This is a genomic window from Amycolatopsis orientalis DSM 43388 (genome assembly GCF_000411975.1).
In the GTDB taxonomy this organism is placed as follows: domain Bacteria; phylum Actinomycetota; class Actinomycetes; order Mycobacteriales; family Pseudonocardiaceae; genus Amycolatopsis; species Amycolatopsis orientalis_D.
Genome location: NZ_ASXG01000172.1, coordinates 56,000 through 110,991 on the forward strand (window position 1 = coordinate 56,000; position 54,992 = coordinate 110,991).

The 54,992-nt window shown below is 70.1% G+C and carries 57 protein-coding genes, 2 tRNA genes and 1 pseudogene (2 of these 60 running past the window's edge); 35 read left to right on the forward strand and 25 right to left on the reverse strand.

The genetic code is table 11. The features are described 5' to 3' along the window. The 6 genes from L942_RS36165 to L942_RS36185 all read right to left on the reverse strand — a co-directional run. Positions 1-714, reverse strand: partial view of a CHAT domain-containing protein gene (locus L942_RS36165; protein ID WP_037368931.1) — the start only. 1,875 nt of this gene lie to the left of the window's left edge; only the first 714 of its 2,589 coding nucleotides appear in the window; its start codon is at positions 712-714; its stop codon lies off the left edge, out of view. Between the two features lie 53 nt (positions 715-767). After that, positions 768-1,253, reverse strand: a complete 486-nt coding sequence (locus L942_RS45115) for a hypothetical protein (RefSeq protein ID WP_037368932.1) — start codon at positions 1,251-1,253, stop codon at positions 768-770. Beyond that, on the reverse strand, positions 1,250-1,855 hold the full coding sequence (locus tag L942_RS36175) for an RNA polymerase sigma factor (RefSeq protein ID WP_037368933.1): 606 nt from the start codon (positions 1,853-1,855) through the stop codon (positions 1,250-1,252). The genes L942_RS45115 and L942_RS36175 overlap by 4 nt, the downstream gene beginning before the upstream one ends. Before the next feature lie 1,299 nt (positions 1,856-3,154). Next, positions 3,155-3,295, reverse strand: a complete 141-nt coding sequence (locus L942_RS44660; RefSeq protein WP_158242475.1) for a hypothetical protein — start codon at positions 3,293-3,295, stop codon at positions 3,155-3,157. A gap of 100 nt (positions 3,296-3,395) precedes the next feature. Further along, a complete protein-coding gene (locus tag L942_RS36180; protein ID WP_037368934.1) occupies positions 3,396-4,145 on the reverse strand; it encodes an SGNH/GDSL hydrolase family protein in 750 nt (249 codons plus the stop codon). Positions 4,146-4,848: 703 nt separating this feature from the next. After that, positions 4,849-5,481, reverse strand: a complete 633-nt coding sequence (locus L942_RS36185) for an NAD(P)-dependent oxidoreductase (RefSeq protein WP_037368935.1) — start codon at positions 5,479-5,481, stop codon at positions 4,849-4,851. Between the two features lie 87 nt (positions 5,482-5,568). Here L942_RS36185 and L942_RS36190 point away from each other — a divergent pair, with 87 nt between their 5' ends. Beyond that, entirely contained in the window at positions 5,569-6,132 is a 564-nt protein-coding gene (locus L942_RS36190) for a TetR/AcrR family transcriptional regulator (protein WP_037368936.1), read from the forward strand. On the opposite strand, the gene L942_RS36195 is transcribed toward L942_RS36190, so the two are convergent. Next, entirely contained in the window at positions 6,129-6,614 is a 486-nt protein-coding gene (locus L942_RS36195; RefSeq protein WP_037368937.1) for a GbsR/MarR family transcriptional regulator, read from the reverse strand. The two genes, L942_RS36190 and L942_RS36195, sit on opposite strands and share 4 nt — an antisense overlap. A gap of 94 nt (positions 6,615-6,708) precedes the next feature. On the opposite strand from L942_RS36195, the gene L942_RS36200 reads away from it, so the two are divergent. Further along, positions 6,709-7,608, forward strand: a complete 900-nt coding sequence (locus L942_RS36200; RefSeq protein WP_037368939.1) for an ABC transporter ATP-binding protein — start codon at positions 6,709-6,711, stop codon at positions 7,606-7,608. Continuing rightward, positions 7,605-9,197 carry an ABC transporter permease gene (locus L942_RS36205; protein WP_037368940.1) on the forward strand — a complete coding sequence of 531 codons (1,593 nt, stop codon included), beginning with the start codon at positions 7,605-7,607 and terminating at the stop codon, positions 9,195-9,197. Before L942_RS36200 ends, L942_RS36205 begins: the two co-directional genes overlap by 4 nt. 2 nt (positions 9,198-9,199) lie before the next feature. On the opposite strand, the gene L942_RS36210 is transcribed toward L942_RS36205, so the two are convergent. Further along, the gene (locus tag L942_RS36210; protein WP_037368941.1) at positions 9,200-9,541 is read right to left on the reverse strand and encodes a hypothetical protein; all 342 of its coding nucleotides are present in this window, start codon (positions 9,539-9,541) and stop codon (positions 9,200-9,202) included. 119 nt (positions 9,542-9,660) lie between these two features. On the opposite strand from L942_RS36210, the gene L942_RS36215 reads away from it, so the two are divergent. Then, positions 9,661-10,902 (forward strand): MFS transporter, encoded by a 1,242-nt coding sequence (locus L942_RS36215; protein ID WP_037368942.1) that lies wholly within the window; start codon positions 9,661-9,663, stop codon positions 10,900-10,902. On the opposite strand, the gene L942_RS36220 is transcribed toward L942_RS36215, so the two are convergent. Further along, positions 10,873-12,036: an MFS transporter gene (locus tag L942_RS36220; RefSeq protein ID WP_037368943.1), complete on the reverse strand. Its 1,164-nt coding sequence runs from the start codon at positions 12,034-12,036 to the stop codon at positions 10,873-10,875. The two genes, L942_RS36215 and L942_RS36220, sit on opposite strands and share 30 nt — an antisense overlap. Before the next feature lie 92 nt (positions 12,037-12,128). On the opposite strand from L942_RS36220, the gene L942_RS36225 reads away from it, so the two are divergent. Next, the gene (locus L942_RS36225; RefSeq protein WP_037368944.1) at positions 12,129-12,710 is read left to right on the forward strand and encodes a helix-turn-helix domain-containing protein; all 582 of its coding nucleotides are present in this window, start codon (positions 12,129-12,131) and stop codon (positions 12,708-12,710) included. Here L942_RS36225 and L942_RS36230 read toward each other — a convergent pair. Continuing rightward, positions 12,707-13,252 (reverse strand): TetR/AcrR family transcriptional regulator, encoded by a 546-nt coding sequence (locus L942_RS36230; protein WP_037368946.1) that lies wholly within the window; start codon positions 13,250-13,252, stop codon positions 12,707-12,709. The genes L942_RS36225 and L942_RS36230 overlap by 4 nt on opposite strands. Before the next feature lie 182 nt (positions 13,253-13,434). On the opposite strand from L942_RS36230, the gene L942_RS36235 reads away from it, so the two are divergent. Continuing rightward, the gene (locus tag L942_RS36235) at positions 13,435-14,199 is read left to right on the forward strand and encodes a nuclear transport factor 2 family protein (RefSeq protein ID WP_037368947.1); all 765 of its coding nucleotides are present in this window, start codon (positions 13,435-13,437) and stop codon (positions 14,197-14,199) included. On the opposite strand, the gene L942_RS36240 is transcribed toward L942_RS36235, so the two are convergent. Further along, the gene (locus L942_RS36240; RefSeq protein ID WP_037368948.1) at positions 14,196-14,801 is read right to left on the reverse strand and encodes a TetR/AcrR family transcriptional regulator; all 606 of its coding nucleotides are present in this window, start codon (positions 14,799-14,801) and stop codon (positions 14,196-14,198) included. The two genes, L942_RS36235 and L942_RS36240, sit on opposite strands and share 4 nt — an antisense overlap. A 123-nt stretch (positions 14,802-14,924) precedes the next feature. On the opposite strand from L942_RS36240, the gene L942_RS36245 reads away from it, so the two are divergent. Then, positions 14,925-16,265: a flavin monoamine oxidase family protein gene (locus L942_RS36245; RefSeq protein WP_037368949.1), complete on the forward strand. Its 1,341-nt coding sequence runs from the start codon at positions 14,925-14,927 to the stop codon at positions 16,263-16,265. 7 nt (positions 16,266-16,272) lie between these two features. Here L942_RS36245 and L942_RS36250 read toward each other — a convergent pair whose 3' ends face one another. The 3 genes from L942_RS36250 to L942_RS36260 form a co-directional block, all read right to left on the reverse strand. Beyond that, positions 16,273-17,058, reverse strand: a complete 786-nt coding sequence (locus L942_RS36250) for a metal-dependent hydrolase (protein ID WP_037369089.1) — start codon at positions 17,056-17,058, stop codon at positions 16,273-16,275. Between the two features lie 153 nt (positions 17,059-17,211). Then, positions 17,212-17,565 (reverse strand): STAS domain-containing protein, encoded by a 354-nt coding sequence (locus L942_RS36255; RefSeq protein ID WP_037368950.1) that lies wholly within the window; start codon positions 17,563-17,565, stop codon positions 17,212-17,214. A gap of 219 nt (positions 17,566-17,784) precedes the next feature. Continuing rightward, positions 17,785-18,090 carry a WhiB family transcriptional regulator gene (locus L942_RS36260; protein WP_037368951.1) on the reverse strand — a complete coding sequence of 102 codons (306 nt, stop codon included), beginning with the start codon at positions 18,088-18,090 and terminating at the stop codon, positions 17,785-17,787. Positions 18,091-18,239: 149 nt separating this feature from the next. On the opposite strand from L942_RS36260, the gene L942_RS36265 reads away from it, so the two are divergent. From L942_RS36265 to L942_RS36275, 3 genes are all read left to right on the forward strand, one after another. Further along, the gene (locus L942_RS36265; RefSeq protein ID WP_037368952.1) at positions 18,240-18,656 is read left to right on the forward strand and encodes an anti-sigma factor; all 417 of its coding nucleotides are present in this window, start codon (positions 18,240-18,242) and stop codon (positions 18,654-18,656) included. Continuing rightward, entirely contained in the window at positions 18,653-19,429 is a 777-nt protein-coding gene (locus L942_RS36270) for a SigB/SigF/SigG family RNA polymerase sigma factor (protein WP_037368953.1), read from the forward strand. Before L942_RS36265 ends, L942_RS36270 begins: the two co-directional genes overlap by 4 nt. Before the next feature lie 64 nt (positions 19,430-19,493). Then, complete coding sequence (locus L942_RS36275) at positions 19,494-19,913, forward strand: ATP-binding protein (protein WP_037368954.1); 420 nt, start codon at positions 19,494-19,496, stop codon at positions 19,911-19,913. Here the strand turns inward: L942_RS36275 and L942_RS36280 are convergent. Continuing rightward, positions 19,859-20,389, reverse strand: a complete 531-nt coding sequence (locus L942_RS36280; protein WP_158684591.1) for a hypothetical protein — start codon at positions 20,387-20,389, stop codon at positions 19,859-19,861. The genes L942_RS36275 and L942_RS36280 overlap by 55 nt on opposite strands. A 124-nt stretch (positions 20,390-20,513) precedes the next feature. On the opposite strand from L942_RS36280, the gene L942_RS36285 reads away from it, so the two are divergent. Further along, the gene (locus L942_RS36285; protein ID WP_037368956.1) at positions 20,514-21,515 is read left to right on the forward strand and encodes a helix-turn-helix transcriptional regulator; all 1,002 of its coding nucleotides are present in this window, start codon (positions 20,514-20,516) and stop codon (positions 21,513-21,515) included. Positions 21,516-21,544: 29 nt separating this feature from the next. On the opposite strand, the gene L942_RS36290 is transcribed toward L942_RS36285, so the two are convergent. From L942_RS36290 to L942_RS36300, 3 genes are all read right to left on the reverse strand, one after another. Continuing rightward, positions 21,545-25,258: a S8 family peptidase gene (locus tag L942_RS36290; protein ID WP_037368958.1), complete on the reverse strand. Its 3,714-nt coding sequence runs from the start codon at positions 25,256-25,258 to the stop codon at positions 21,545-21,547. 86 nt (positions 25,259-25,344) lie between these two features. Beyond that, positions 25,345-25,998 (reverse strand): alpha/beta fold hydrolase, encoded by a 654-nt coding sequence (locus tag L942_RS36295; RefSeq protein WP_037368959.1) that lies wholly within the window; start codon positions 25,996-25,998, stop codon positions 25,345-25,347. 13 nt (positions 25,999-26,011) lie between these two features. Next, on the reverse strand, positions 26,012-26,671 hold the full coding sequence (locus L942_RS36300) for an HNH endonuclease family protein (RefSeq protein ID WP_037368961.1): 660 nt from the start codon (positions 26,669-26,671) through the stop codon (positions 26,012-26,014). A 241-nt stretch (positions 26,672-26,912) separates the two neighbouring features. Between L942_RS36300 and L942_RS36305 the strand changes: the two genes are divergently transcribed. The 5 genes from L942_RS36305 to L942_RS36325 all read left to right on the forward strand — a co-directional run bounded on the left by L942_RS36305 (position 26,913) and on the right by L942_RS36325 (position 30,688). Next, positions 26,913-27,950, forward strand: a complete 1,038-nt coding sequence (locus L942_RS36305; protein ID WP_037368962.1) for a tetratricopeptide repeat protein — start codon at positions 26,913-26,915, stop codon at positions 27,948-27,950. Between the two features lie 80 nt (positions 27,951-28,030). After that, positions 28,031-28,924 carry a hypothetical protein gene (locus L942_RS36310; RefSeq protein ID WP_235079603.1) on the forward strand — a complete coding sequence of 298 codons (894 nt, stop codon included), beginning with the start codon at positions 28,031-28,033 and terminating at the stop codon, positions 28,922-28,924. Positions 28,925-28,934: 10 nt separating this feature from the next. Continuing rightward, the gene (locus tag L942_RS36315; RefSeq protein WP_037368964.1) at positions 28,935-29,288 is read left to right on the forward strand and encodes a glyoxalase; all 354 of its coding nucleotides are present in this window, start codon (positions 28,935-28,937) and stop codon (positions 29,286-29,288) included. A 19-nt stretch (positions 29,289-29,307) separates the two neighbouring features. After that, on the forward strand, positions 29,308-29,850 hold the full coding sequence (locus L942_RS36320; protein ID WP_051166495.1) for a helix-turn-helix domain-containing protein: 543 nt from the start codon (positions 29,308-29,310) through the stop codon (positions 29,848-29,850). Between the two features lie 58 nt (positions 29,851-29,908). Further along, positions 29,909-30,688 carry a class II aldolase/adducin family protein gene (locus L942_RS36325; RefSeq protein ID WP_037369094.1) on the forward strand — a complete coding sequence of 260 codons (780 nt, stop codon included), beginning with the start codon at positions 29,909-29,911 and terminating at the stop codon, positions 30,686-30,688. A 6-nt stretch (positions 30,689-30,694) separates the two neighbouring features. Here L942_RS36325 and ppk2 read toward each other — a convergent pair whose 3' ends face one another. Further along, a complete protein-coding gene (gene ppk2, locus L942_RS36330; RefSeq protein WP_037368965.1) occupies positions 30,695-31,585 on the reverse strand; it encodes a polyphosphate kinase 2 in 891 nt (296 codons plus the stop codon). 45 nt (positions 31,586-31,630) lie between these two features. Next, entirely contained in the window at positions 31,631-34,405 is a 2,775-nt protein-coding gene (locus tag L942_RS36335; protein WP_158684592.1) for a transcriptional regulator, read from the reverse strand. A gap of 403 nt (positions 34,406-34,808) precedes the next feature. Here L942_RS36335 and L942_RS36340 point away from each other — a divergent pair, with 403 nt between their 5' ends. The 18 genes from L942_RS36340 to L942_RS44675 all read left to right on the forward strand — a co-directional run bounded on the left by L942_RS36340 (position 34,809) and on the right by L942_RS44675 (position 53,096). After that, the gene (locus L942_RS36340) at positions 34,809-35,726 is read left to right on the forward strand and encodes an ABC transporter ATP-binding protein (protein ID WP_037368967.1); all 918 of its coding nucleotides are present in this window, start codon (positions 34,809-34,811) and stop codon (positions 35,724-35,726) included. After that, the gene (locus tag L942_RS36345; protein WP_037368969.1) at positions 35,726-36,580 is read left to right on the forward strand and encodes an ABC transporter permease; all 855 of its coding nucleotides are present in this window, start codon (positions 35,726-35,728) and stop codon (positions 36,578-36,580) included. The genes L942_RS36340 and L942_RS36345 overlap by 1 nt, the downstream gene beginning before the upstream one ends. 12 nt (positions 36,581-36,592) lie before the next feature. Then, positions 36,593-37,714 carry a sensor histidine kinase gene (locus L942_RS42360; RefSeq protein WP_051166497.1) on the forward strand — a complete coding sequence of 374 codons (1,122 nt, stop codon included), beginning with the start codon at positions 36,593-36,595 and terminating at the stop codon, positions 37,712-37,714. Further along, positions 37,711-38,319, forward strand: a complete 609-nt coding sequence (locus tag L942_RS36355; protein WP_037368971.1) for a response regulator transcription factor — start codon at positions 37,711-37,713, stop codon at positions 38,317-38,319. The genes L942_RS42360 and L942_RS36355 overlap by 4 nt, the downstream gene beginning before the upstream one ends. Further along, positions 38,310-39,449, forward strand: coding sequence for an amidohydrolase (locus tag L942_RS36360; RefSeq protein WP_037368973.1), 1,140 nt, complete (start codon positions 38,310-38,312; stop codon positions 39,447-39,449). The genes L942_RS36355 and L942_RS36360 overlap by 10 nt, the downstream gene beginning before the upstream one ends. 498 nt (positions 39,450-39,947) lie before the next feature. Next, positions 39,948-40,091, forward strand: coding sequence for a thiocillin family RiPP (locus L942_RS44015; RefSeq protein ID WP_106965167.1), 144 nt, complete (start codon positions 39,948-39,950; stop codon positions 40,089-40,091). A gap of 50 nt (positions 40,092-40,141) precedes the next feature. Next, positions 40,142-40,300, forward strand: a complete 159-nt coding sequence (locus L942_RS44665) for a RiPP peptide (RefSeq protein ID WP_143271399.1) — start codon at positions 40,142-40,144, stop codon at positions 40,298-40,300. 13 nt (positions 40,301-40,313) lie between these two features. Further along, the gene (locus L942_RS44020; protein WP_009085976.1) at positions 40,314-40,463 is read left to right on the forward strand and encodes a thiocillin family RiPP; all 150 of its coding nucleotides are present in this window, start codon (positions 40,314-40,316) and stop codon (positions 40,461-40,463) included. Positions 40,464-40,485: 22 nt separating this feature from the next. Then, a complete protein-coding gene (locus L942_RS44670; protein ID WP_158242476.1) occupies positions 40,486-40,635 on the forward strand; it encodes a hypothetical protein in 150 nt (49 codons plus the stop codon). Positions 40,636-40,684: 49 nt separating this feature from the next. Then, a complete protein-coding gene (locus L942_RS45120) occupies positions 40,685-40,828 on the forward strand; it encodes a hypothetical protein (RefSeq protein WP_167441931.1) in 144 nt (47 codons plus the stop codon). Positions 40,829-40,949: 121 nt separating this feature from the next. Then, complete coding sequence (locus tag L942_RS42365; protein ID WP_051166498.1) at positions 40,950-42,191, forward strand: cytochrome P450; 1,242 nt, start codon at positions 40,950-40,952, stop codon at positions 42,189-42,191. Beyond that, complete coding sequence (locus L942_RS36365) at positions 42,188-44,311, forward strand: ATP-binding cassette domain-containing protein (protein WP_051166499.1); 2,124 nt, start codon at positions 42,188-42,190, stop codon at positions 44,309-44,311. Before L942_RS42365 ends, L942_RS36365 begins: the two co-directional genes overlap by 4 nt. Continuing rightward, positions 44,308-46,023 (forward strand): ATP-binding cassette domain-containing protein, encoded by a 1,716-nt coding sequence (locus tag L942_RS36370; RefSeq protein ID WP_037368976.1) that lies wholly within the window; start codon positions 44,308-44,310, stop codon positions 46,021-46,023. Before L942_RS36365 ends, L942_RS36370 begins: the two co-directional genes overlap by 4 nt. Before the next feature lie 11 nt (positions 46,024-46,034). Beyond that, positions 46,035-48,359, forward strand: a complete 2,325-nt coding sequence (locus L942_RS36375) for a TOMM precursor leader peptide-binding protein (protein ID WP_235079604.1) — start codon at positions 46,035-46,037, stop codon at positions 48,357-48,359. Further along, complete coding sequence (locus L942_RS36380; protein ID WP_037368978.1) at positions 48,356-49,840, forward strand: SagB/ThcOx family dehydrogenase; 1,485 nt, start codon at positions 48,356-48,358, stop codon at positions 49,838-49,840. The genes L942_RS36375 and L942_RS36380 overlap by 4 nt, the downstream gene beginning before the upstream one ends. Positions 49,841-49,845: 5 nt before the next feature. Further along, positions 49,846-52,068 (forward strand): hypothetical protein, encoded by a 2,223-nt coding sequence (locus tag L942_RS36385; protein ID WP_037368980.1) that lies wholly within the window; start codon positions 49,846-49,848, stop codon positions 52,066-52,068. Continuing rightward, positions 52,061-52,867: a thiopeptide-type bacteriocin biosynthesis protein gene (locus tag L942_RS36390; RefSeq protein ID WP_081655374.1), complete on the forward strand. Its 807-nt coding sequence runs from the start codon at positions 52,061-52,063 to the stop codon at positions 52,865-52,867. The genes L942_RS36385 and L942_RS36390 overlap by 8 nt, the downstream gene beginning before the upstream one ends. A gap of 61 nt (positions 52,868-52,928) precedes the next feature. Continuing rightward, positions 52,929-53,096 (forward strand): hypothetical protein, encoded by a 168-nt coding sequence (locus tag L942_RS44675; protein ID WP_158684593.1) that lies wholly within the window; start codon positions 52,929-52,931, stop codon positions 53,094-53,096. A 387-nt stretch (positions 53,097-53,483) separates the two neighbouring features. Here L942_RS44675 and L942_RS43430 read toward each other — a convergent pair whose 3' ends face one another. Next, on the reverse strand, positions 53,484-53,696 hold the full coding sequence (locus L942_RS43430; protein ID WP_081655375.1) for an SDR family oxidoreductase: 213 nt from the start codon (positions 53,694-53,696) through the stop codon (positions 53,484-53,486). 83 nt (positions 53,697-53,779) lie between these two features. Next, positions 53,780-53,965, reverse strand: a pseudogene (locus tag L942_RS46385) (transcriptional regulator); the annotation flags it as partial. Positions 53,966-54,037: 72 nt separating this feature from the next. On the opposite strand from L942_RS46385, the gene L942_RS45740 reads away from it, so the two are divergent. Beyond that, positions 54,038-54,586, forward strand: a complete 549-nt coding sequence (locus L942_RS45740; protein WP_440201362.1) for an MmyB family transcriptional regulator — start codon at positions 54,038-54,040, stop codon at positions 54,584-54,586. 102 nt (positions 54,587-54,688) lie between these two features. On the opposite strand, the gene L942_RS36405 is transcribed toward L942_RS45740, so the two are convergent. From L942_RS36405 to L942_RS36415, 3 genes are all read right to left on the reverse strand, one after another. Beyond that, positions 54,689-54,762 (reverse strand) — tRNA-Arg (locus L942_RS36405). 42 nt (positions 54,763-54,804) lie between these two features. Further along, positions 54,805-54,894: transfer RNA gene (locus tag L942_RS36410), tRNA-Ser, on the reverse strand. A gap of 66 nt (positions 54,895-54,960) precedes the next feature. Beyond that, positions 54,961-54,992: the 3' portion of a phosphatidylglycerol lysyltransferase domain-containing protein gene (locus tag L942_RS36415; protein ID WP_037368984.1), read on the reverse strand. 1,678 nt of this gene lie beyond the right edge of the window; 32 of the gene's 1,710 nt are visible here — the last part of the coding sequence; the start codon falls outside the window, past its right edge; its stop codon occupies positions 54,961-54,963.

The following is a 54,992-nucleotide window of genomic DNA, read 5'->3' on the forward strand; positions in this document are numbered from 1 at the left end:
GAGACCAGCGGTGAGCAGCGCACGGGCCTGGTCGAGCCGGATCAGCGGGATCGAACCGGGCGATTCGGTGACGAGGATCCGCGCGGCTTGTTCGTAGCTGGACAGTGCTTGCGGGACGTCGCCGATCAGCTGGGCGTGGTCGCCGAGGTTCTGCCGGATCTTGCCTTCGAGCAGCGTGTGCCCGTTTTCGCGGGCGAACCCGAGTGCGCGCTCCAGGTCGGCTTTCGCGGCGTTCGGATGGTTCAGCGCCATCTGCACGAGCGCGCGGTTCAAGAGCATGACGACCAGCGTCCGCCGGCCGTCGTCGAACTCGGCCTCGATTCCGGGGATGACGGCGTCGTAGACCGACAGCGATTCGCTGAACCGCCCGCCGCGCATCAGCACCACCGCGCGCTGGCCGGTGACCAGCAAGCCCAGTTCGCGGGCGACCTTGCTTTCCGGAAGCTGGTCGCGAAGCTGCCGCGCGGTCTCCAGGTGCACGAGACCGGCGTCGGTCGAGGAGACCTCGGCTTCGGCCGCGCCGAGGCTCACCAGGACGCGGACCTGCAGTTGCCGGTGTTCGGGCAGCGGATCGGCGACACGCGCCAGCCGCGTGAGCGCGCTGCGGAACAACCGCACCGCGATGCCGGGCCGCTGGTCGGACGCGGCGGCTCGGCCGCGCGCGTACAGATCGGACGCCGCCGCGATCGTTCGATCATGGACGGGCGCGGACACGGACTCTATGGGAGCACACCTCCGCCACTCTCCATAACGCCCGTCCGGGTTTCTCAGAGCACGACGGTCGGCGTGACGACGGTCCGGCGGTGCGGACCGGCGCCGAGGTGCACGAGGATCTGCGTGGTGCCGCAGGGGACGCGTTCGAGCACGAACCGGCCTCCCTCGTCGGTCGCCGTCGCGAACGTGCCGTGATCGGCGACCCGGACCTCCACGTCGTACTCGCCCGCGGGCGCGAGCCAGCCGTCGATCCGGTGCGTCTTCCCGATTTTGGTCAGGTTGATCATCACGGTCAGGTCGCTGACGGTGAACGTGATCGTGCCGGTCGCCGTGCTGCGCACGCCGGCCAGTTCGTCGAGCCGTTCCCACCGCGCGACCTCGACGTCGAGGTTCTCGAGCTCGAGCGCGAACTGGACCCGCTGCACCAGGTCGTCCGGCGGCGGGTCGACCTCGTCGAGGAAGCGGCCGAGGTCGGCCAGGATGGCCTCGTCGTCCGGAATCGCGTGGCCGTGTCCCGGCCTGCCGATGTCGTCGCTCACCGGGCACCCCCTTCTCCTGCGAGCAGATCCCGCATCGAGTCGAGGCAGCGGCCCCTGGTGGGCCCGACGCTGCCGCGCGGCATCTGCATAGCCTCGGCCACCGCCCGGTACTCGGCGCGGCCGGCGAGAACGGTCAGCCGCAGCAGCTCCTGGCAGCGTGCGGGCAGCCGGAGGAAGGCGCGCCAGACCCGGCGATCCCGGTCGGCGCGGACGGCTTCCTCCTCGGGTGCCGGGTGATCGCTTTCCAGCGTCGCGGCGACCTCGTCCGACAACGGCACCGGCTGAGCCCGCCGGCCGTACGGACGGGTCGCCTCCCGGCGAGTCGTGGTGATCAGCCACGCGGCGAGCGCGCGCGGATCGCGCAGCTTCTCCAGCTGGCTGAACAGAGCGAGCCACACGGTCTGCACCACGTCCTCGGCCACCTGCCGGTCGAGCCCGTTGGCGCGCGCGACGTGCCACACGAGCGGCGTCAGCTCCTCGACCAGCTTCGCCATCGCGCGCCGATCGCCGCCCCGCGCCGCTTCCATGCACGCAGCGTGCAAGTCGGCGCCGGTCAGGCCTTCCCAGGGCGGGTCTACCTCGGTGGTGTGCACGTCGGTCACCGTAGCTGCCTCACTCCGGAGGTGGGCCGACCTGGGCGAGCAAGCCTCCGGTCGTGTCGGCACGGCCAGGCCCGTCGCGGGTCGCCTCTCCGGTCGGGTACCGGATCGATCGTGAATGGTGCGCGCTCTTTCGGTGGGGTAGGTGCTGCGGACAGGGTCCAGGGGCACGGTCGGTGCCCGGTGGGTGGGCTCTTCTAGGTTGAGGAGCAAACAACTGGCTCTGGGATACATCAATCTCTGACTTTTTTCGGGTGAGTTTTTTTCGCAGAGCCGGCCGGGGCGGCTCTCGTTGTCCGGTTGTCCAGGGGCAGTTGCGTTTGTGCAGGTCAAGCGGGGTGCCGGGACGCGACCGGCTGGGCTCCCCCTCCAGCACGGTGGCGTCCCGACAGCTCCGTCGGACCCGGCGAGTCCCCCAACGACCCGTCGCGTCCCGCCGACCCGGCCGGATCCCTCCCCAGACCCGCCTGGCCGCACCGGCCCGGCCGGACGGATCCCTCCCCGAACCCGCCTCGCCGCTGACCTTTCGGATCAGCCCGGGCAGCCTGCCGTCCTCGCGAACCCCTCCCCGAAGTCCGCTCAGCCGGATAGGCACACCCGGCCGATCCGCCGAAGCAGCCCGCGAAACGCGCTGGCCGGACGAACCCCTCCCCGAACCCGTCCAACCACGCCAGCCCGCGAGCCACGCGCCTCGGCCTGGGTCTCCCCGCCGTTCCGGTTCGCCCGCTAGCCGGACAGGCCGCTCCCCCGACCCTGTCCAACCAAGCCGAATCCGCCTAGGCCTGGCCATCCCCCGACGGCCGCGGTCGGCCCGCCGGTCGGACAAGCCCCTCCCCGAGCCCGTGCAACCAAGCCAACCCAGGCCTGGCCAAATCCCGCAGCTACGGTCGGCCCGCCAGTCGGACAGCCCCTAAACCCGTCCAGCCCACCAACTAAACCCGCCTGGGTCTCGCCGTTCCGGTTCGCTCGGCGGCCAGGCGGGTCCCCTCCTAACCCGTCCGGCCGGGCCGGGTCGTCAGGACCCTGGCCGAGCGGAACCGGACCGGCGGCGGGGCCAGTCCTTGTGCTCGCGGCGCAGCGGGCGGCGGCCTGCTCGCCCCCTTGTGCCGAGCAGGTCGTCGTCTCGCGTGCGTGGTGCGGGTGCGCACCGGTCGGCGTCAGCTGTGCCCTCGCCGACCGGTGCTCCCCGCCCCCAGGGGAGCCCGCTCCCCTTCGGGCTCCGCCGGAGGGTGTTCCTCCCCGAATCCCCTCCGGCTGACGACGTCCGGCAGCCCCCTCGGCTCCCGGGCGCCGCCCGTCTGGTTACTTGGCGGTGCCGGTGTCGTCCAGCGGCTCGTGGTTGCCGTCCGGCTGCACTCCCCGGTTCGCCCCCGGCGCGGGGCTCGTCTTGACGGGCGGAACGGTGGTTCCCGGCTGCCGCTCGTCCTTCTGATCCGCAGGCATGTGGACCTCCCTCTTCCTTGGTTCGCCCTATAGGACGCAACCAGGGTGCGCCTAGATACACGGAGCGCCAAAGTTTTTGGGATTTCCGCAAACCCGCCGGTCAGGACGGCGGCGTCACCTCCCCCGGATGCCGACCGTCAGTGACGATCGGTAACCCCTCCGAGAGCGCCGCGGCCCAGGTGCGGTAGCCGTCCGGGCCGGGATGGAAACGGTCCGCAGCGAACATTCCCGGATGGAGCAATCCCGGCACTAACGGGATGTGCGTGACCCCGGGCAGCCGGGTCAGGCTGCGCGCCGCCTGGTCGAGCGCGACGGACCGCGCGCCGAGCACGTCCCGGAGCGGCCGGGGCAGGGACGGGAAACTCGCCAGCGGCGGCACACCCGCGAGGACGACCGGGACGTCGCCGACCCGCCGCCGCACCTCGACGATGATCGACAGCAGGTCCCGCCGGTAGCGCGCGGCCGAGTGCAGTTCCAGGGTGTCGTTCACGCCGAGGACGACGACCACGAGGTCCGCCGCCCGGACGCGCGGAACCAGCTCGTCGAGAACGACCCGCGCCGACGCGCCGGTGCTGCCCAGGGCGTGCCACCGCACCTCGCGATCCGGGTACGCGCGGGTCAGCGCCACCGCGAGTTGCCCGGTGAGCGCTTCGGCGTGGGTGAGCGCGCCGACGCCGTCCACCGTCGATTCGCCGATCACGGTGAGCCGCAACGGCCGCCCGGCGCCGAGAGAGCCCTCGACCGGCCCCGTGGCGCCGGGAAGCCGCGGAGTCGCCCGACGCACCCGTACCGCCTGCGCGACCAGCACGGGTGCCATCAGGAAAAGGAGGAACAGCCGAAAAACTGCCATGCCTCCGACAGTAACGAGCGGCTACGACAGAACTCGGCCAGCGAAGGGAGTTGTCCACAGGGGGGATGAGTTGTGGACAAGCCTGGGGACAACTTGGGGAGAGCAGTCCCGAGCTGCGCACCTGTCTGCGACTGCAGACCGCACGGCCAGCCGCCGAGAACCCGCCGGAGCAGTGGCCGCGCGCGCCCGCAGCGACGAACGCGGCGCGGCGGCGAAGCCGGGCCATTGGGACCGGCCGGGCACCACCTGCGAGACCACCGCCGGAGCAGCAACGCCTTGGCCCGCACGCCCGCAGCGACGAACGCGACGGCGTCGCAAGGCCAGGCCATCAGGAACGGCCGCGCACCGGCCGCGAGACCACCGCCGGAGCACCAGCACCTTGGCCCGCACGCCCGCAGCAGCGAAACGCGACCGCGTCGCGAAGCCAGGCCATCAGGAACGGCCGCGCACCGGCCGCGAGACCACCGCCGGAGCACCAGCACCTTGGCCCGCACGCCCGCAGCAGCGAAACGCGACCGCGTCGCGAAGCCAGGCCATCAGGAACGGCCGACCACCGGCCGCGAGACCACCGCCGGAGCACCAGCACCTTGGCCCGCACGCCCGCAGCAACGAAACGCGACCGCGTCCCAAGGCCAGGCCATCAGGAACGGCCGCGCACCGGCCGCGAGAACCCCCGCCGGATCGACTCGTGCGTCGACCAGCCTCAGCCCTGCGAGATCGACACCGTCTTCCCCACCAGGGAATCGTCCTCGGCCGCGTCCAGCAGGTACCGCGCCACGTTCGCTCGCGGGATCTGGGAGCTTCCCCGCACGTCCCGCCCTACCTCGCTGCGCACGCTGGCCCGCGCGGGTTTGTCGGTCAGCCGCGTCGGCCGCACGATCGTCCACCGCACGTCCGGAGCCTCGTGCAGGATCGACTCCATCCGCCGGAGGTCGGCGTATCCGTTGCGGAGCACCGCACCCAGCAACGGCTTCAGCACCAGCCGCGAGAACAGGCTGTCTCCCTTCGCGGGCAGGCCGGACGCGCTCACCACCACGAACCGCGTCCGCGAGCCGTGCAGTGCGGACACCACCGAACGGGCGCCGTCGGAGTTGACCGTCGTCGGCTTGAGATCCGTAGGGCCGAGGGCCAGGACGACCGCGTCCCGGCCGGTGACCGCGTCGGCCAGGCCGGGGTCGGTCAGAGAGTGCACTGCGACGTCCAGCCGGGGGTGCTCGGGCACGGTCAACCGCGCGGGGTCACGGACCACCGCGGTCACGTTCCATCCGCGGGCCAGCGCTTCCCGCACCGCCAGGCCGCCGGTCCGGCCGCTCGCGCCCAGGACGGTGATCTTCATGAGACGCCTCCAAGGAGGGGTGAGTGAACACTTACCAGCTAGGGTAAGTGAACACTCACCCGCTGAGAAGACCCTCAGGGAGCACGCATGGGAAGCCGCGAGGAGATCGTCGCCGCAGCTGCGACGGTCATGCGGGAGCAGGGCTACGCACACGCCACGACCAAGGCGATCGCGCAGGCCGCGGGCTACTCAGAAGCCTTGCTGTACAAGCACTTCCGCGACAAGACCGCGCTCTTCCTCGCGGTACTGAAAGAGGAGTTGCCCGATCTCGCCGCCACGGCGGCGAGGCTCGCCGAGCATCCGGAAAAGGCAGCGCTCGGCGACAATCTCGCCGAGCTGACCACCACGGCGCTCGCCTTCTACTGCGCGAGCTTCCCGATCTCCGTCTCGATCTTCTCCTCGCGGGACCTGCTCCGCACCCACCGGAACACCCTCGAAAACGGTCCCGACCTGCCGATCGAGCACGTCGCCGGCTACCTCGCCGCCGAGGTCGAACTGGGCAGGCTCCGCGCCGATCTCGATGTCGACGCCGCCGCCCGGCTGTTGCTCGGCGCCTGCTTCCAGGAGGCCTTCCTCGCGTCCTTCGAGGAACGCCCGCCACGAGCAGACCTCGCCCGCCGGCTCGCCGCGACGCTGGAAAAGCTCGGTTAGTCCCGGTTCTTCCGCAGCTCGTGCCACCGGTCGTACAGGTTGTTGACCTCGACCAGCATGAACGCCAGGAAGTCCCGCATCTCGGCCAGCCGCTTGCCGGCGGGAGTGTCCGGACCGAGCGCCTCGATGCCCTCGGTGGCCGCGTCGCGCCACATGATCAGAAACCGGTCGCGCTTGAGGAACGTGGCGTACCAAAGGTCGTCGTAGAGCTGGTAGTGGTCGCGCCGCTCGCCGGGTTCGCGCACCTTCCGCACCAGGCCGACCTGGTCCAGGTACCGCACCGCGCCGGAGATCGCGGCCGGGCTCACCGACAGCTGCTCCGCCAGCTCGGCGGCCGTCAGCCGCCCCGAGTCGGTCGTCATCAGCGCCGCGAACACCCGCGCTGACATGCGCTGCATGCCGATCTGAGCCATCACGAGGCCGAGGCTCTCGACGTATCGGCGGACGGCGTCCTCGTCTCTCTTCGTCTCCGGCGTCGTCATCCGTCCATCCTCTCCCACGCCCGTCCAGACGATCACTCGGTCCAGACGTTTTCTTAACTTCACAACTTCATGAAAAGAGTGTAGCTTCCGAATCATGGGAAACGCCATCGCGATCTCCGGCCTGCACAAGGCATTCGGCCGGGTAAAGGCCCTCGACGGCCTCGATCTTCAGGTTCCCGCGGGGGAAGTACACGGATTCCTCGGTCCGAACGGCGCCGGGAAATCCACCACGATCCGGGTCCTGCTCGGACTGCTGCGCGCCGACGCCGGCGAGGTCCGGCTGCTCGGCGGCGACCCGTGGCGCGACGCGGCGAGCCTGCACCACCGGCTCGCCTACGTGCCCGGCGACGTCAACCTCTGGCCCAACCTGTCCGGCGGCGAGGTCATCGACCTCCTCGGCCGGCTGCGCGGCGGCCTCGACCAGAAGCGCCGCGCGGAACTCGTCGAGCGCTTCGACCTCGACCCGCGCAAGAAGGGCCGCACGTACTCGAAGGGCAACCGGCAGAAGGTGGCCATCGTCGCGGCGCTCGCGTCCACTGTGGACTTGCTGCTGCTCGACGAGCCGACCTCGGGCCTCGACCCGTTGATGGAGGCCACTTTCCAGGAGGTCATCCAGGAAGAACGCGCGCAGGGCCGCACAGTGCTGCTGTCCAGCCACATCCTCGCCGAGGTGGAAGCCTTGTGCGACAAGGTGAGCATCATCCGCAACGGCCGCACGGTCGAGTCCGGCACGCTCGCGCAACTGCGCCATCTCACCCGCACCTCGATCACCGCGGAGCTGGCCGGCCCGCCGAACGGCCTCGCCAAACTCGCCGACGTGCACGACCTCACAATGGACGGCAACCGCGTCCGCTTCGACGTGGAAACGCGTTCGCTCGAGGACGCGCTGCGCCAGCTGACCCAGATCGGCGTGCGCAGCCTGGAAAGCCGGCCGCCGACGCTCGAGGAACTTTTCCTGCGCCACTACGCGGACGAACTCGAGGCCGGGAAATGACCGCGGTCACCGGCACCGGCCCGCTGATCCGGCTTGCCCTGCGCCGCGACCGGATCGTCCTGCCGATCTGGATCGTCCTGCTCAGCCTTGTCCCAGTGGCCACGATCAGCAGCTACGACCAGTTCTACCCGACCGCCGCGAGCCGGGCCGGGCTCGTCGCGTCGGCCGCCGCGAACCCGTCGTTCGCGCTGCTCTACGGCCCGGCGTTCGACCTCGGCACCGCGGGCGGGTTCATCGCCTGGCGGATGGGCGGATTCCTGGCCCTGCTGACCGGATTGATGGCGGTCTTCACGCTCACCCGGCACACCCGCGCGGAGGAGGACACCGGTCGCGCCGAACTGCTCGCGTCCACCGTGGTCGGTCGATACGCGCCGCTCACCGCCGCGCTCGCGGTGACCGGCGGGGCGAGCGTGCTGATCGGGGTGCTGCAAGCGCTCACGCTGGCGTCCAAGGTGCCCGCCGCGGGCTCGGTCGCGCTCGGGGCCAGCACGGCGCTCGCCGGGTTGGTTTTCACCGGCGTCGCCGCGGTCGCCGCGCAGCTCGGCGAGTACTCACGCACCGCGAACGGCATCGGCACCGCGGTGCTCGGCGTCGCGTTTCTGTTGCGTGGCGCGGGTGATTCGACGACCGACGCGCACTGGCTGTCGTGGCTGTCCCCGCTGGGCTGGGCGCAGCAGATCCGGCCGTTCGCCGAAGAACGTTGGTGGGTACTGCTTTTGCCCGTCGCGACGACGCTCGTGCTGTTTGCCGTGGCCTACGCGCTGCTGCCGCGTCGGGACGTCGGCGTCGGCCTGCTTCCGCCGCGGCTCGGCCCGAGCGAGGCGGCACCGTCGCTGCGGTCGCCGTTCTCGCTGGCCTGGCGGCTGCAGCGAGGTCCGTTGTTCGGCTGGCTGATCGGCCTCGCGGTCGGCGGCGCGTTGTTCGGGACGATCGCGCAGGGCATTTCCGGACTGGTCGGCGGCACCGAGCAGAGCAGGCAGATCTTCGAACGCCTCGGCGGTTCGCACGCACTGGTCGACGCTTTCCTCGCGACGATGGTGAGCCTGTTCGCGATGCTCGCCTCGCTTTACGGCGTGCAGGCGACATTGCGGATGCGCACCGAGGAGACCTCGCTGCGCCTGGAACCGCTGCTGGCGACGCGGGTCGGACGGCTGCGCTGGGCGGCGAGCCACTTGGTGTTCGCGTTCCTTGGCAGCGCGGTGCTCGTGCTCGTCGGAGGCGTGCTGCTCGGACTGTCGAACGGGCTGCGCGGCGGCGACGTCGGCCGTTCGGTCGGGAACATGGTCGCGGCCGTCGCGGTACAGGTGCCCGCGGCGTGGGTGATCGTCGCGGTGGCCGCGCTGATCTTCGGCCTGCTGCCGAAACTGGCGACCGCCGCGTGGGGCGTGGCGGCGCTGGCGTTGCTGATCAGCATGTTCGGGCCGGTCGTCAACGCGCCCCAGGTGCTGCTGGATGTCTCGCCGTTCCAGCATCCGCCGAAGGTGCCCGGCGAGGTGTTCACCGCGGTGCCGCTCGTGGTGTTGCTGGCCGTTTCGGCGGTCGTGCTGGCGGCCGGGCTGGCCGGCTGGCGACGGCGCGACGTCGGCTGACGTCAGCGTTCGTCGCGGAAGAACCCGCTGGTCGGGCCCAGGGTCGTCGGCGGGGGTGCCGGCGGGCTCGACGGAGTCGGGGTGACCGACACCGTGGCCGTGGTCGTGCGCGGCCGCGGGGCCGGGGGTGCCGGAGGGCGTTCGGTCACGGTGACCGGCGGCAGAGGGAGGCCGGTCACCGTGACCGTCACCTGCTGTACGGGCGGCGGGGTGGGCGGCGACGACTCTCCGGCCGGACGCGGCGTGCGACCGGCCACCAGCAGCGCGGCGACGAGCAGCCCGCCGGCCAGCCCGGCCAGACCGGTCACGACGACATAACCCCAGGTGGGAGCGGTGTCCGTCATCCGGCACCTCCTCGCCGCACGGTCCGTCGGCTACGAGGGTTTCGTCGCGTTGATCATAGGCTCCGTTACGCACTGTGCAACTTGCTATATACCGACTCAACTTATATAACACTAACCCTATGAGGGGGATTCTTCGCTCGCCGGATTTCCGGCGGCTCTGGCTCGCCGACGGCCTCAGCCAGGTCGGCAACCGCATCGACTTCCTGGTGATCCCGCTGCTGGCCACCACGACGCTCGCCGCGTCGGTGGCCGAGGTTTCGCTGCTGCGGACGCTGAGCACGCTCCCGTACCTGCTGCTCGGGTTGCAGGCGGGCGCGTGGTGCGACCGGATGCGCAACCGCCCGGTGCTGATCACCGCGGACCTCGCCCGCGCGGCGCTCATCGGCTCGGTGCCGCTCGCCGCGTTGTTCGGGTCGCTGACGCTGGGCCACCTGTACGTCGTGGTGCTGCTGGCCGGCGGGTTCACCGTCTTCTTCAACGTCGCCCATCAGACCTACCTGCCGAATCTCGTCGAACGCGGCGAACTGCCCGCCGCGAACGCCCGATTGCAGACGAACCTGTCCGTCGCCGCGATCGCCGGACCAGGTCTCGGCGGGCTGATCGTGCAGGTCATCGGCAGTGCGGGCGCGATGGCGGTCGACGCGCTGACCTACCTGTGGTCCGCCGCCTGGCTGCACCGCATCCGCACGCCGGAGGCGCGGCCCGAGCCCGCCGAGCGGAACCTCCGCCGCGAAATCGCCGAAGGCCTGCGGATGGTGCTGCGCCATCCGATTCTGCGGGCGATCACCGTCCACAGCGCCGTGTCGAGCCTGTTCCAGTCGATGTTCATGGCGGTGTCGGTGGTGTTCATGGTGCGAGACCTGCGGCTCACGCCGTTCATGATCGGGCTGATCGGCACGCTCTCGCTGACCGGAGCATTGCTGGGCAGCGCGGTCGCCCGACGGCTCGGTGCCCGTTTCGGCGCGGCGCGGGCGCTGTTCATCGGCGGTGCCGTGTACAGCGTTTCCTTCCTGCCCAACGCTTTCGCGACGCCGGGGTGGGGCCTTGCCTGGTACATCGCCGGCGGGATCGCGTCGAGCTTCGGGATCATCGTGCTCGGCGTGTTCACGGTCAGCTTCCGGCAGGCGATCACCCCGCACGAGCTGCTGGGCCGGGTCTCGTCGGTGTCGCAGACCGTGGTTTTCGGTGTCGCCCCGCTCGGCAGTCTGCTCGGCGGCTTCATCGCGGAACTCACGACAACTCGGGTCACGCTCTACGTGTGCGGCGTCGGAATCCTTGCCGCGTCGGTGATTCTCGTTGCTTCGCCGCTTCGCAGGATGCGTGATCTGCCGCTAGCCGAGGGAACGGTCAAGAACGATTAGCGGGACGGCCAGCGCGGCCAGGACGGCTCCGATGAGGCTGACCCACGTGAGGGCTTGGCCAAGCACGGCTGCCGCGAGGACCGGAGTCGCGCTGATGCCCAGCTGAAACGCCGAGACCGTGGTCGCCCCAGCGAGAGTCGGGGCGTCGGCGGCGATGGCGAAGACCCGGCCGTAGATCGCGGGATTCAGCACGAAAGCAGCGATCCCGAGCAGGAACACCGCGGGAATTACGGCCCACCAGCGGTGGATCGCGAGGATCAGGACGACCGAAAGAAGCACGATCGCGACGGCTCCGGCGAGCAGTGCGGCGTGCGGTCGCTGATCGGAGACGCGTCCTCCGATGGACAAGCCGAGGAACGCACCGATCCCGAAAAGCGCGAGGATCGCCGGAATCCAGATCGCGGGAACCCCAGTGACCTCGGCGAGCAGGGCCGAGAGGTAGTTGAACGTGATCATGTACGCCGCGGTCGTCAGGATCGTGATCCCGTAGATGCCCCAGAGCCGCGGCTTGCGGATGGTGGCGAGTTCCCGCGCCACGCTCGGTCTCCCCGTGGAGTCGGTCTTGGTCGCCGGGATCCCGAGCGAACAGGCGACGACCCCAGCGAGCGTCAGCGCGACCACGGCCCAGAATCCGCCGCGCCACTGCGTGAAGTGGCTGAGCAAGGTGCCTGCCGGTCCGCCGGCGACCATCGCCACGCTCAGGCCGCTGACCACGACTCCGGACGCGCGGGCGGTGCGCTCCGGAGCGACCAGGCTGATCGCGGTCACCGACGCGACGGCGAAGTATCCGGCGTAGGAGACCCCCGAGAGCACCCGGCTCACGAGCAAGACCGGGTAGTCGCCCAGCAGTCCGGCGGCGACGCTGGCCGCGAACACTCCTTGCGTGGCCAGCAGGGCGGTGCGGCGGGGCCAGCGCAGGCTGAGCACCGCGAACGGCGGCCCGCCGAGGACGACCGCGAGCGCGAACGCGGTGATGAGAAACCCGGCCGAGGACAGCGAAACCTGGAGATCGCCGGCCACCGCGGGCAAGACTCCGGCCAGAAGAAACTCCGCGCTGCCCATCGCGAACAGGCTGAACGCGAGCAGATAGACGCCGACGGGCAGGCGTGCGGACGTTTGGACGGTCTTGCTCATCACCAACCACCTCCGCGCCCAGCATCGGAATCCACCCGCGAAAGCGGCAAGAAACGTTGCCGTTTCCGGGACGGATCGGTTGACTGCGCGGCATGAGCGACCACCCCACCGTCGACAGCGTGCTCGAACAGATCGCACCCCGGCTGCGGCAGGCGCGGCACAACCAGGGCGTCAGTCTCGCCGACCTCGCCCGGGCCACTGGGATCTCGACCAGCACCTTGTCCCGCCTGGAATCCGGGCAGCGCAAGCCAAGTCTTGAACTGTTGTTGCCGATCACCGCGGCACTGGGCATCCCGTTCGACGAGATCGTCGCCGCGCCGCGGATCGTCGACCCGCGCGTGCCCCAGCAACCCGCGAAGCGCGACGGGCGCGTGCTGATCTCGCTGTCACGGCATCAGGGAGAACCCCGCGCGTACAAGCAGATCATCCCCGCGCACGACGAAGAGCCCTACCTCCGCGCACACGACGGGTACGAGTGGCTCTATGTGCTTCGCGGACGGCTACGCGTGCGCCTGAGCGAGCACGACTTCATCATGGGGCCCGGCGAAGCAGCCGAGTTCGACTGCCACATCCCGCACTGGTTCGGTGCGGCGGGCAAGGGTGCCGTCGAAATCCTCAGCCTCTTCAGCAAGTCCGGCGAACGCATCCACCTGCGCACCGGCCGCCGCGACTAGACCTTCCGCAAGCCGTCGAGCAACACACGCACCAGATGCCGGCTGTCTGGCGTAAACCGCTCCACCGCGAGCGCGCCGACGATGAGCGCGCGCAGGTCTTCGCCGTCGATGTCGGTGCGTACCGCACCCGCGGCCTGTGCGCGTTCCAGAAGCGCGGTGAGGTTCACTCGAAACCGCTCCGCTGCTTCGGCCTTGTACGCGGAACCGCTTGTCTCACCGAGTGCTTCGCAGATCGCTCGGTTACGCGACGCCTGCTCGATGACGCGCGTGAAGAAGTCATAGAACGCTTCGCCTGGCGCGTCGGAGTCGATCAGCTCCTGTGCCTCGACGCCGTACTGCTCCAGCCGTTCCACGACGACTGCCTGGAACAGTGCTTCCTTGCTGGGGAAATGCCGGTAGACCGTGCCCGCGCCGACGCCAGCCAGCCGCGCGATGTCGTCCAGGGGCACGGAAAGCCCGTCGACGGCGAACGCTGCTTCGGCGGCAGCCAGCACCCGGGCGCGGTTCCGGCGCGCGTCCGCGCGGAGCGCAGGCTTCTCCACCGGTTCTCTCCTTTGATCTCAAAGTGGTGCGGTCGTCCGATTCTTCCTTGGAACGATCGTCGCCGCTTCTGACCGTGTCTCAGATCTCCAGGCCTCCGTTGACAACCGGAGTGCCAACTCCGTATCGTCGTAAGCGGGTTGCCCGTTCCGATTATCCCCCGTCTTCCCGAAAGAGGTTTCCGATGCCCCGCACCGTGTCCGAAGTAGCTGAGATCGTCGCCAACGCACTGAGTGCCATCGACGCCGCACCGCTCGCGGAGGTGCTCGCCGAGGACGCCGTCTACGAGATCCCGTTCACCGGCCACCGCTCAGCCGGCCGGGACGCCGTGCTGGCCACGCTCGGCGCGGGCAGCGCGGCCGCGGCCCGGATCGGCCTGGAGAAAGTCGAGGTCACCACCACGGAAACCGCGGACGGGTTCGCCGTCGAACTGGTCGCCGAGGGCCGCAATCCGCACACTGGGCACAGCTACCGGCTCCCGTCCTCCGCCGGGTTGCTGACCGTGCGGGACGGCGAGGTCACCCGGTACCGCGACTATCCGAACCACGGCGCGGCGAGCACGTTGATGGGCACGAAGGAGGTCTTCCAGCGTTTCCTCGACGCGGCGGTCGACAACCGCTGGGACGACCTGGCCGACCTGTACTCCCACGACGTCGTGATCGAAATCCCGTTCGCCCCGGACGGCGTGCCGAAGGTGACGCGCGACCGGGAAGACTTGCGCAAACGCTTTCACCAGGCCGGGGAGCGTCGCCGGATCACCAAGGCGGACCGGGTGGCGGTGCACGAGACCAGTGATCCGGAGGTCCTCGTGGCGGAGTACGACCTGCACGGCGAGTACGACGGCAAGCCGTACGTGTCGACGTACGCGATGGTGGTGACGGTGCGGGACGGGCGGATCGTGCACTCCCGGGACTACTCCGGACCGCCGGTGTTCGCGGAATCGGCCTAGGCGGCGGTGCCCTTCGCCAGCCTGATCGTCATGTCCGCCAACGCCTCGCGCCCTTCTCGAGCACGCGCGTCGTCGGGATCGCAGACGTACTGCAGGATCAAGCCGTCCACTCCGGCGACGATCATGCGCGCGAGGTGGTCGAAGGAAACGGCGGCGGTCTCGCCCGCGCGCTCGGCGGCTTGGCGGCACCAGCGAGCGACGACGCCGGCGTAGCGCGCGTACTGGTGCCGGGCGAGTTCCTCGTGGCCCGGGGTGCGCAGCGCGTACATGGTGAGCTCGTACTGCAACAACTGCAGCTCGCGCCCGCCCTGGACCAGCTTGGCCCAGAAGGTGTCGAGCCCTTGCCGGATCGCGTTCTCCAGGCCTTGATCGGTGGCGGCCGAGGCCTGGAGAACGCCGGCGATCTCGTCGACGACGTCCTCGATCACGGCGCGGAGCAGCTTCTCCTTCGAGGGGAAGACGTACTGCATGGTGGCCAGCGGGACGTCCGCCTGCGCGGCCACGACCCGCAGGGAAGTCTTGGCGACCCCGTGCGCGGCCAGAGCGGCGCGGGCGGCCGCGATGAACTGCTGCCGGCGCACCGACGCCTCGACGTACGGCATGGCCACCCCTTTCGGTCAGTCGACCGAAATCTTGCCACGAACCCTTGCCAGCTGCGGCGGCACTCCTTACGCTGCTCCGAATCGGTCAGTTGACCGAATCTTCGGGACGCACAGGAGCAAGCCATGAAGGTCGTGGTCGTGGGCGCGGGGCTGGCGGGGCTCTCCGCCGCACGGGAACTCGGCGAGGCCGGAGCCGAGACGGTCGTCCTCGAGGCGCGGGACCGGGTCGGCGGGCGGACCGAGGGCGGCGAGATCGAGGGACACCCGATCGAACTCGGCGGCACCTGGATCGGCGAGGGCCACTCCCGGATGCACGAACTCGTCGCCGAACTCGGCCTGAAGACTTTCCGCACCTGGAACGACGAAGGCAAACTCCTCATCCAGCTCGGCGGCAGGCGCGCTCTCGTCAACGGGACGAAGGGTGCGGTCCCGCGGCTCAACCCGGTCGCGCTCGCCGACCTCGCCCAAGGCTTGGCTCGCTTCGGCCGGCTCGCCCGCGGCGTCGACCCCGCACGGCCGTGGACGCACCCGAAGGCGCGGCTGTTCGACAGCCAGACCTTCGAGACCTGGGTCCGGCGCAACCTGCGCACCCCGAGCGGCCGGGCCTACTTCCGGGTCGCGACCGAAGCCGTCTTCGCCGCCGACGCCAGCGATCTGTCCCTGCTCCACGCGCTGTTCTACACAGTCAGCAACGCGGACCTGGAAACCCTCCTCGCGGTCGACCGCGGCGCACAGCAGGATCGCGTCGTCGGCGGTTCCGTCCTCGTGGCGCAACGACTCGCCGAGAACCTCGACGTCAGGCTGTCGACGCCGGTCGCGTCGGTGGCCCACGAAGCCGCCGGAGTCACGGTCACCACTCGCGCCGGTCAGACCTTCTCCGCCGACCGAGTCGTCATCGCTCTCCCGCCGACGCTCGCCGGACGGCTGCGGTACGACCCGCTGCTGCCCGCCTGGCGCGACCAGCTCACCCAGAAGCTTCCCGCGGGCACCGTCGCCAAGACCTTCGCCGCGTACCCGACACCGTTCTGGCGCGAGCAGGGCCTCAACGGGCAGGTCGCTTCCGACACCGGTCCGGTCAAGGTCACCTTCGACGTCTCCCCGCCGGGCGGCGAAATCGGCGTCCTGCTGGGCTTCGTCGAAGGCGGCGAGGCCCGGCGCTGGCAGCGGCTTCCGGCCGACCAGCGCCGCCAAGGCGTGCTCGATTCCTTCGTCCGCTACCTGGGGCCGCGGGCCGCCGAGTCGACCGCCTATGTGGAGAAAGACTGGAGCGCCGAGGAATTCACCCGAGGTTGTTACGGCGCCCACTTCGCCCCCGGCGTCTGGACCAGTTACGGCGACGCGTTGCGGCCCCCGGTCGGCCGGATCCACTGGGCGGGTGCGGAGTACGCGGTGGAGTGGAACGGCTACATGGAGGGCGCGGTTCGGTCCGGCCGCACCGTCGCGGAGGAGATCCTGCGGCTTTGAGCGGGCCTCAGTGCGTCGCGGTCTGCGAAGCCGAGGGCGTGAACAGGTGCTCCGCCGTGGCCACCGTCCAGTCCCACACTCCCGGCACCAGGAGCACGCCCACCAGCACGAACACCGGGAAGACCAGGCGCGTCTCCACCTTCTTCCCGGTGTGCAGCCGCAGCGGTTTCGGCGGGCGGAGTTCGTACCAGGTCTCCCCCGCGATCGGCAGCGGGAACAGGAACGGGCAGCCGGACTCGGTCAGTGAATCGCCGAGGCAGTGCACGAAACACCCGGCCGCGACCGCCACCCCGAGCCAGCCGGAAATGTGCGCCAGCTGAGCGACCCGGTCGTCCGGCGCGGTGAAGTACCACCAGGCCACCGCGCCGCCATACGGCAGCAGCAGCCAATCGCCGAGCGCGCCGGCCGCGAGCAGCAATCCGAACAGCAGCACCCCCAGCACGGCCCAAGCCCCGCCGGCGGCGCAGCCGGCCGAGGTGGCCGCGCCGAGGGCGACCGCGAACAACAGGGTGTGCGAGAGGTGCCGGTGCGTGCCGGTCACCTTCTCGTCGCGCGGGCCCTTCGTCAGGGCGTATACAGCTGCCGACACCCGGCGCAGCAGCCAGGACAGCGCGCCGGTCAGCCAGCCGAACAGGCGGGTCGCGCTGGCGCTCGGATGGTCCAGGTCCGGCAGCAGCGCGAACCCGGCCGTGGTCGCTGCGAAGACCACTGCCTGGTGCACGGTGCCGACGCCGACCGCGGGCGCGAGGGCGAGCCCCGCGCACCAGCCGGTCAGGGCGTGGGTGCGCCCCATCATGGTGGTTGTCCCCCAGGTCGCGAGCCGGTTGCCGATCCGGCCGGAAGCGGAGCAGCCCGCCCGTAACCGCTGTCACGAAGCCATGGGGCCGGTACCGCGGCCGGATCGGCAACGATCGGCAGAGTCAGTCCGCGCGACCGTATCGGGAGATCAGGCCGGAGGTTCCTCCGACACGCTCAGGTGTTCGGCCACGCCGGTGAGCTCGATCACGCGGCTGACCGCCGGGCTCGGCACGACCTCGAGTTCGACGTTCTGCTCCCCGGCCTGCCGCTGGGCGTGCAGGACGACGTTCAGCGCCGATGAATCGAAGAAGGTCACCCCGGTGAGGTCGGCCACCACGCGACGGGAATTCTTGTCCGCGATCAACCCGGCAAGAGCTTCCTGCAGCTGCGGGCTGGTGAGCAGATCGAGCTCACCCGTGACCACCACCCTCGGCTCGGCGGCCGCGGTGTCCAGCGTGAGGCCGAATCCGGGCGGAGTGGCGTTCTGGTCGGCTGCGGGCATGCAGTTTCTCCTCGTCAGGCGCTGCTCCTGCGCCGGTACGCGCCTGTAGTCTCAAGCGGCAACCGTGTCACGGTCCCAAAGCATCTGGAGACCCAACCCTAACCCAGCGGGTGACTGCCGCCGCGTCGGCACACGGCTACACCTTGGCGCGCGGGGCCCGGCGGACGCACAGCACCCCGCGCACCGCAGGTGGGCGCGCGGGTCGTGGGGTCGAACAGATCAGGCGGACACCTTCTTGCGCTTCGCCCGCCGTTCGCGCATGAACAGCTCGCGGCGCTCGATCTCGCCGAGCCCGCCCCAGATCCCGTACGGCTCTTCGACGGTCATCGCGTGCTTGCGGCACTGGGCCAGCACCGGGCAGGTGTGACAAATCGCCTTGGCGCGGGACTCGCGGCGCTCGCGCGCGGAGCCGCGCTCGTTGTCGGTATGGAAGAACAGGCTGCTGTCCGCGCCTCGGCACGAGCCCCGAAGCTGCCACTCCCACTCCTCGGCCACCACGTTCGGCAGTCGGCTCACGTCAGCCATGTCGTCCCCACCTTTCCCGGGATCAGCACTCGACCGCTACATGCCCGCCGGTCGCGGCGGTCAAACCCGGGTTTGGTTTGCTCACCCCCCGGGCATGTGGCAGATCGGGCACGAAAGACTGGCGTGGCACGCCGGAGAGAGGACAGCACGTGGAGGAGAACGCCCCGCTCGAGCGCGAGGACGCACAGCTCATCGAGGTGCGAACGGCGGCTATCCCGCACGTGGTGCCCACCCTGCGCACCATCGTGGCCGACATCGCGATGCGCCAGGACTTCGACCTGGACGCGGTCGAGGACCTGCGGATGGCCGTGGACGAGGCCTGTTCGATGCTGCTGCCCTCGGCCGCCGACGGCAAGCTGACCTGCGTGTTCTCCTGGCTGGAGGGCCGCATCGAGGTCACTGTGTCGGTGGTCTCCGACCGCGCCGACCACGGCGACGAGACCGGTCTGTCCTGGCAGCTGCTGACCGCGCTCGCGACATCCGCGCGGCGCACCGTGACCCCGGCCGACGGCCGGTACCTCTCCCGGGTGCAGCTTGTCCGGGAGAGTGAGGCGGCCAGCTCGTGACGAACCCCGCCGGCGGCGACAAGCCCACCGACGTGGCAGCACTGTTCCACGAGCTGACGCAGCTGCCCGAGCGTTCGCCTCGCCGCGAGGAGATCCGGGACACCCTGGTGCGCGAGCATCTCGAACTGGCGCGCAACCTCGCCCGGAAATTCCGCAACCGCGACGAGGCGATGGACGACCTGGTGCAGATCGCGACGGTCGGCCTGATCCACGCGGTGGACCGCTACGACCCGGCGCAGGGCACCGACTTCCTGGCCTTCGCGGTGCCGACGATCTCCGGCGAGCTGCGGCACCACTTCCGGGACAACAGCTGGTCGGTCCGGGTGCCGCGGCGGCTCAAGGAACTCAACGCGACGATCTCGGCCGCCCGCGAGGAACTGACCGTGCGGCTTTCCCGCGCGCCGAAGCCCAGCGAGATCGCCCGCCATCTCGACGTGCCGATCGAGGACGTCTACGAGGGCCTGCGGGCGGGCCAGGGCCGTTACGGGGCCTCGCTGGACAACCTGCTGGAGAATTCCGCGCACACGCGCTTCGGCGCGCCGGACGCGAACCTCGGCCAGGCCGAACTGCGCGAGGCGCTGCGGCCGATGCTGGACAGTTTGCCCGAGCGCGAGCGCAAGATCGTGGCGCTGCGCTTCGGGTCCGGGATGAGCCAGTCGGACATCGCGCGGCGCGTCGGGGTTTCCCAGATGCAGGTGTCGCGGCTGCTCGCGGCGACGCTGAAGAAGCTCCGTACCGGACTGGCCGAGACTGACCTCACCGAGGGCACCTGATTCGCTTTCGGCCGAGTTGGGTAAACACCACATGCGACCACAGCGGCCGGGAGGTGCAAAAGTCATGACGACGTCGAGGATGCCGACCAGGAGCACCGGGGCGGCCGCCGCCACCGTGCGCCTGGAGCTTCCGGACGACGTCACCGCGCCGGCCATCGCGCGGGCCCAGGTCCGCGCCGCGCTCGCCCAGCTCGACGTCCCCGCCCAGGTGCGCGACGACGTGCTGCTGGCCACCTCGGAGCTGGTCACCAACGCCTTCGAGCACGGCGACCGCCCGGACCGGCTCGAACTCCGGCTCGAGCACGGCGAACTGATGGTGCGGGTCTTCGACACCTCGGCTTCCGTTCCGCAGCTGAAAGAGCCGGTCGCCCCGTCCGCGGCACGCAGCCGGGGGCTTCAGCTGGTGCGCGCGCTGTCCCGGCGCTGGGGCTACGCCCCGGCCGAAGGCGGGAAGTGCGTCTGGGCGGCGTTCGGCCTCGGCTGACGGCGGCGAAGCACCCCGACGCCGACCGCGCCGAGCACCCCTAGCCCCACGCCGAGCCAGCCCATGATCATGCGGGGCCGTTCCGCCGCCGCACACCCTTCCGCGCCGTGGGCGTCCGCGCTCAGCTTGGCGTCCGGGGAGCTGAACGCCGTGCCGCAGCCGACCCGGACGCTGGTGACCAAGTCCGATGAACTGCTCAAGGCACCTGAATCGGCCACATCGAGCAGGGCCTTGGGCAGGATCAGCATCTGGTCGCTTCGCGTGCCGTAGAGCGTCTCGACGCGGTACGGATTCTCGTGGTCGTCGAGGTAATAAAGAGCGGTCACCGGAAGCAGCAGGAAGACGAACCCGGCGACGAAGAAGGCCGCGGACGCCAGGCCGATCCACAACGCGGTACGCCGGGGCTTTCGCGATCTTCCGGGGACGGCCTGGCCTTCCGGGTCCGGGGACGTCGCGGGACGGGGATCATCGGTCATCGTCGAGCCTCCTCATCGCGGGTGCGCGGCCCGGTTGTAGTCCGGTTCGCCGGGACTGGTCCCCGACTCACGCTGTCCGGTTTTGTCTCGTTCGTTCCCGTTGCCGGTGCCTTACGCTCGCCGGATGCTGGACGCAATCGGGGTGCCGGGGGACGAGGAGCGGGTCTACCGGCTCCTCGTGGGGAGGTTCGACGCCGGACCGCGGCAGGTGGCCGAGCAACTGGGGCTGAGCGCGGCACAGGTCTCCGCGATCCTGCGTTCGCTGCACGCCAAGGGGCTGGTCAGCCTGGTCGCCGGGGACGAGCCGCGGTACGCGCCGTCGCCGCCGGACGTCGCGTTCGGGCCGTTGCTGATGCGCGGGCAGGAAGCCCTGGAGTGGGCGCGCGCGGCGGTGAGCCGGATGGCCGACGAGTACCGCGGCGGTGCGCGGCGGCGGGACGCGACGCAGCTGGTGGAGGTGATCACCGGCAGCGCGGCGATCCGGCAGCAGCTGACGAACATCCAGGTCGGCGCCCGGCACGAGTTGCTGTGGTTCTGCCGGGCCGGGCACATCGCGATGGCGTCCGGCGAGAACGCCGACGAGTACGACGCGCTCGCTCGCGGCGTGCGCTACCGGGTCGTCTACGAGCGGGCGATGCTGGAAGAGCCCGGCATGATCGAGAACGTCGCGCACGGGATCCGGCACGGCGAGGAGGCGCGGTCGTCCACCGTGGTTCCCGTGCGGCTGGCGATCGCCGACGGAACCATCGCGTTGTGCCCGCTGGTGCAGAATCTCGACGGCTCCGGCGAACCGACCGCCGCGTTGATCCGCGAGAGCAGTCTGCTGGCGGCGTTGATCGCGTTGTTCGAGAGCTATTGGGAGCGCGCGTGGCCGCTGCGCGCGGACGGGACTCCGCAGGACGCCCCCGGTGGCGCCGGGCCGGACCGGGACGAGCTGCATTTGCTGTCGTTGCTGGTCGCCGGGGTCACCGACAAGGCGATCGCGACGCGGCTCGCGGTGAGCCAGCGGACCGTGCAGCGGCGGATCCACGACCTGATGTCGCGGATGAACGTGCAGACCCGGATGCAGCTGGCGTGGGAGGTCAGCAGACAGGGCTGGCTCGACGAGCCCGCGGCAGCCGGATAGCCGCGCGGGGTTATCCGGCTGCCTCTTTCTCAGGAGAGCCCGTAGGCGCGAAGCACGGTCTGCTGCACCGCATCGCCGTCCGCGTCGGAGCCGTGGACGCGCAGCGCGACGAATCCGTTGGTCCGGTCCAGCCGCGGATGGTCGACCACGGCACGGAAACGGCCGTCGCCGAGGCTGCCCATCTGCTTGACGTTCGTCCACGTGCGACCGTCGTCATAGGACACTTCGACGGTCAGCCGCGGATCCTTCGGCGCGGCCATGCCGTCCTGGTTGCGGACGGTGAACTCGACCGGCAGCGAACGTCCGGCGCGGGCTTTCTGCGCCAGGTCGGCCGACACGCCGTAATCCACCTGCAGCAACGGAAGAAGGTCCGTCTTGCCTTCGGCGGGCCGCTTCGACCCGAAGGTCCACGACGTTTCGGCGTGCGTGCCGTACGCCCAGTCCGAAGTGGACTTGGTCAGCGACAGGTCGAGCCGGTACTTCGCCGGGTCCGCCGAAGCGGGGAACTTGCCCCACGCGGCCGGGCCTTCCTTGACGAGTTCGCCGTCCCGGTACAGCTTCGCGCTCACCTGGTCCGGTTCCTCGTCCCACCCCGCTTCGGAAAACGCGTAATGCGACGGTTCCGAATCGGCGAACTCCGGGATGCGGAAGGCGAAAGTGTCGCCGGTGCGCGACGTTTCGAGTCCGGCTCGGCGCGGGATCGCCGGACGGACCACCGGCGCGTACCAGTTTTCCGTCGCTCGCTGTCCCGGGCGGAAGGTATGCGGCTGTTCGAGCATGCCGACCGCCAGCGGCTGGAAAGTGTCCCAGCTGAGCTTGTGGTTCACCCGGTGCTGCCAGATCGTCTCGTCGGTCGAAACGATCTCCTCGCGAGCCGTTCCGGTATGCGCGTACCGCTGATACTGGTTGATCGCGGTCTTTTCCCACGGCCGCCACCCGAATCGCTGCTCGGAAAGCCACTCGTCCTTGCCGGTCGCGTGGTAATTCGCGGTGACCGTCGCGCTGTTGCGCTCGCTGACCTGATAGACGATCTTCTGCGGAATCTGATCGCGGGTCACCTGCATGATGTCGTACAGGTACGGACTCACCGGCGTGCCCTGCAGGAACATGCTCGTGAAGCCGAGCTTGGCCCGTTCGGCCAGCTTCATGCCCTGTTCGTCCGTGATCAGCACGGCGGGAATCGGCAGCCGATCGCCACGCGGCTGCCAGTGGCCGTACGTGTGCTCCTCGGGCAGGCTGACGACCATGACCATCGCGGCACCCGCGGCAGCGGCCTGTTTCGCCGCGGCATCCGGGTTGGTGCCGTCCTTCCCAGGGGTCACCAGCGCGATTTTCCCGCGCGCCTTGGCGTATTGCTCCGGTTGGTCGGCGGCGACCGGAACGACGCCGAGCCACTTGAACCCGGAAATCGCCGGGGACGCCGCGTAGTAGAACAGTTCGGTCTTGCTCCCGAGCCACGGCAACGTGGTCGCGGTCAGCATCGGCGCGGTGAGCTGCCACCGAGTGCCGAATTCGAATGTCCCGTTCTTCACCTTCTGCGTCGGCGTCACGTAGATGTGCCGGACGCCGGGGAATTCCATCACGTAGTTCGTGATCTTGCGCGTGCCGAATTCGCGGTGCGCGTAGCTGCTGATGATGTTCTCCAGCGTCGACGGCCGCGGCGTCTTGATCTCCACCGGCACCACGTTCCGCGCGTCCATCACCAGGTCCAGATCTCCGGTGAGCGAGAACTCCGGCTTGAGCACGATCGCGAGTTCCTCGTCCGGAGCCCATCCGGTGTGGAGCATCGCGCGGGCGTAGTAGGTGCCCTCCGGCAGTTCGGTGACGAACGGACGGTCGCTGACGACGTCGCTGACGACGTCGTATCGCATGTCGTCGCCGAAGATCTGGATATCCATCGGATGCGCCTTGCCGTCGCGTCCGATGCCGGTGACGGTCACCTTGTGCTTCAGCGGTTCCTTCACCAGGCCGACCGTCGTGTGCACCGCCCCGACGAGAACGCTGCCGGTGTAGTTGCCCGGCACCAGCGCGGCCGAGTCGACAGCGATCGCCACCGTCGCCGTCCCGTTGGCCGGAACCTCCACAGTGGACTTTTCGAGCTTCACCGCGTCGCCCGGCGTGGCACCGTCACCGCGGCGCAGGTCGAGCTTCGGAGTGAGCGTGACCGGCGCGGACGTCGTGTTGGTGTACGTGATTTCCTTGCGCACCGGACCGCTGTCGTTGGTGACCGGGCCGAGGTTCAGCGTGCCGGTCGCGAAGACGCCCGGACGCACCGCGGCGGCCGCGCCGTCCACTCGCCCGCCGCCCTGCTGGAACGCATTCAGCCCGGCGGACGGTTTCGCCGTGCTGGCCAGCCCGTCCTTGAGCTGCTGCGCGGTCCATTGTGGATACCGCTGCGCCAGGATCGCCGCCGCACCAGCGACATGCGGCGTCGCCATCGACGTGCCGGACGCCGCGGTGTAGTACTGGTCCACCACCTCCCCGAGCGAGGTGCCCGCCGCGCGCGCCGCGACAATTCCCACGCCCGGCGCGGTGATATCCGGCTTCACGGCCTGGTCGCCGAGCCGCGGTCCCATGCTGGAGAACGGGGCCAACTCGTCCCGGCGGTCCACCGCGCCGACCGTCAGCGCGGAGTCCGCGGTGCCGGGCGTGCCGATGGTCGACGCGCCGTCCTGGCCGTCGTTGCCCGCGGCGACCACGAAAAGCGCGCCAGTGCGGGCGGTGAGTTCGTTGAGACCGACGCTGAGGTCGTCGGTGCCGTCGGTCGCGCCGCCGCCGAGGCTCATGTTGATTACCTTGGCACCGGAGGCCGCGGCCCACTCCATCCCTTGCAGGACTTCGGAAGACGAGGCCGTTCCGTCGTCGCCGAGCACCTTGCCGACATATAGCTTCGCGCCCGGAGCCGCGCCCTTGCGTGTGCCGCCCGCGGCCGCGCCGCTGCCCGCGATGGTCGCCGCGACGTGCGTGCCATGGCCGAACCGGTCGATGACGTCCGGACTGGTCGAGAAGTTGGCGGACTTGGCGACCTTGCCGGCGAGGTCCGGGTGGTTGGGATCGTAACCGGTGTCGAGCACGGCCACCGCGACGCCGGAGCCGTCGAAACCGGCCGCCCACGCCTCCGGCGCCCCGATCTGCGGGACGCTCCGGTCGAGCGACGCGTGCACCTTGCGGTCCAGGGTAATCCGTACCACCGCACCGGAAGCCGCGTGCGGACCGGTGAAGGACTGCCAGAACTCACTGGCGCGCTTCTTGTCTTCGCGCAATGCGCGGCCGTGCACGCTGGGCAGTTCAGCGCCCTGCGTGGTGGCGGCGAGTGCCGGCGCGGAAGCGATCGAGACGCCCTTGGCGTAGTGCGCGATCATCGGCACCGTCGGGCTCGACTCGTCGGCATACCCCTGCGCGATCAGGCCGGTGATGTCGAACAGGGCTTTGTCGAGGCGTTTTCCCGTGACGAGCGGCATCGCGTCGGCCGGGATGACCAGCAGGTTTCCGTCCACTTCGGACTGGCTGAAGCGGATGTTCTCCCGCCCCTTGCCCGGCTGGACCGTCGCGATCTGCCTGCCGCCCTGGACGCTTTCGACTCGCACGACGTCACCGGTGAGCAACGTGACGGCGTGCCGCTCACCGGGACCAGCCGCCGGTGAACCGCTCGCGGGCTCGGCCGCCGCGGGCATCGCGTGGCCGAGTGCCGCGACCAGTGCGCCCGTGCAGCCGAGAGTGATGGCTCGTGATCTCCACGTCATCGCACCAGATTCGGGGCGAGCCGGGGGTCGCGTCACTAGCTTGCGCTGTCGCGGTTACGACATGTCGCAACTGGGACAACGCCTGGTCAGCCAGCCACTGCCGCGTAGTAAGCCATCAGGCGGTCCGCCAGTTCGTCCGGACGGCTCAGCAGCGCGAGATGGGAGCCGGGCATCTCGTCCGCGTCCAGTCCCAGCCGCTCGCGCGCTACCCGGCGCAGCAGGTCCGCGGAGAAGAACCGGTCGTCGCGGAAGAGCAAGAACTTCGTCGGCACGTCCGGCAGCCGATCGCCCGGCCACGGCGCGCTGTACTCTGCGCTGTTCTGGTCCCGGCCGCGGCGCTCGTTCTCCTCCGCCAGCTCGGCCGGAACGTCTGCCATGAACTGCTCGGCGGTGCTCAACCCCTCGGCCGATGCGAAACCGACGTTGCCCCACCACTCCCCTGGCGCCTCGCCCGGCGCGGGCACCATCCCGGCAACGAACACGAGCAGCCGCGCGCCGACCCGCTCCGCCACGAGCGGCGCGGTGAACCCGCCGTAGGAATGCCCGGCCACGACGACCTCCTCGGCATCGCCGATCGCGGCGACGACCGTGTCGGTGAAGTCAGCCAGCGTGGCCAGCGGATTCTCGATGGGCAGGTCCGGGGTCACGACCTCGTGGCCGGACGCCTTGAGCCGCGCGGCGACCAGGTGCCAGTCCCAGCCGCTGCCGCCGCCCCCGTGGATCAGTGCGAAGGTCGCCATGCGGCCCAGCTTGTCACGCTGGGCAGCGTTTCAGCATGTCCTGCAGCGCGTTCTTCTCCATCTCGGTGATCGTCAGCCCGTAGTAGTGCTTCACCGTGACCCAGTCGGTCGCGTACGTGCACCAGAACGACACCAGCGGCGGCTTCCACTCGTCCGGAGCCTTGTCGCTCTTCTGCCGGTTCACGCTGGCCGTCACGGCGAACAGCTGCGGGCGCGTGAGGTCGTTCGCGAACTGCTCGCGCTTCTCCTGCGTCCAATCGCGCGCGCCGCTCACCCAGGCCTGGCCGAGCGGGACCATGTGGTCGATGTCGAGCTGGGTCGGCTTGGTCCAGGTCTGGCCGTCGTACACGCTGAGCCAGGTGCCCGAGGTCGGCTTGCAGTCGCTGCCCGTCTTGACGTCCTTGCCCGCGCGCTTGAGGACCGCCTCGCGGGTGTCGCAGTTGTCGCCCTGGCTGTCCCAGTGCTTGAACTTGTCGCGCGAATAACCGGTCATGGTGCCGCGCGCGCCGATCTTCAGCTCGGACAACTGCTTGGCCGCGTCCGCAGCGGACGCCGGCGCCGCCTCGGACGGGGTGTCGCCGACTTCGCGCTGGCCGTACCAGAACCCGATGACAGCGATCAGCAGCACGACCGCGAGCAGCACGGTGCGCTTGGTGGGGAACGGCCGGGCCATGGTGCGCGGGATCCTCTCGGGCGGGGACTTCGGGGAGCCGGAGTATGCCGGTCGCCGGGCCGGTAATCGCGCAGACACTCTCGGCCGCGCCCGAGCCGTGGCAAGGACCACGTCGGCCCGTTGTGGGCCGCCAACGAAAAAGCCCAGATCAGCGGGGGTGGATAACGCTCGCGAAGGTGTCACGCGCGCGGCTTCCGAAGCGATTGTCTTCAGTGGGGAGCCGGAAAGGAGCGGGTGCGAGATGCCCGGGCGGCTGCGGAAGTGGAACACACGCGTCGATGACTACCTGCGCCGGAAGGCGGCGGAGGGCGGCAACCTCGTCGCGATGACGCGGGTCGCCGCTGACCTGCGCGAACGAGGCGAGTCAGCGGAAGCCGAGGAGTGGTACCGCCGCGCCGCCGCCGGCGGGGACCGGATCGCGATGACCGCGCTGGCCCACCTGCTGGCCGAACGCGGAGCCGACGACGAGGCCGCCCGCTGGTACCACGAAGCCGCGCAGGCCGGCGAACCGCACGGAATGCTCGAATACGGCCGTAGCTGCGAAAACCAGGGGCACCTCGGCGACGCGGAGCACTGGTACGCCGCCGCGTTCCAGGCCGGTGCGACCGAAGCGGCCGGGCTGCTGGGCCATCTCCTCGTCGAAGACGGCCGGTACGCCGAAGCCGAGGGCTGGTGCCGTGCCGCCGCCGAGGAGGGCAACGCGACGGCGATGCTGGACCTCGGCGTCGTCCTGCGAGAACTCGGCGCGCCCGAGGAGATGGCGCACTGGTGGCGAGCCGCCGCGGACGCGGGCGAACTCTCCGCGACCTGCCTGCTGGGCCGGGAAGCGGAACGGGCGAACCGGGAAGGCGACGCCGAGCGATGGTTCCGGCGCGGCGCGAAGGGCGGACACGTCGAGGCGAAGGTGCGGCTGGGGCTGCTGCTGCATCGCCGGGGCGACCTCGAAGACGCGGAGCGCTGGTACCTCGAAGCCGCCGAGGCGGGTGACGCGGCGGCGATGACCAACCTTGGCGTCCTCGCCCGCAATCGACGCGACGACGGCGAGGCGGCGGCCTGGTACCGCAAGGCCGCCGAGCACGGCAGCATCCCCGCGCTCACCAACCTGGGCCATCTCGCCGAAGCCCGCGGCGACCTGGCACAGGCGGAACACTGCTTCCGCGTCGCCGCCGAATCCGGCGACGTGCAGGGCATGCTGAGCCTGACCCGGATGCTGCGCGCCCGCGGCGCGACCGCCGAAGCCGACCACTGGCAGGCGCTGGCCACCGACCGTCCACAGTAGACACCGGAGCCCGGTCTCGGGGTTGATCTCCGGGATCTTCCCGGATGTTCCCCGGTTCCGGCGCGGCTAGCGTCGATCAGGTGTTGTTCCGACGCGTGCTTCTCGCCCTCCTCGCCGGGATCGCGGTGTTCCTGGTGCCGTGGACCGTCTACCTCGGCCTGACCCTGCCCGAGCACTTCGACACGAGCCAGTGGCGAGTCGCCTGGGTCGGCTTCGACATCGTCCTGCTGCTGTGTTTCGCCGCGGCCGTGCTGCTCGGGATCCGCCGCAGCCGCGCCTCGGTGCCGATGCTGGCCGCGACCGCCGCGCTGCTGTGCTGCGACGCCTGGTTCGACGTCGTCCTCGACTGGGGCGGCCCCGACCAGTGGGCCAGCCTCGGCACCGCGCTGCTCGCGGAAGTGCCGATCGCGATGTTCCTGCTGTGGCGGGCCCGCGCGCTGCTCGCCGGGAACGCGCGACCGCGGCCGCTGACGATGAGCGACATCACCGTGCGCACGAACCCGAACTACCAGCGGCTGCTCCGGCTGATGCCCGCCACCTCGGCCGAACTGCGCGCGCAGCTCCCGTCGATCGACGTCCCGGCCGCGCTGCTGACGCTGACCCACGCCGGATACACCCGCCGCACCCGCGACGGCCGCTGGCACTCCGTCCCGCAGAGCACGAACGAAGCGAAGCCGGAGGACTTCCCCGAGGAGGACCGGCCGAAGCTGGTCGCGTACCTGGACGCGAAGTACGACCACGAAGTACGCCTGATGGCCTGGGCCGCCGAACGCCGCGACACCTTCGACGGCTGGACCGCCGGAAGCCGCGCCGGCATCCGGCTGAGCTACCAGGACTTGAAGGAGTTCGAAGCGGAGTACCTGGAGCTCGTGCACCGTTACGCCGCGCGCAAACCGGGGCCGTCCGACGAGGCGCGTGATCTGGCCGTGCGGTTCTACGCTTTCCCCGAACCGAAACCCGCCGAGCTGGCGTAGGTTTCGAGGCATGATTCATCACGTGCAGGTCGCCTGCCCGGCGGGTGCGGAGGACGACGAACGCGCTTTCTACACCGGCGTGCTCGGCTGGGCTGAACTGCCGAAACCGCCGCTGCTGGCGGCTCGCGGCGGGTGCTGGTTCCAGGTGCCCGGCGCCGGCGAACTGCACGTCGGCGTCGAGGCGGATTTCCGCCCGGCCCGCAAGGCGCACCCGGCGTTCGTGGTCGACGTGGACGCCGTCGCCGCCGCGATCGAATCCTCCGGCCGGTCCGTGACGTGGGCCGACCCCGCGGAAATCCCCGGCAGGCGGCGGTTCCACACCTTCGACGCGGTCGGCAACCGGCTGGAGTTCCTCGAGGGCTGAGCCGCTTTACAGTGTGGGGATGAGCCGAGAGGCGGAAGAAGCCGAGCAGCGAATCGCGCGACGCTTGCGTGAGCTTCGCCTGGAACGCGGGCTCACCTTGGAGAAGGTCGCCGCGGCCGCGGACATCACTCCCGGCTACCTGTCCCGCGTCGAGGGCGGCCAGCGGGTGCCCAGCCTCGGCACGCTCGTGGTGCTCGCGCGGGTGCTGGACGTCAGCGTCGCCGATCTCGCCGCTGCCGGGGAACGCACCTCGCCGATCGTCAAGCGCGAAGACGCCGTCGCGTACGGCGGCCGCGAAGCGTCGTTTACCGCCCTGTCTCCGCCGTCGTCGAGCACGACGATCGAGGCGACGCTGGTGACGCTGCGAGGCAGCTCCGTCCCGCCGCGCCCGACCCGGCACCGCGGCGAAGAGTGGCTGCACGTCCTCAGCGGCCGGCTCGAACTGACCTTGGACGGCGAAACCCACCTGCTGGCCGCCGGCGACTCCGCGCAGTTTCCCGGCACCGTCGAACACACCCTGCGGGGCGCTCCGGACGCGGACGTGCTCGTCGTGATCGCTTGACGCATGCCGTGCCTCAGAGGCACCCTGTTTGCCACAGAGGCAAAGTTGGGAGATGCTGATGGCCGACGCCCCGGTAGCCGAGCTCGACGTCGACACCCTGCCCGAACGGCTGGATTCCGTCGCCGCCGAACGCGCGCGGCGCAAACGCCAGCTCGCCGTCGCCTTCCGGCTGTTCGCCCGGTACGGATTCGACGAGGGCATCGCCGGCCACCTCACCGCGCGAGACCCGGAATTCCCGAACCGGTTCTGGGTCAACCCCTACGCGGTGCACTTCTCCCGGATCAAGGTCAGCGACCTGCTTCTCCTTGACGAGAACGGAAAAGTGGTCGAAGGAACGCGGCGCACGAACAAGGCCGCTTTCGCCATCCACTCCACCATCCACGAGGCGCGCGAGGACGTCGTCGCCGTCGCGCACGCGCACACGATCCACGGCCGCGCCTGGTCGGCGCTGAACCGCCTGCTGGCCCCGATCGTCCAGGAATCCTGTGCGTTCTACGAGAATCACGTGCTTTTCGACGAGTACAAAGGACTGGTCCTGGAACGCGACGAGGGCGTGCGCATCGCCGCCCGGCTCGGGCCGAACCGCGCCGCGATCCTTCGCCATCACGGGCTGCTGACCGTCGGGCGAAGCGTCGGCGAGGCCGCGTGGTGGTTCATCACGATGGAACGCGCGTGCCAGATGCAACTCCTCGCCGAAGCCGCCGGAACGCCGCGGGTCATGACCGCCGAGGAGGCCACGCTCGCCGCGCGCCAGTTCGGCAGCGCGAACCTGGCTCGCAACAACTTCCGCCTGCTGGAGGAGCTGATCGTCGAGCAGGAACCGGACGTGCTGGACTGAGCGGGTTCAGTCGCCGACCGCGTCCCGCCCGCGCTTCACGATCAGCGGATCCGGTTGCCCGACCACCTTTTCGTCCTTGCCCTCGTACTCGAACCGCGACAGGAAATAGCGCATCGCGTTGATCCGGGCGCGTTTCTTGTCGTTGCTCTTGATCGTGATCCACGGCGCGAGGTCGCTGTCGGTGCGGAGGAACATCGCCTCCTTGGCCGCGGTGTAGTCGTCCCACTTGTCGAGCGACTGCAGGTCCATCGGGGACAGTTTCCACTGCCGCACCGGGTCGACCTGCCGGATGATGAACCGGGTCCGCTGCTCGGCCTGAGTCACCGAAAACCAGAACTTCGTGACCGTGATTCCGCTCTCCACCAGCATTTCCTCGAACAGCGGCACCTGACGCATGAACTGCTCGTACTGCTCCGGCGAGCAAAACCCCATCACCTGCTCGACCCCGGCGCGGTTGTACCAGGACCGATCGAACAACACCATCTCGCCGGCGGTCGGCAGATGCTGGACGTAGCGCTGGAAATACCACTGGTGCGCTTCCCGGTCGCTCGGCTTGGCCAACGCGACCGTGCGCGCGTACCGCGGGTTGAGGTGCTCCATGAACCGCTTGATGGTGCCGCCCTTGCCCGCCGCGTCCCGCCCCTCGAACAGGATGACGTGCCGGCTGCCGGTATCGCTGATCGAGTTCTGCAGCTTGAGCAGTTCGACCTGCAGCAGATACTTGGTCTCGTCGTACTCCTCGCGCGGCATGCGCTCGTCGTAGGGATAGTTCTCCCGCCAGGTGTCGACCGCCCTGCCGAACGCGTCGATCAGCACGGGATCGTCATCGTGATCCTCGCCGACCGAATGCCCGTCGATCTCGAGCCGATCGATGTACTCCCGCACGTCCCGCAACATGCGGCCGACCTTAAGCAGGGCAGGTGAACGGGAGGTGTATCCGGCTCAGGCGAGGAATTCCCGCGGGACAGCCGCGGCGGATCCCGCGCCGGGCGGCTCGACCACCCGCAGCGCCCACTGCCGCCGGAACGCACTGATCGTCAGCCATGCCAGCCGGGCGTTTACCGGGAAGAGCTGCCGTGCCGAGGCCAGCGTGTCGAACGACCCGTCACCGACCGCAAGGCCCCGTTCCAGATCACTGGGCGCGAAAGCCTGGCCGAAGACCTCAAGCACCGTCCCGACGTAGTACAGATATCCCAGGGTTTCGGTCTGCAGCCGCAGCAATGCCGGTGCCCCGTCAGCTTCCGCCGAGATCGGCGGCGCCGAGACCGCGGCGATCAGTTCGGCGGGCTCAGCCGCCGTCTGCGCGTCGAGGTGCCGGACGAGAGCGCTGGCCAAGACTTCGTCGTACTCCGCTTTTCCGACGACGGTCAGCAGCGCGAAACGTTTGGCAGCCAGGTCTTCGACGACAAGCCGCCGCGTGATGCCGGCCAGTTCGCCGCCGCCGACGAGCATGCGCCTCGCGACGCGAATCAGCTCGCGAGGAAGACCCCCGGACAGGCAATGGCACAGGGCGATGAACGGATCGGGCAAGCCGACTACCCTGCTCGACAGGACCTTCCGCGCGTCCTCGAGATCGAGATAGTCCAACCGGACGATGGTGTCGAAGGCGCTGTCGAACGCGTCGCGGACGGACAGGCCGCGGAGCTCGAACGCGGCCAGGGCGTCCTCCGACACCGAGACCAGGCACAAAAGCCCCGGAACGTCGACTGCCATCAAGGCTTTCATCTCGTTGATGAACTCATGGGCCAGGTCCGGGTCGGCGATCTTGTCCAGTTCGTCGATGATGATCACGACCGGCGCGGGCGCGATTTTCCGGAGCGCGCCGAGGCACAAGATGGTGGCCTCGACAAAACGCAGGAACTCGTACACCACCTCGGGATAGGTCATCGGGTTCCGGGTCACCTCGCTGGCCCCCGAAAACCCCGCCTCGGCCATCGGCACGCCGGTCTTGCCCGACCAGCCCGAGGTGTACTTCTGCTGGAACCTGATCCCGTCGCGAGCCCATTCCGCCCGCTTCCGGAGCGAACGCAGGTCTCCCCTCCAGGCCGGCGGCGGCGACGATTCCCGCGCCCGGACAGCCGGACGTCTCCTCGCCGCGAGGCTGAGCGTGGCGGCCGCGCCGAACAAACAGGCAAGCGGCCACCACAAGGTGGTCGGCTGAGCACGCAGATCGGCCCGGAACACCGCGGAGACGATGGTGCCCGCCGCGCCCACCAGCAGCCAGGCCAGCACCGCACCGAACACCGGCCAGCTTCGCCGTGCCCAGCCCCGGCGACGAGGGCTCGCGAGGTCGTCGTCCGGTCCGTGCTGCCGGCAGAATTTGATCACCTCGGCGCACGTCTGGCTGTAAAGGTGCAGCATGAATTCCCGCGCGTCGTAGCGGACCGGCACGCTCTCCATCACCGCGATGTGCCGATAACCGCCCTCGAGAAATTTGCCCGCGCGGTACGCGTCGAGGAGTGTTGACTTGCCCGCACCGCGCGATCCGGCCATTCCGACCACGCCACCCTCGATCCCGGTCAGCAGGTCGCGCAACCGGTCCGCGGCCGCCACCGAGGTGCGAACCCGATCGCCGGCCCGCATCTGCCCCAGCGCATGCCGGTCGTAGGAGGGAAGGGTGGTGGTGAACTCCGGATTGAGGACGTTGTTGAGGTGGTATTTGACGAGCTGACTCACCTCGGATATGGCGGCGTCTTTCCACCGTTTTTCCGCGTCGCGGACCTCGTTCCGCAACTTGGTCCGCAACCGTTTCCAGCCAGCGCTGTTTTTGCGGTTCTCGTCGCGAGAAAGCCACGGTGGGATCAGCCAGCCGCTGAGCGTAAGCGGCGCGAAGCCGACCATGACCAGCAAGGTGACCGCGTCGGCAACGAGGTACTCGGCCAAGGGCGGCCACGCTGCCGCCTCGAGCACGAAGTAGGCCGCGGCGATGGCGACGACGGCCGCCAACAGTCCGCGAACAACCACTGCCGACGGCAGCCGTCGCCCTGGCTCCTCCGTCTCCAGCACCACAGTTGCCACCGAGAGCGCTACGAGGAAGGCAGCCGCGGCGACCACCCCCGTGGCTATCCACAGCGCGCCCGCCCAGAAACTCCCCATCGATTCCCTGGTCGAGGGCAGCAAACGCCACAGCGACAACAGGTAAGCGGTCGGGAAGACCGTGACGAACGGCCATGCCCCCGCACAGATGATGGCCTCGTGGCCAAGCTTCTTCCCGCTTCGCTCGGTCAGCCGGCGCGCACCGCGTACCGCGAACCCAGCGGCGACCAGCAAGCCCATCACTGTGAAGAACCACGCCAACCCGCTGAATGCCTGCTGAAGCTGCCACCAGAGCAACGGGTAGCCGATACCGAACCACAACGCCAAACCGAACATCGCGTGCGCCCCGCGTGCACTCGCTGATCTGCCCGACGGATTGTCGTGCTCGGCAAGGTTCTTTTCCGCTGCCCAAAGCTCTTCGATCTGCGGATTGGTCGCCCCCAGCGCTTCGTCGGCACTCCTGGCGATCCGGTGTTTGACCTCGCTGCTGATCCGCTCGAGGTCGCCCTTGGCGGTCTCGGCGAATTGTTTCGCGGAGACCTCTCCGTCCAACGCCTCGTGAGCCAACTCCACCAAGCGCTCTCGCAAGCGGTTGAGGAGGCGGTCGTACTCCGCTTCACGTAAGGACGCGCTCGGCTCGGTCACGACTGGGCATCCTAATGAGAGCCTGCCCGCGAACACCAGGGAGTTGTTTGCGCGCTCGAAAAAAGCCAGTTGAGCGGAAGACCAAAGGCCCTGCGGAGCTCAACTGCGCTCCTGAGCGCATTCGGACCCCCGCCGCCTCAATGACGTGAAACTCGCCCCGCCGCGGCACACCACGACCATTTCTCGATGCCCGGCACCGGAACGGATAACGGCACCTGGCGAGAGCCGCCGCCTCGACTGCCTTGGCTTCCGCCGGCCGGGCCGCCACGACCGCGCGCTGTCGTTCACCAGCGTGACAACCCACGCCTCGTGCGCCTCCGGCGGCATACCCCTGACCTGCGAATATGAGGTTTGTCATGAATCCCGCCTGCGGAATCCACCCCAGTTCGGTGAGGCCTGCTCCTGTGCCGTCCGAGGCGGTCGGCGAGACGCTGTCGGCATGGGCAGGGAAGCAGTAGTCGAGGTGGACGGGCTGCGGATCGACTACGGGTCGTTCGTCGCGGTCCACGGGTTGAGTTTCACGGTGCGCGCCGGTGAGGTTTTCGGGTTGCTGGGGACCAACGGCGCGGGCAAGACGTCGACCATGGACGTCCTGGAGGGGTACCGGCGGCCCTCGGCCGGGAGGGTGCGGGTCTTCGGGGTCGATCCGGCCGAGCAGCGCGAGAAGATCGCGCCGCGGGTCGGGATCATGTTGCAGGAGGCCGGGTTCTTCGACGATCTGACGGTCGTCGAGTCGATCCGGGCCTGGCGGCGGTTCACCTCCGGCGCGATGTCGATCGACGAGGCGATCGACCTGGTCGACCTGGGCAAGGTCGGGAACACGCGCGTCGGGAAGCTCTCCGGCGGGGAACGGCGGCGGCTCGACCTGGCGCTCGCCGTGCTGGGGCGGCCGGAGCTGCTGTTTCTCGACGAGCCGACGACCGGCCTCGACCCGCAGGCGCGGCGGCGCACGTGGCGGGTGCTGGAGAACATGGTCGCGGGCGGCATGGCGATCCTGCTGACCACCCACTACATGGAGGAAGCGCAGTATCTCGCCGATCGCGTGGCGATCATGGACCGCGGGCGCATCGTGCGGCACGGCTCCGTCGGCGAGGTGATCGGGGCCGACCACGGCTCGACGGTCACGTTCGTCAGCGAGACTCCGGTGCCGGTCGAACTGGCCGGGGTGTCCGAGGACGGCCGCCACTACGCGCTGAGCAGCACCGACCCGCAGGCGGACCTGCACCGGCTGCTCGACTGGGCCCACCGGGCCGGCGCGCGGATCTCCGAACTCGAGGTCCGGCGCAATTCGCTCGAAGACGTTTTCCTGCGGGTCGCCGACGAGGCCGACCTCGCTGTCACCGCGAAGGAGCGCTGATGACTGCCGCCGCACCCGCGCTGTCCGCCCGCCGATCGCTGGGCTGGTGGCGCTACACCTGGTCCCAATTCCTGCTGTCGCAGAAGGTGCACTGGCGCGATCTCGGTTTCGCGCTCACCGGAGTGCTTATTCCGCTCGGGCTCGGCATCGGATTGCCCGCGAGCCAGCACGGCAAGGGCGAGATCGCCGGACTCGACGGCGGCGTGTACCTGCTGCCCGGGATGATGGGATTCGTCCTCGTCTGGATCGTCTACAACGTCGTGAACTCGGCGACGAGCCGGCGCGGGAAACTGATTTACAAAAGGCTTCGCGGCACCCCGCTGCCGGACACCGCGATCATGACCGGAGAAGCCATGAGCGGATCGGTCACCAGCGTCGCGCAAGTGGTGGTGCTGCTCGTTTTCGGGCTCGTTTACCTGGACGGCCCGGCTCCGGCGAACCCGCTGTTGCTGCTGGTCGGCGTCGTGCTGGGCGCGTTGACGTTCGCGCTGCTGGCGATCGGCGTTTCCGGTCTGCTGCCCACCAGCGAGGTCTCCACGTGGCTGGTCACGCCATTCCTGTTCCTGATGATGTTCGCGTCCGGAATCGTTTTCCCGCTGTCGGAGATGCCGCACTTCCTGCAGGTGCCGGTGCGCTACCTGCCGTCGAGTTCGGTGGTCGAGATTCTGCGCACCGCTTACCTCGGCCGCGACTTCGCTTCGAATCCGGCGACCGCCCAGTTGCCCCCCGAGGTCGGATTCCTCCAGTCGTTCCGGGCGTGCGTCATGCCGCTGGGACTACTCTGTGCCTGGATCGGCGTTTCCCTCGGCCTGGGCAAGCGCTTCTTCAAATGGGACCCGAAACGGACGGGCTAGGCGGGAGGACGTGTGGACCGGTGGAGCCCCGGGACACTGGGCCGCGTCGTCGCGCTGCTGATCCTCGGCACGGTCGTCGCGTTCACCGGCGAAGGGTTCTTCCTCTGGCTCAGCACCCGGCCCCCGGTGGTCGACGTCCTCTTCGCGGTGCTGGCCGGAGCCGGTCTGCTGGCCGCCATCGGCCGCGTCGTGTGGTCAGTGGTGCGCCGTACGTCCTCGCGCAGCGAGCACCTGCTCGACGTGGCCATCGCCACCAGCCTGTCCTACGCCCTGCTGCTGGCCTTCGGCCCCGCGTGGCTGGCGCTGCCCGCGCTGGTCGCCGGGGTCGCGGCGATCAGCTTCACCGGGGTCAAACGCTGGCTTTTCCCGCTGCTCGTGCTGCTCAGCACGGCCGGCATCGCGTTCCTGCACGACGTGCCCGCGTTCGCGGTGGCCGAGACCCTGCTCCGCTCGGTCGTGACCGTCGTGGTGCTGGCCGGGATGGGGCTGCTGGTCGCCTACGCGGCCGAGGTCCACGCCAGCCGCGACGAACTGGCCCGGATGGCGGTGGTCGAGGAGCGGCTGCGCTTCGCCCGCGACCTGCACGACGTGCTCGGCCGGGGCCTGTCGGTGGTGCGGCTCAAGGCCGAACTCGGGGTGCGGCTGCTGGACGCGGACAAGGACGCCGCGCGCGACCAGTTCGTCCAGATCGCCGAACTCGCCGGCGGTTCGGTGTCCGAACTGCGCAAGGTGATCGCCGGCTACCGGCAGCCCAGCCTCGCCGAGGAACTGCGCGGCACCTCCTCGATCCTCAGCCTCGCCGGCGTCCGGGTGGTCGCCGATCCGGTGCCCGAGGACCTGCCCGCGCCCGCGGCCGAGGCGATCGGCGCGGCGATCCGCGAGGGCGGCACCAACATCCTGCGCCACAGTGCCGCGGAGAACTGCCGCGTCGAGTTCGTGCGCGAACCGGCGGCGCTGACCGTCCGGATCTCCAACGACCGGCCGCACTCCGGGGGGTCCCGGGCGGGCCACGGTCTCACCGGTCTCGCCGAGCGGCTGGCCGCGGTGCACGGCACGCTCGACCACACCGACGCGAACGGCGAGTTCGTGCTCACCGCCCGCGTTCCCCTTGACCTGCCGAGGAAAAACTCATGACCCTGCGGATCGTGCTGGCCGAGGACCACGCCCTGCTCCGGGAATCCCTGCGCACGGTGTTCAGCCTCGCCGACGACATCGAGGTGGCCGAAGCCGTGGACAACGGCGCCGACGCGCTCGAAGCCATCCGGCGCGAACGTCCCGACGGTGCCATGGTCGACATCGACATGCCGCGGATGTCCGGCCTGGAGGTCGCCGAGGCGGTGCACGCCGAGGGCATCCCGTGCGCCCTTCTCGTGGTCACCAGCTACGGCAAACCCGGGTACCTGCACCGCGCCATGCGGGCCGGGGTGCGCGGGTTCGTCACGAAGAACATCTCGCCGGACGCGCTGATCGACGCCGTGCGCAAGGTGTGCGCCGGCGGACGGCACGTCGACCCCGAAATCGCCGCCGACGCGCTCGCGGTCGGCGAGACGCCGCTGACCGACCGGGAGCTCGAAGTGCTGCGGCTCTCCGGAGCCGGGCTGCGTCCCGCCGAGATCGGCGCGCGGCTGTCGCTGGCCGAGGGCACAGTGCGCAACTACCTGTCGAGCACCCTGACGAAACTGCAGGTGGACAACCGCGTGGCGGCCTACCGGGTCGCGGAGGAGGCCGGGTGGCTGTGACGGACCTGATCGAGCTGTACCAGGATCTGCACCGCCATCCCGAACTCTCCGGCGCCGAGGAGCGCACCGCCGCCGTCCTCGCGCGGGAGCTGACCGGTCTTGGCTTCGACGTGCGCACGGGCGTCGGGGGCCATGGCGTCGTCGCGGCCCTGGACAACGGCGAGGGGCCCACGGTCGCGCTGCGCTCCGAATTGGACGCTTTGCCGCTGGCCGAGCGGACAGAGTTGCCTTACGCCGCAAGCGGTTCCGCGATGCACGCCTGCGGGCACGACCTGCACCTCGCCGCCGTGGTCGGCGCCGCGGCGGAGCTGGCCGGGGACCGGGCGGGCTGGCGGGGCAGACTGCTCGTGCTCGGACAGCCGGGCGAGGAGACTCTCGACGGCGCGCTGGCGATGGTGGCCGACGGCGTGCACGACGTTTTCGGGAAGCCGGACGCCGTGCTGGCGCAGCACGCCGTGCCGGGACCGGTGGGGCGGATCGGGCATTCGCCCGGGCCGATCACCGCACCGTGCGCCGAACTGGCGATCACCTTGCACGGACGGGGCGGGCACGCCGCCGCGCCGCACCTCGCGGTCGACCCGGTGGTGCTGGCCGCACATCTCGTGGTGCGGCTGCAGTCGGTGGTGGCGCGGGAAACCAGCCCCGCCGAACCGGTAGTGGTCACGGTCGGGTCGTTCCACGCGGGCGACGCGGCCAACGTGATCCCGGACCGGGTGCGGCTGGGGGTGAGCGTGCGTTCGGCCACCGACGGAGCGCTCAGCCGCGCGCTGACCGCCGTGGAGCGCGTGTGCCGAGCCGAGGCCGCCGCGTCCGGCGCGCCGGTCGAGCCGGAGATCCAGACGGTCCGCTCGGCCCCCGCGACGATCAACGACCGGCAGCTCACGCTCGCCGTGCGGGCCGCGCACCTGACCGCCCTCAGTCCGGATTTCGTCTCCTGGACGGCGCCGGTGGCCGCGGCCGAGGACGTCGGTCACCTGGCCGACGGCGCGCCGCTCTGCTACTGGACGCTCGGCGTCGGCGACCGCGGGACCAACCACTCGCCGGACTTCGCCCCGTCCCCGGAGGCGCTGCCGGCGGGCGTGCGGGCGTTGGTGCTCGCCGCCAAGGCGGGCTTCGCGGCCGGTCGCTGAGCTATCCGGAGCCAGTACTCAGGGTCACCGCTGTGTAGGCAGCCATGCACCCTTAGCATACCTTCCCTAAGGGAACCCTAAATTATCTGACAGTTAACTACTCCAGATGGGTGATATCGCCGCATTACCCATCTCCCGGACGCGGAGTTTGGTTTACGTTCGCCGTGTGCGAATCGCTCGAAGCGAATAGCGCAAAACTGGGGAATCAAAAAGCCTGGGGGCTTGCATCATGACCGCTGCGATCGTTTCCGCTTTAGTAGTTGTGTCCGGTTTATCCGGTGTGTCCACTACGGAAGCCAGCGTTCCGGCACCGCCGAGGTGTGTGCCCAGCACACAGTTCAGAAACGTCGGATTCGAGCTGGCGGAATGGGAGTACCTCGGTACTCAGGGCGGGGAATACCGGTACCGCTACAGCTTTAACGGCTGGGTTCAGGGCACGGTCGCCTGCACTCCCTAGATGAATTCCCTTCACTTTTATCTCGGGAGGAGGTGAAAGGAATGCAGGAGAGCACCAACGTCGTGGACACGGTGGAGGAGCTGCAGGTCGAGGAGCTCGTCGAGACCACCGCGGCCGGCACCGCCTTCTCGATCGGCAGCGCGGGCTGCCCGTCGAGCGTCGGCACCGCTTCCAGCTTCGGCTGAGCGCGTCCGCATCCGGAAAAACACTGGTCAGCACATCCGAGGAGATCAACATGAACGAGTTCGACACGCAGGTCGAGCAGGCGTTCGCCGAGGACATCACGGTGGAGGAGCTGGGCGAGGTCGCCGGCGCCGGCACCACGAACACCGGCGGCACCATCAGCTCCACCACCTGCCCGGCGTGCATCGGCACCGCCTTCAGCTGGTCCTGAGAGGACAACGCACATGGACATGCAGGAGTCGCAGGACTTCACCGAGGAACTGACCGTCGAGGAGCTGTCCGACGCCACCGGCGCCGGCTGGTGCGTCGGGTCGGCCGGCACGTTCGGCTGCCCCTCCAGCGCGGGCTCCTACGGCACCGTCAGCTCGCACTGACCCTCTGAACAGGGAGAACACCATGAACGAAGAGATCTTGGAGCCGGCCACGACCGAGCTCACGATCGAGCAGCTGTCGGACGCCCAGGCGGGCAGCTTCTGCCTCGGCAGCGTGGGCACCGCGGGGTGCCCGAGCTCGGCGGGCACGGTCGGCACCGCGAGCTCGAGCTGACAATCCCCTACCACATCCGCGGCGAAACGAATTTCGAAGGGAGGTTGCCATGGAGAACGCTACCACGCAGGCCCCGCAGGTCGAGGAGCTCGTGATCGAGGAACTCACCGAGGCCGGAGCCAGCAATTGCTTCGGAACGGCGGGCAGCATCGGCTGCCCGGTGTGCTTCGGCACCTACGGCTGCGCCACCTGATCCAGGCGCATTAGCCGATATTCCACGCACACCCGTGGTCGCCGCCGAATGATGAATCTTTTTATTGTGCGGCGGCGACCACGCGGTGCGGACGAACACGTGCCGAGAAAGGAACTGGGGGATGGCAGAAATCGTCCAGCGGCTGTGGCGGCACTTCGCCCGTCAGGAGCCGTTCGGCAAAGACGCTCCGGGCTTCTTCGCGGAGCTCGCGGAACGCGCACCGGTGGTGCGGTTCGACGGGATGTGGGTCATTTCCGGCTACGACCTGGTGACCCGGCTCTGCACCCACCCCGGCTTCCCGATGGCGGCTCCGGTGTTCCAGGAGGACGTCCGCCGAGATAACCCACAGTTTGTTCGCTTCTTCAGCGGCACCATGTCGGTGCGCGCCGCCGAGGAGCACCAGCGGCTACGAAGCGTGCTCACCGGAGCGTTTTCCGGCCGTCGGCTGGCCGCGCTGCGCGGCCGGATCGACGAGGTGGTGGCCGAGTTGCTGGCCGTGCCCCTCCGGCGCGGCGAGGCCGAGTTCGTGGCCGACATCGCGACGCCGCTGCCCGCGCGGGTCACCGCCGTGCTGCTGGGCATCTCGCCCGCCGACCGCGACCTGGTCACCGCGAGGGCCACCGGCATGATGAACCAGCTGGCCGCCGGTTTCCTCGCCGAAGCGCACCCCGAGGCCGGTCCGCCGATCACCGCCGCCGAGTTCGCCGAGCTGCGCGAGTACGTCGCCGGCCAGCTCGCCCGGCGCCGCGCGGAACCGGCCGACGACCTGATCGGGCACCTGGCCCAAGCGCAGCAGGACGGCAAGCTCTCCGCCGACGAGGCCGTCGACATGGTGCTCCTGCTGTTCATGACCGGCCTCGACACCGTGACCGCCGCGCTCGCCAACACGCTCGTCGTGCTGTCCGAGCGTCCGGAGATCGCCGCCGCGCTCGCCGCCGACGAGCAGTGCGCCGACCGCGTGTTCGCCGAGGCGATCCGGCTGCGCACGCCGGTCGCGTTCGGCTCGCGCCAGGTCACGCACGACTTGTCCGTCGGCACCCTGGACTTCAAGGCGGGCGACACCGTCATCCTGGCTTTCGCCGCCGCGAACCTCGACCCGCGGAAGTTCGCCGATCCGCTGGAGTTCCGGTGGGACCGGCCGATCACCGGCAACGTCGCGTTCGGCCACGGCAGCTACTACTGCCTGGGCAGCGCGCTGGCCGCGATGACCGCGCAGTCGCTGCTTCAGGCGGTGCACCACCGGCTGCCGACCCCGAGCCGTCCGCTCGCCGAACTGCCCTGGCGGCAGTCGCTGGCCTTTCCGACCCCGCGCGTGCTCCCGGTGACCTTCGCCCCGGCACTCGCGGAAAGCGGTGCGCGGTGAGCACCCGCTTCCGCTCCCGCGCGGGTGCCGAATTCCGCCAGGTCGAGGAGTCCGACTGCGGTGCGGCCTGCCTCGGGATCCTGCTCGCCGGTTTCGGCAAGCACCTGACCTGGCCGGAGCTTTCGCAAGCGTGCGGCGGCGGCCGGGACGGGATCAGCGCCGCGACGCTCGCCCGGCGCGGGCAGCAGTTCGGGCTCGCCGTGAGCGCCAAGCGCGTCCGGCTCTCCGGAACCGAAACCGACGTCGCCACCCTGCGCGGACTCGCCGCGCCCGGAGTCGTGTTCGTCGACAACCGGCACTTCGCGGTGCTGGAACGAGTCGGCCGAAACGGCCGGGTGCGGCTGCACGACCCGGCGGCGGGCAGGCTGACGCTGTCGCTGGCCGAGTTCCGCTCCCGGTTTTCCGGGCTGTACCTGGGTTTCCGGCCCGGTGCCGGGTTCACCCGAAGTGGCGCGCCGCAGCGGGTGCTGCCGCGTGCGATGCGCTGGCTGGGTGCCGGGCTGCCCGCGGTTGTCGGCGCGGTCACCGCGGGCGTGCTCACCGCCGCGCTGACGGTGACGGCCGCATTGCTCGCCCGGTCGCTGGTCACCGCGACCGCCGGGCCGAGTGCGCAGTGGCTTCTGGCCGCCACCGCGGTCGGCGTCGCGCTGGCGGGCTGGGCTCAGCAGCGCTTGCTTTCGGCAGCGCTTCTGCGCACTTCGCTCACGCGGTCCAGCGAACTCGTCGGGCACCTGCTCCGCTTGCCTGGCAGCTACTTCCATCGCCGCTTCACCGGTGGCGTCGCGGCCCGGGTGCAGATCGCCGACACCATCGCGCAGCAACTGACCACGGTGGTGCTCCCGGTCGCGGTGAACGCCGCCGCGGTGCTCGGTCTGCTTGTCGTGCTGACCGTGCTCGCCCCCGCGGCCGCCGCGGTCCTGCTTGGCAGCACGCTGATCACGGCCCTGTTCCTGCGCCTCGGCCGCCGGTCCGGCACCGAACGGCAGTCGACGCTCATGGTCGAGCAGTCGGCACGCGACGGGCTCTCGCTCAACGTGCTCTCCGCGATCGACACGGTGAAGGCCGAAGGCAGCGGACGGCAGGCGTTCGCGCGCTGGTCATCAGCGCAGCGCAAAGTGCTTGCTGCGCAACGGAAAGTTGCACTGGGCGAGCACGGCTTCGGGCTCGGCGTCACGGCGCTGCACGCCCTCGGGTACGCCGTCTGCCTCGCGCTGACCGCACTGGTCGCGCCCAGCGAAGTCATCACCGTGGCCGTGCTGGCCGGCGTGTGGCAGCTGCACGCCGGTGGACTGGTCACCGGACTGCACCGGATCGGCGGCCTGCGCAGCAGCTTCGCCGCGTACGACGACGTGGCGGGCGCCGAGACCGATCCGTCCGATGTGGACGCACCGGTCGCCGTGGGACCGGGCCGCGTCACCGTGCGCGGCCTGCGCTACGGCTACGACACCAACGCCGAACCTCTGCTGGTCTCGCTGGATCTCGACGTGCCGCCCGGCGGCCGCATGACCTTGGTGGGCCCGAGCGGCTGCGGCAAGTCGACGCTGGCGAAGTTGCTGGCCGGACTCGTGCGGCCGTGGTCAGGCGTGGCGCTCGTCGACGGCAAGCGCACCGCGGACCTTCCGCCTTCGGTGCGGCCGTCGCTGGTCGGGTACGTGCCGCAGCGGCCCGCGTTCTTCGAGGGCACCGTGCGGGAAAACCTGGAGCTGGGCACGCGGCTGCCGGACGACGCGATCGCCGCCGCGCTCGCCGACGCCCAGCTCACCGAAACGATCGCGCTGCGCGGCGGCGTCGACAGAGCCACGGTGAGCCAGCAGGCCCGCAACTTCTCCGGCGGCGAGCGCCAACGGCTCGCGCTGGCCCGCGCGCTCGCCCGCAACCCGCGCGTGCTCGTGCTGGACGAAGCGACCAGTGCGGTCGAAACGGCTCTCGCCGGACGGATCGACGCGGCGCTGCGGGCCCGCGGCACCACGACGATCGTGGTGGCGCACCGGCTTTCCGAGGTCCGCGGCGACGACACCGTCGTGCTGTTGGACCGAGGAAAGGTCCGCGTCTACGGCACGCACGAAGACCTCGTCGCGCACGCTCGTGGGTATCGCGACTTCGCGGAGGTGGCCGGATGACCACGCTGCCGCCCGAAGGAATGACCGGACGCGGACTGCTGTCGTTCGCGCTGGCAGGCGAACGAGTCCGGCTGGCAGTCACGGCGGTGCTCGGCCTGCTGGCGACGGTGTTCGGATTCGTCGTGCCGCTGGCGGGCATGGTGCTGGCGATCGCGATCGCCGCGGCGAACCACGACGCCGTGCCGTACGCCGCCGGAGCGCTCGCCGGGCTGCTCGCCTTGCAGCTGCTGACCACCGCGGTGGTCGAACGTGGTCTGCTCACCCTCACCGACCGAGCCCAGGACCGGCTCGAATCCGCGCTGTGGCAACGATTGCTGAGCCTGCCCTCGGCGTTCTTCCGCCAGTACCCGCTGCGCCGGCTGATGGGCTTCGCCGGGGGCGTCGGCCAGCTGCGCGGGCTCCTCGGCAGCGGCGGCCTGACCGCCGCGCTGCACGCGGTGTTCGCGCTCGTCGCGGTCGCGTTGCTGGCCTTGCTCGACCCGTGGCTCGCGGTCGCCGCCACCGGGATGTTCGGCCTGGTGCTGGGCGCGATGCTGTGGCTTTCCGTGCGCCAGCAACGGCACGACACCGACGTGCTGGCCGCGGTCGACGACGTGCAGGCCGCGGTGTACCCGGCGATGCTCGGCATCGACGACGTACGGGCGTTCGGCGCGCAGTCCTATGTGGTCAGTCGCTGGCGCGAAGCGTTCACCGCGCAGAAACGGTCGGACGACAAGGGGTTGCGGTACTCGGAGATCGCGAGCGCACTGGCCGTGGCGTGCTATCCGGCGCTGCTCGCGGTGCTGCTGCCGATGACCGCCGGGCTCGGCTTCACCGCGCAGTGGACCGTCGTCATGGTCGCCATGACGCTCAACCTCACCGCCGCGCGGCTGCAGGGCGCGCTGGTCGGCCTGTTCTCGATCGGCCCGGTGCACGCCCGGCTCGCGCCGGTGCTCACGACCCGCCCGGAAACGCCGCCGAACCCGGTTCCGCTCCCCCGCGCTCGCGGCGCGGTGGTGCTCGACGGCGTGAGCTTCCGCTATCCCGGCCAGACCCGCGACCTGCTGCGAGACATTTCGCTGCGGATCGAGCCGGGAGAATTCGTCGCGCTGGTCGGCGCGTCCGGCGCGGGCAAGTCGACCCTGCTGCGGCTGCTGCTCGGCCTCGACCGCGCCGACCGCGGCCGGGTGCTGGTGGACGGCGTGGACGTCCGCCACTGCGACGTCGACGAACTGCGGACGCGGATCGGCTACGTCGCACAGGACGCCACGCTCATGCGCGGCACGCTCGCCGAGGTGATCTGCGGGGCGACCGGCGAGACGGACCTGCGCCTGGCCTGGCAGGCGGCGGAATCGGCACAGCTCGCCGACGTCGTCCGCGCGCTGCCGATGGGCCTGCACACCCAGGTCACCGACGGCGAGAGCGGGCTGTCCGGCGGCCAGGTGCAACGACTGCTGCTGGCCCGCGCGCTGGCCAAACGCCCGTCCGTGCTGCTGCTCGACGAAGCGACCAGCGCGCTCGACGCCGCCGCGCAGGAGCTGGTGCGCCGCGCGGTGGACGACTTGCGGCTGACCCGGGTGGTGGTGGCCCACCGGCTGTCCACCATCCGCTCGGCCGACCGGATCGCCGTGCTGGAGCACGGCCGCATCGCCAGCCTCGGCACGTTCGCCGAGGTGGCCGGTCATTCGGAGGCTTTCGCCCGGCTGGTGGGCACCGCCCGCCGGCTCGACTGAGGGGAACAACCATGACGAAAAGCATCAACCGGGTCACGAGGTTCAACCGGTCGCTGCGGGTGCTGACGGTGCCCGGCGACGCGGTGTACCTCACGAGCGAGCGGACCACGCAAACCCGGCTGGCCGGCGCGCTGGTCGAACAGCTCGCGCCGCTGCTGGCCGACGGGCAGCTGAGCCGCGACGACATCAAGGCCGAACTCGCCGAGGCCGACCCCGCGCGGATCGACGTCGCACTGGACCGGCTGGGCCGCAGCGGCTACGTGGTCGAGGTCGACCCCGAGGTCGACCCGCGCGTCGGCGGCTACTGGGAAGCGTCCGGGGTGGACGGGGACGACGCGGTGCGCCGGCTCGCCGCGGCGAACGTACGCGTGCGGACCGCGGGCGACGTCGACGCCGCCGGATTCGCCGAGGCGTTGCGGGCGCTCGGCACCACCGTGACCAGCGAGCCCGGCGGGTTCACCGTCGTGCTCACCGACGACTACCTGCGCCCGGAACTCGCCGAATGGGGCAAGCAGTTCCACGAGGCCGGGGTGCCGTGGCTGCCGGTGAAGCCGGTCGGCAGCATGATCTGGGTCGGCCCGGTTTTCGAACCCGAGGTCACCGGCTGCTACGAATGCCTGCGGGTGCGGCTGTCCAACAAGAACGTGCTCGCCTCCTACCTGCGCCAGCGCGGCGTGCTCGACAGCCCCGCGCTGGTCAACTCGGTGACTGGCACCCCGGTCACCCAGGACCTGGCGCATCGGCTCGCCGCGCTGCACGTGGGCAAGTGGCTCACCGGGGCGTTCGCCGCGGGACGCGCGGCGATGCCGCAGCCGCCGGGCGGGGTCGCCGCGGAGTACGGCGCGCCGTGGCAGGCCGAGGTGATCACGCTCGACACGATCAGCCTTACCCAGGAGCACCACCCGTTCCAGCGGCGCCCGCAGTGCCCGCTGTGCGGTGAGCCGGATCTGCAGGCGCGCCGCCAGGAAACGCCCGTGCGGATCGAATCGCGCCCGCGGATGGCGAGCAGCGACGGCGGGTACCGCTCGCGTCCGCCGGAGCAGTTCGTCGCCCGGTACGAGCACCTGATCAGCCCGGTCACCGGCCCGATCAGCAACCTCGTGAAGGTGCCGCTGGAGGTCGAGGGTCTGCACACCTACACCGCGGGCCAGAACTTCGCGATCCCGATGGCCAACGCCAACGACCTGCGGGCCGGGCTGCGCAGTTGCAGCGCGGGCAAGGGAATGAGCGACGCACAGGCCAAGGCGTCCGCGCTGGGCGAGGCCATCGAGCGGTATTCCGGTCTGTTCCACGGTGACGAAGCCCGCCGCACCGCGCGCTACACCGAGCTGGACCCGGCCGAGGTGATCCACCCCAACGCGGTGCACCTGTACAGCGAGGCGCAGTTCCGCGACCGGGCCGAATGGAACGCGCGCCCGTCGCATTTCCACTGGGTCGCCGACGATCTCGACCCGCACGCCGAGGTCGAGTGGTCGCCGGTGTGGTCGCTGACCGAGCAGCGCACCAAGCTGTTCCCCACCTCCGGGCTCTACTTCGCTTACCACCACCCGGAAAGCCGGTACCAGGCCGGAGCGAACTCCAACGGCTGCGCCGCGGGCACCAGTCTCGAGGACGCGGTGCTGCAGGGCTTCATGGAACTCGTCGAACGCGACACGGTCGCGATGTGGTGGTACCACCGGCTGCGCCGCCCGGCCATCGATCTGTCCACTTTCGACGTTCCGTACTTCGCCGAATGGCAGCAGCGCTACGACGCTCTCGAACGCGACACCTGGGTGCTGGACCTGACCAACGACCTCGGCATCCCGTCGGTGGCCGCGGTTTCGGTCCGCCGGGACAAGCCCGCGCAGGACATCCTGTTCGCGCTCGGCGCCCACTTCGACGTGGAGGTGGCGATCGGGCGGGCGCTGTCGGAGATGAACCAGTTCCTGCCCGCGGTGATCGGCATGAAGGCCGACGGTTCGGGCACCTACGCCTACAACGACCCGGACCAGCTGCACTGGTGGCGCACCGCGACGACGGAGAACCAGCCGTACGTGCTCCCGGCCGAAGGCCCGCGGCGGACCAAGGCCGACTTCGCCCGCTACGAAAGCACCGATGTCCGCGACGACGTGCTGCGCGCCGAGCGGATCGTCGCCGAGCACGGCATGGAAATGCTGGTGCTGGACCAGACTCGCGTCGACATCGGCCTGCCGGTGGTGCGGGTGCTGGTGCCCGGGATGCGGCACTTCTGGCCCCGCTTCGCGCCCGGCCGGCTGTACGACGTGCCGCTGGAGCTGGGCTGGATCGACCACAAGCCGTCCGAAGCCGACCTCAACCCGATTGCGATGTTCCTATGACCACGCTCGAACGCACCGCCGAAACCGTCGTCACCTTCCGCCGCGACATTTCCTTGCTGCACAAGGACGATCAAGTCCTGCTCGGGCTCGCCGACCGCGCGGGCTACCGGCTCAAGGGCGTCGGCGCGCCGATGCTCGAAGCACTCGAGCAGGTCCGCGCCGGGCTGCACACCGAAGAGGAACTGGTCGCGCAGCACCCGAACTCGCCGGTCGCCGCCGTGCTGGCCAAGGTGGAACCGTTCCTCGCCGCCGGTTTCCGGCTGCGCGGCGAGCGTGTGGCCGTGCTGGAGCGCACCGGCGTGACGCCGTTGCGGCCCGAACTGCCCGAGATCGCCGGCGCGTGGCTGCGCCTCGGCAAGTTCAGCCTGCTGCGCCGCCGCGGCGGTGAGCTGGTGGTCGAGTCGCCGATCGGGAAGTACCGCGCGGTGCTCCTCGACGCGGCGCTCACCGGGGCCGTGGCCGCGCTCGCCGTCGCGCGACCGGTCTCCGAATTGGCCCCGGAATGGCATCCCGTGCTGGCCGCGCTGGCCGGTGCCGGTTTCCTCGACCTCGGAACCGACGGCGAGTTCCCGGCGGACCAGGACGACGTGCTGCGCCAGTGGGACGTACACGACCTGTACTTCCACAGCCGCAGCCGGATCGGGCGCACCGACGAGGCGTTCGGCGGCCGATTCCCTTACGTGGGCCAGATCGAGCCGCTGCCCGCGGTGAAGCCCGCCCCGGAAGGCCCGGCGATCGCGTTGTACCGCCCCGAGTTCGACACCGTACGCTCGGCTGACCCGGGCCTGCAGGAGGCCATCGAAGCGCGTCAGTCCATCCGGACGTACGGCGAGAAGCCGATCACCGCGGAGCAGCTGGGCGAGTTCCTGTACCGCACCGCGCGGGTGCGCGGCACGTACGGTCCGCGGCCGGAGGCGCGCATGCCGTACGAGGGGTCGAGCCGTCCGTACCCGTGCGGAGGCGCGGGCTACGAACTGGAGCTGTACCTGACCGTGCGCCGGTGCCACGGCTTGGCGCCGGGCATCTACCACTACGACGCGGGCGAGCACGTGCTGCGGCTGGTCAACGCCGACGAGGACGCGCGGGAGGAACTGCTGTCCGTCGCGACGCTGTCGACCGGCGGCCAAGCCGTGCCGGACGTGCTGGTGACCATGACGTCGCGCTTCCAGCGGCTGTCGTGGAAGTACCAGTCGATCGCCTACGCCGTGACCCTCAAACACGCCGGCGCGCTGTACCAGACGATGTACCTGGTGGCGACCGCGATGGGGCTGGCCGGATGCGGGCTGGGCAGCGGGGACGCCGACGCGTCGGCTCGCGCGTTCAAGCTCGACTACCTGCGGGAGTCCTCGGTCGGCGAGTTCATCCTCGGCAGCGCCCCGGCGGAACTGCCGGCCCCGGTGAGCGGGGACGGCGCGCTCGACTGGCGTGCGGGCAACGACCCGGGCTGGCAGGCCGAGGCCCTGGCCGCGCATCGGCGGTGACGGCCATGGCCGAACTGCTCGTCTCCCGGGTCTGCGGTCTCTCCGCCGCGGTGCTCGACGGCCTGCGCGCCCCGGAGACCATTGCCCTGCTGGAGGAGGCCGAGGCCGCCGCGGCGCGCAAAACCGCGCTGCGGGAACCGGTCTGCGATCTGCTGCACGCTGTCATCGGCCGCGACGAACTGTCGCGCGACCAGCGGCGCGGGCTGATCCGGCTGCGCCGGGGCGTGTTCAACGACCGCACCGACGAGGCCGGGCTCCGGCTCTCGCGCGAGGTGCTGGCCCCGGCGGACGCGGAGCGGCTCGGCGAGTGGCACCAAGCGCTGGTGCGAGAGCGGGAACTGCTGGAAAAAGCGGCTCGGGCCCTGACCGGCGAGCTGGCGGCGGCACAGCGCGCGGTGTCGGCCGCGTTGCGGACCCCCGACGTGCTCGCCGGGCTGGCGCTGGCCAGCCCAGAGTTCGTCACGGCCTTCACCGACCGGCCGGGGCTGGGCAAACCCGGCGGCAGGCTGAGCCGCAGCGCGGTGTCGTATCTGGTGCGGACCACGCTGAAGCCCAGTCCGTTCGGCACGCTGACCACGGTCGGCGTCGGCGGCTTCACCGGGGCGGTCGATCCCGGCCCGGAACGCAGGCTGGTGAGTTCTTCGCGGGTCGCCGCGCGGCTCGCCTACGCGGCGCTGGCCAGCGACCCGATGGTGCTGCCCAATGTGGACACCAGGCTGGTCGGCGACGAGTGGCTCGCCGCGTTGCCGGTCCACCTCAAGCGCAGTGGCGTGTACTTCCGCGAGGACGAGGTCACGGCGTTGCCCGGTCCGGTGCCGTTCGACGCTCGCCCGCGCCGCCTGCGAGAACTGGCCGTATTGCTGGGATGCTCGCCCGACGAGCTGCGTCGGCTGCTGGACCAGGGCCTGCTGCTGCTGGTGCCGCCGTGGCAGCTGACCGAACCTCGGCACTTCACGGCGTGGGGCGAGCCCGCACTGGCCGAAGCCGAAAAGGTCGTTGCGGGCAAGGAAAACGGACGCCAGCGGGCCGAAGCCGTGCTCGCCTTGCGCTCCCGCCTGCGCACGACGTTGGCCGAGCGCGATCCGGCCCGCGCCGGATGGCTCGACGGACTGGGCCTGGTGCACGAAACCGTCGCGCACGGGCCGGAGCCGGAAACCGCCCCGCCCGGGTGGGTTCCCGACGAACTGGACCGTCTCGAAGGCGTGTTGCGCTCGATGGTGCGGCCCCGGGCGGGTTACTTCGACCTGGTCCGGTTTTTCGTGCACCACTACCGCGAAGGCACCGCCGACCTCGCCGAATTCGCGTTCCGCGCGGTGCGGGACCTGGACCCGATGTGGTGGCTCTCGCGGTGCGCGGTGCCCGACCCGCAGGCGCGCGAGGTGTCCGGGGCGAGCGTCGGACGGCCCGCGCACTCGGTGTTCTGGCAGGTCGCGGGCGACGCGCTGGTGCTCAACCAGGTCCATCCGGGTTACCTCGGCGCGGTCGCGCGCTGGGCGGGCGTGCCGGGTCTGTCCGATCAGGTCGAAACGGCGATGACCGCCTTGCACGAACGGCGGTTTCCGGACGCGGCGGTCTACCAGCTGACCGCACACGCCGACTGGACGGACACGCAACGCCCGGCCGTGCGGGCGACGCCCGTCCTGTCCTGGGGAGCCGAACGTGCTTACGGCGGCGTGCCGATCGACGGTTTCCGCGTGCGCCACGACCCGGCCACCGGCACCCTCGAAATCCTCGACCCAGCTGGCCGTCCCGCGGCGTTGAGCTATCTCGGCGCGGTGCCCGCACACCTCTTGCGCAGCGTGCCCCGCGTGCTGCAACTCCTGTCGGACCCGTGGCTGTCGCTCGGCCCGTGGGCACCGACGCCCGGCCCTGGCTTCCGCGACCGGGTGACCGACGGGCGCCTCGTGCTGCGCCGGGCGCGCTGGACGCTGCCCGCGTCGGCGCTCCCGCAGCTTGGCAGCGGGCCGGACCTCGACTTCCTCCGCGCCGGCCGGATGTTCCGTGCCGAACACGGGCTGCCCGAGCAGTTGTTCGTCCGCGGGCTCGCTGCGGGCGGAACGCCGCTGGGCAAACCGCAATGGCTCAGCTTCGACTCCCCGCTCGCGGCGTGGACGGCGCTGAAAGGCCTGGGCGGCGCGGAGGAACTCGAATTCACCGAAGCGCTGCCCGCCGCGGGTGCGACCGCCGGACGCGTCACGGAATTCCTCACGGTGGTGACCCATGATTGATGCCGTGCTACGCCCGGAGTGGCGCTATTGGCGGGTTTACGTGCCCGATCTCCGCCCCGTTCCGACGCTGTTGCGGGAAGTCGTGCACCCTGTCGTCGCCGCGCACCGCGAAGGGTTGCGGCGGTGGTTTTTCTTGCAGTACATGGACATGTCGGGCCTTCAGCTGCGCGTACGGCTCAAGGCGCGGCCCGAAGCCGCGGCCGAGGTCGAAGCGGACCTGGATCGGCGCTTCGCCGAACACGGCGCGGAAGTCGTGAAACGCTGGTACGAACCGGAATTGGCGAAGTTCCGCGGGCCGGACGGCGTGGAGTTCGCCGAACGCGTCGCGCATCTCGGCAGTGAAACCGCCCTGGAGCTGCTGCCCGCCCGCACGCCGGCCCGGCGCATCGCACTGGCCGCGGCCCACACCGCGGTCCTCGCCGACGGTCTGCCCACGACGCAGCAGGTGAGTTTTCTGCACCAGTACGCGTGGTACTGGTCAGGTCGCGGGGCCCGGACCGTCGCCTGGCGTCCCGCTGCCGCGACCGCGCACCCCGGCGATCCAGCCGCCCTCCGCCAAGCGAGCCGCCTCGCCGAAACCGTGGCACGGGAACTCGAAACCGACTCCGTGGGCGGCCCGCTGCGCCGCTACGCCGAGCGGTTCTGGGCGGAGTACCGGGATTCGGCCCGCCGCGTTACGCCTTACCGCGCCGCATTCCAGCACGTCCACCTCATGAACAATCGGCTCGGCGCCGTTCCCGGAGAGGAGGCCCAAATCGCCCGGTTGTTGTGGGTGCGCCGAGTGCGTAGCATGAAATAGCGGGTAATTCGCCAACCAAATCGGCAATCGGAAATCACTACACCAGAGAGGGAGAACCATCATGGACTCAGGTTCCAGCGGCGCGGCGAGCGGCATCGGCGACCCGGACGACGATCACCCGAACCCCGTCGGGGACGCCGTGGTCAACGGCGTGCGCACGGTGCTCGACAAACTGGGCCCGGCGGGCAAGAAGGCCGCCGAACATCTGCCGAAGAAGAAAGACAAGTAACATCCTCGCGGACACGGCGCGGACAGCGGGGCTTTCCTCGCTCTCCGCGCCGCAGCGGAATCACGCGGATTGCCAATTTCCGGAAAGCTTGGCGGCTATCTCCTGCCGGTGAATTGAAGAGGTGAATCCGCGGAAACTGTGCGGCACTGCCTGCCGTCCGCCGACGGGCACCGTGCTTCGCGCCAATGGCCCCGGCTCTAGCCCGGACAGTGAGAAACCCTCCGTCACCAGGGGGTTTCTCACTAAGCTGTCTCGACCAGAAAGTGCGCCCGCTCGGCCGACGTGCGCCATGACCGGCAAGAACGTCATGGGATGGCACGGCTGCGCGTCATCGTGAGTTGAATACGGGCCGAACCTGTTTGGCCGTTCGCGGGCGGCGACCGCTGGTTAGCCCGCGCGCCCGGCGGGCAGGTCGTCAGTTATCCGGCGGATGACGTCCGCCGAGCCGTCATTGATCGGGGTGCGCGTGGCACCCGGCGCGACGGTGTTCACGCGCACGCCCTTCGGCCCGAACTCGGCCGCCCAACTGCGGGCGAGCTGTGCTTCGGCGGCCTTCGAGGCGGAGTAGAGGCCGACGAACGCGTGCCCGGCCTCCGCCATCCAACCGGGGCGGCGAGGTCGCGCAGGTGCTCGCGTTCGATGTCGTTCAGGCCGAGCGCCCGCGACAGCGCTGCCACGACATCCTCGCGGATAGTCGGTTGTCGGCCCTGATCGATGCAGCTGTAGTGGTCCGGGCTGAGCCCCGCGAGCACGGCGAGCTCCTCGCGGCGCAGCCCGGGTACCCGCCGCGGCCCGGGGAACGGCTCGATCCCCGCCTGCGCCGGGGTCAGGCGGTCCCGCCGCGAACGCAGGAAAGCCCCGCTGTCCATCACCCGCAGCAGGCCGGGGTCAGCCGACTGCGGCGCGCTGCCCTCGCACGGGGCACGCTTGCCCGCGAGCGCATCCTGAACTGGGCCGATTTCGCCGCCGCGGCCGTCGGTTCGATGCGGTACGAGGTCGGCCGGCACCCCGGCGACCGGCGCCTCGCCGCGCTGGTCGCCGAGCTGCGGACCGCCAACCCGGACGTGGCACGCTGGTGGGATGATCACGGCGTCACCGACCGCACGTCGGTGAGCAAGCGGATCGAACCGGATGGGCCCACCGCGCGGAACCTCCCGCTGCTCGCGTCGTGGGAAGGATCTCCGCCCGCCCACCGACGCTTCATCCACACCGGACATTCCCCGCGCCCGGATGAGCCGCGCACCGCTGAGCTGTTCGACTTCTCGCCAGACGCGAGGACCGTCATGACTGGCGAGTGGCGATACTGGTCGAGCGGCGAGAAAACGCGGGGGTGCCGAACCCGACCGGGCGCCAGGGCGGATACCCGAATTCCCAGAATCCGACCAACCAGCACTGGTTACCGGCCGCTCGCGACCCGGCTCGACGACGCGGGGCGCACAGCTCGCCAGATCGCCGACATCCTCGAGCACGCAACAGAAACCGAGCCATAACGCGGCAACCGATCGCTCCCGGCGCAGGTGAAAAACCGCGTCCGGACAAGCAAAAACCCCCTGTCACCAGGGGGTTTTTGCTATGCTGTCTCGACCAGACAGTGCGCCCGAAGGGATTCGAACCCCTGACCTTCTGATCCGTAGTCAGATGCTCTATCCAGCTGAGCTACGGGCGCGTGTTCAGTTGTTAACCTAGCACCTGCCGAAACAGGCACCAGCGGAGGCTCCGGGATTTGAACCCGGGAGGGGGGGTTACCCCCAACCGCATTAGCAGTGCGGCGCCATAGACCAGACTAGGCGAAGCCTCCTGGGTCCTAACGACCACTGCTCAGATAGGTTACACACCCCTCCCGCCCCTCGGGAAGGCACCCCCCTTAACGCTGCAGCAGCCGCCGCAACCAGGGAG

What these genes read in the sequence shown, in the direction of transcription:
- L942_RS36205 (WP_037368940.1), top strand. Translation starts at nt 7,605, where the DNA reads ATGACCGCGGTCACCGGCACCGGCCCGCTGATCCGGCTTGCCCTGCGC.
- L942_RS36390 (WP_081655374.1), top strand. Translation starts at nt 52,061, where the DNA reads ATGATTGATGCCGTGCTACGCCCGGAGTGGCGCTATTGGCGGGTTTAC.
- L942_RS36240 (WP_037368948.1), bottom strand. Translation starts at nt 14,801, where the DNA reads ATGCCGTACGTCGAGGCGTCGGTGCGCCGGCAGCAGTTCATCGCGGCC.
- L942_RS36200 (WP_037368939.1), top strand. Translation starts at nt 6,709, where the DNA reads ATGGGAAACGCCATCGCGATCTCCGGCCTGCACAAGGCATTCGGCCGG.
- L942_RS36180 (WP_037368934.1), bottom strand. Translation starts at nt 4,145, where the DNA reads ATGGCAGTTTTTCGGCTGTTCCTCCTTTTCCTGATGGCACCCGTGCTG.
- L942_RS36380 (WP_037368978.1), top strand. Translation starts at nt 48,356, where the DNA reads ATGACCACGCTCGAACGCACCGCCGAAACCGTCGTCACCTTCCGCCGC.
- L942_RS36325 (WP_037369094.1), top strand. Translation starts at nt 29,909, where the DNA reads ATGGCCGACGCCCCGGTAGCCGAGCTCGACGTCGACACCCTGCCCGAA.
- L942_RS36185 (WP_037368935.1), bottom strand. Translation starts at nt 5,481, where the DNA reads ATGAAGATCACCGTCCTGGGCGCGAGCGGCCGGACCGGCGGCCTGGCG.
- L942_RS36250 (WP_037369089.1), bottom strand. Translation starts at nt 17,058, where the DNA reads ATGGGGCGCACCCACGCCCTGACCGGCTGGTGCGCGGGGCTCGCCCTC.
- L942_RS36355 (WP_037368971.1), top strand. Translation starts at nt 37,711, where the DNA reads ATGACCCTGCGGATCGTGCTGGCCGAGGACCACGCCCTGCTCCGGGAA.
- L942_RS36370 (WP_037368976.1), top strand. Translation starts at nt 44,308, where the DNA reads ATGACCACGCTGCCGCCCGAAGGAATGACCGGACGCGGACTGCTGTCG.
- L942_RS36315 (WP_037368964.1), top strand. Translation starts at nt 28,935, where the DNA reads ATGATTCATCACGTGCAGGTCGCCTGCCCGGCGGGTGCGGAGGACGAC.
- L942_RS44665 (WP_143271399.1), top strand. Translation starts at nt 40,142, where the DNA reads ATGAACGAGTTCGACACGCAGGTCGAGCAGGCGTTCGCCGAGGACATC.
- L942_RS36225 (WP_037368944.1), top strand. Translation starts at nt 12,129, where the DNA reads ATGAGCGACCACCCCACCGTCGACAGCGTGCTCGAACAGATCGCACCC.
- L942_RS36340 (WP_037368967.1), top strand. Translation starts at nt 34,809, where the DNA reads ATGGGCAGGGAAGCAGTAGTCGAGGTGGACGGGCTGCGGATCGACTAC.
- L942_RS36280 (WP_158684591.1), bottom strand. Translation starts at nt 20,389, where the DNA reads ATGACCGATGATCCCCGTCCCGCGACGTCCCCGGACCCGGAAGGCCAG.
- L942_RS36300 (WP_037368961.1), bottom strand. Translation starts at nt 26,671, where the DNA reads ATGGCCCGGCCGTTCCCCACCAAGCGCACCGTGCTGCTCGCGGTCGTG.
- L942_RS36190 (WP_037368936.1), top strand. Translation starts at nt 5,569, where the DNA reads ATGGGAAGCCGCGAGGAGATCGTCGCCGCAGCTGCGACGGTCATGCGG.
- ppk2 (WP_037368965.1), bottom strand. Translation starts at nt 31,585, where the DNA reads ATGTTGCGGGACGTGCGGGAGTACATCGATCGGCTCGAGATCGACGGG.
- L942_RS36345 (WP_037368969.1), top strand. Translation starts at nt 35,726, where the DNA reads ATGACTGCCGCCGCACCCGCGCTGTCCGCCCGCCGATCGCTGGGCTGG.
- L942_RS44660 (WP_158242475.1), bottom strand. Translation starts at nt 3,295, where the DNA reads ATGCCTGCGGATCAGAAGGACGAGCGGCAGCCGGGAACCACCGTTCCG.
- L942_RS36385 (WP_037368980.1), top strand. Translation starts at nt 49,846, where the DNA reads ATGGCCGAACTGCTCGTCTCCCGGGTCTGCGGTCTCTCCGCCGCGGTG.
- L942_RS36210 (WP_037368941.1), bottom strand. Translation starts at nt 9,541, where the DNA reads ATGACGGACACCGCTCCCACCTGGGGTTATGTCGTCGTGACCGGTCTG.
- L942_RS36320 (WP_051166495.1), top strand. Translation starts at nt 29,308, where the DNA reads ATGAGCCGAGAGGCGGAAGAAGCCGAGCAGCGAATCGCGCGACGCTTG.
- L942_RS36375 (WP_235079604.1), top strand. Translation starts at nt 46,035, where the DNA reads ATGACGAAAAGCATCAACCGGGTCACGAGGTTCAACCGGTCGCTGCGG.
- L942_RS44015 (WP_106965167.1), top strand. Translation starts at nt 39,948, where the DNA reads ATGCAGGAGAGCACCAACGTCGTGGACACGGTGGAGGAGCTGCAGGTC.
- L942_RS36275 (WP_037368954.1), top strand. Translation starts at nt 19,494, where the DNA reads ATGACGACGTCGAGGATGCCGACCAGGAGCACCGGGGCGGCCGCCGCC.
- L942_RS36290 (WP_037368958.1), bottom strand. Translation starts at nt 25,258, where the DNA reads ATGACGTGGAGATCACGAGCCATCACTCTCGGCTGCACGGGCGCACTG.
- L942_RS36220 (WP_037368943.1), bottom strand. Translation starts at nt 12,036, where the DNA reads ATGAGCAAGACCGTCCAAACGTCCGCACGCCTGCCCGTCGGCGTCTAT.
- L942_RS36295 (WP_037368959.1), bottom strand. Translation starts at nt 25,998, where the DNA reads ATGGCGACCTTCGCACTGATCCACGGGGGCGGCGGCAGCGGCTGGGAC.
- L942_RS36215 (WP_037368942.1), top strand. Translation starts at nt 9,661, where the DNA reads ATGAGGGGGATTCTTCGCTCGCCGGATTTCCGGCGGCTCTGGCTCGCC.
- L942_RS36195 (WP_037368937.1), bottom strand. Translation starts at nt 6,614, where the DNA reads ATGACGACGCCGGAGACGAAGAGAGACGAGGACGCCGTCCGCCGATAC.
- L942_RS44675 (WP_158684593.1), top strand. Translation starts at nt 52,929, where the DNA reads ATGGACTCAGGTTCCAGCGGCGCGGCGAGCGGCATCGGCGACCCGGAC.
- L942_RS36255 (WP_037368950.1), bottom strand. Translation starts at nt 17,565, where the DNA reads ATGCCCGCAGCCGACCAGAACGCCACTCCGCCCGGATTCGGCCTCACG.
- L942_RS44020 (WP_009085976.1), top strand. Translation starts at nt 40,314, where the DNA reads ATGGACATGCAGGAGTCGCAGGACTTCACCGAGGAACTGACCGTCGAG.
- L942_RS42365 (WP_051166498.1), top strand. Translation starts at nt 40,950, where the DNA reads ATGGCAGAAATCGTCCAGCGGCTGTGGCGGCACTTCGCCCGTCAGGAG.
- L942_RS45120 (WP_167441931.1), top strand. Translation starts at nt 40,685, where the DNA reads ATGGAGAACGCTACCACGCAGGCCCCGCAGGTCGAGGAGCTCGTGATC.
- L942_RS36285 (WP_037368956.1), top strand. Translation starts at nt 20,514, where the DNA reads ATGCTGGACGCAATCGGGGTGCCGGGGGACGAGGAGCGGGTCTACCGG.
- L942_RS44670 (WP_158242476.1), top strand. Translation starts at nt 40,486, where the DNA reads ATGAACGAAGAGATCTTGGAGCCGGCCACGACCGAGCTCACGATCGAG.
- L942_RS36235 (WP_037368947.1), top strand. Translation starts at nt 13,435, where the DNA reads ATGCCCCGCACCGTGTCCGAAGTAGCTGAGATCGTCGCCAACGCACTG.
- L942_RS36305 (WP_037368962.1), top strand. Translation starts at nt 26,913, where the DNA reads ATGCCCGGGCGGCTGCGGAAGTGGAACACACGCGTCGATGACTACCTG.
- L942_RS36260 (WP_037368951.1), bottom strand. Translation starts at nt 18,090, where the DNA reads ATGGCTGACGTGAGCCGACTGCCGAACGTGGTGGCCGAGGAGTGGGAG.
- L942_RS36245 (WP_037368949.1), top strand. Translation starts at nt 14,925, where the DNA reads ATGAAGGTCGTGGTCGTGGGCGCGGGGCTGGCGGGGCTCTCCGCCGCA.
- L942_RS43430 (WP_081655375.1), bottom strand. Translation starts at nt 53,696, where the DNA reads ATGGCGGAGGCCGGGCACGCGTTCGTCGGCCTCTACTCCGCCTCGAAG.